The organism is Hyphomicrobium sp. ghe19, assembly GCF_902712875.1.
Lineage (GTDB): Bacteria > Pseudomonadota > Alphaproteobacteria > Rhizobiales > Hyphomicrobiaceae > Hyphomicrobium_B.
Genome location: NZ_LR743509.1, coordinates 2,893,726 through 2,950,724, shown reverse-complemented (window position 1 = coordinate 2,950,724; position 56,999 = coordinate 2,893,726). Strand labels below are relative to the sequence as shown.

The following is a 56,999-nucleotide window of genomic DNA, read 5'->3' as shown; positions in this document are numbered from 1 at the left end:
CGGGGTCTTCGAAATCTCGGTTGTCGTGGCGGGATCGGAAGAGAGCTTGTCCTCGAGCTTGGCTGTCTGAACAGCCGGGGTGGCGGGAGCCTTCACCACTGGCGCGTCTGCAACCTCAACCTTCGGAGCGCGCTTGATCTTTGCAACTTTCCGGGCCGGAGCATCATCCTGATAATCGCGGCGCACAGTGCGGGGACGATCGTTACGGCGATAATCGTTTGCGCTGTAATTCTCGGCCGAGTGCGCGATGAAACTTCCGAGCGGGAAACCGAAGCCGAGCCGAACACCGGCATTCGCTGCATTGGTCATCGTTGTGCCGGCCAGAACAGCGGCGGCGAGGGCGAAAGCGATCTTGGTCATGTGAGCCTCCAGCGGTGATCTTTTGTTTCTATCTCGTCGCCGGTCCTCACCGGCTATGAGAGGAGAATGCCTCATCGCTCCGTCTGCGGCTGTTCCTGCAGGAACAGTGCGGATGGCTTTGAAAGATTCAGATTTTGATGATATGAATCAACGGCTTGTGGTGTGGCGACGGGAGTGTGTGGCGCGCTCGGTCTCGCTTTTCACGCTCCCGATTACGCAGCCATCGCCAGTGGCGTATCTTCGCGAACGCCGTTGAGCGGGGCCGTCTCGGCGTTGAGCGCCAGAAGCAATTGCTGCGCGTTGAACCCGAAACGGATGTTCAGTGGACGCTGCGCAGCTTCGAGCGCCGCCGATGTCAGAAGGCGGAAGCCGCGGTCGAGGAACAGAGCCTTGAGGCGACGGCTGGCAAATACGTCGAGCAGCGCGCGGAAGCGCAAGGCGACAGCTAAGCGGGCAACGTCCGAGCCTTCGAAGTCAGTCCAGATGCGAGTTTCGAGCGATCGGATCTCTTCCTCTTTGAGACCTCTGAGGAGCGCCAGTCCTTGCCCGCTTCGGATCAGCATATCCATGACGAAATGAAGCTCTCTCGCTTCGACCGCCGGTACGTCGGCGAGATCGATATTCGCACGCATGACACTTTCTCCTCACACGCTGATCAAATGCCGATGCTGCCGAAAGCCGACCACGGCGAACCCGCAAGAACGATGATGTCGCGAGCCTTGAGTTCACCGAGCTGAAAGTGCACTTCCTGACCTTCGAGATCTTCGAAGCGATTGCGAATGTCGGTGCCCTCGAAACGATAGGCACGCCCATCCTCAGCGCGAATGACCCCGACTCCGAGATCGCGGCGGAATTTTTTGATCTCTCCGTACATTCGTCTCTCCCCGAGTGAGCCTTGGCGGCGTTGTTGTCCAATGTCTGCATCATGCAAAAAGTATTGATTCTACGCTGTTCCTGAGGGGACACGACTTACGCGGATAATATTTGTGGAGACAAAAGTTGGTGTCGCGGCGAGCCTATCGACGGCGCCAACGAATGCCCGAAACGCCGGCGGGGAGGCGTGCTGATCGGGACCGCATTCCCGTTCAGCACAAACCTCCCCGCCTTCAGGACCGGCGACGGCTTCACTAAGGAGGAAGCGGGCCGCCGCTGGTCTTTCGTTAGCTCCGTTTTCAGAAGTCGTTCGCGAGCATTACGCGCCGGCTTTTTCCCTCAGGAGCATTCGTCTTCCCCCTCACTTGAAAAAAGCGTCGGCTCGCATTCCAGGCAACAGCGGAGGATTACCGTCGAGGTCGATGGTGACCTCGAGAACTTCGACGTCGGTCGGACGGCGCGCACCGCGAAGTGCGAATTGCGGGGATGACAGCGACGGAGCGAGCGCTGCAACAGTGCCTGCGAATTCCTTGCCGGGATAGGCGTTGCTCTTCACCGTGACCTTGCTTCCGACTTTGATCTTCGAGACATCGGTCTCGTCGACTTCAGCCTTGAGACGCACCACCGACATATCGCCGAGAACGGCGAGAGCCTGGTCGGGAGAGGGCGCAACCATCTCTCCGGCCTTCGCCGGAAGCTGCAGAACCGTTCCGGCGACCGGCGCGCGAATACGCGTCTTTTCGAGCAATGCTTCGGCAACCGAGACGTCCGAACGTGCCGCCTGCAACGCCGATTCGAGCCGATTGGGCGCGGGAATATCGGCCTTCGATTGCGCCGAAGCGTAAGTGGCTCGCTCCTTTTGCAGCTTCGCTTTCGCCTTGGTCAGATATTTGCGCGCGTCGTTGACGCGATCGGCGCTGCCGTTGCCTTGGCGTTGTGCCTGAAGTTCATATTCAAGGCCGAAGCGCGCATTGGTCAGCGCCCGTTCTGCGGTGAAGACGTTGTCTTCTGCGTTGCGAAGATCATCGCGGGCTTTGTCGAGAGGCTGAGCGTCGCGCTCGCGTTTGCGGGACGCGGCCTCCGTTTCGGCAGCCTGCAAGCGAGCCCGTGCTTCATCGTCGTCGAGCCGGATCAGAAGCTCGCCTTCTTCGACGGTATCGTTGAGCTTTACGTTGACCTCGGCGATGCGGCCGAGAAGCTGAGCGCCGACGCGTACAAGTCCGGACTTTGGCTCGATCCGGCCGGGCGCTGCGGCCACCCAGTCGATTTTCGCCGCTGTTTCCTCGTTTTTGATGGTGTCGTTATCGTCGGTTTTTGCGCCGAGCAAATCGCTGCGTGAAATGGCGATTGCGCCAAACGCGCCGATGCCGACCGCAACAAGCAGAAAGAGAAGCTTCCCGAGAAAGGCTCCCCTGCGTGGGTGATAGGTTTCGTCAGTGCTCATGTCATAGTCCTCCTTAAGAATGCAAAGCTGGCTGGAACTTGAATCCGGACCAACATCACGAGCGACACTATCGATCCTATCGCGTCTTTGCTGTTTCGGGCGGAACAGGGCCTGAATTCGGTGAATATCATAGGCGGATGGCTGATGATTTTAGCCATTCAAGACCGGCAGCGAGAGCTGGAAACGAGAACATAAGCCGAGATGAAAAAAGCTCCGGAAGTATCCGGAGCTTTTGGTGTCGTAGTCGGGGGAATTATTTGAACGCTGAGCCTGACGTCTTACTGGCACATCTCGCGGAGCGTCCAGCCGACGATTTTGCAGCTCTCGGAGCCATTCGCGTTCGTCACGCACTTGCGGCTCGGAAGGCGCTGATAATCGCAGTAGTAATTGCCCGAGTGTCCTGAATAGCCGTGCATCGGCTTCGAGAAATTATAGTCTTGAACAAAGAATTCTTTCGCGCCGCCGCCGGCATATGCGGCCGAGGTATTCAACGACATCACGGCGGCCAAAACGGCGAAAGTTGCGCCCGCGGCGAACGTGAAGCTGAATTTCGACATTGCCAATTCCTCCTTGGGTGAGCCTCGGGGCTCGTGAGTTGATGGAGGCAACCTAGGCGCGATGAGCGCCGAAGGCTGTTACGGGCGGAACATGCCGCAGAGGAGCCCGCGATGTCGCGCACTCTTGATGGCAGGCATCCGGGTAGTAGTATGGCGTACTGTATCAAAACATCAGTAAGCACCTGAAATCGTGAGGCACACAAGTTGCGAAAACTTTGGAATACCGGTCGCAGCCTCTGGTCGGTCTGGAGGGCACCACCGAGCGTAGCGCCCGTGGCGGATGTGGCCGGCTCAGCCTACGACTTTGAATTCGTCAGCATCGATGGCAGTCCGATGAAGCTTTCTGATTGGCACGGCCGGCCACTCCTGGTTGTGAATTCGGCATCGCTCTGCGGCTTTACCAAGCAATATGCCGGACTGCAGGATCTGTGGACGCGCTACGAGAAAGAAGGCCTCGTCGTCATTGCCGTCCCGTCGAACGACTTCGGAGAACAGGAACCGACACCCGAGGGCGAGATCCAGACCTTCTGTCAGGGCGTCTTCGGTGTCTCGTTTCCGCTGACTGCCAAACACTCCGTCGTCGGGCCGGAAGCGCATCCGTTTTACAAATGGGCGGCCGAAGCCATGGGACCCGCCGGAACGCCGGCCTGGAATTTCCACAAATACCTGGTGGGCCGCGACGGCCGCCTGCTGCGTTCGTTTCCGGCCAAATTGGCGCCCACATCCGCCGAAATGATCTCCTGGATCGAGAAAGCGCTTGAGAAAAAAGTTTCGGTTTCGACCGCACTAAACTGATCGTCGCGCGTTGGTGTTCAGGCCCGGTTCAAGGGCAGGGACGCAAATGAGACCGCTAGACGATCGCAAAGGGCGGATAATGACGACAAGCCGCCGTTCACTTTTGAAGTCCGGAGGAGGCTTGGGGTTGGCTTGGGTACTCGCCGGCAACCCGCTCAAGGCGATGGCCGCCTCCGGCATTCCTCAAAATGAGTTCAAGGCGCCGGTACCATTCTCGTTCGATATTCTCGATCAGGAAGCGCAGCGCCTCGCCCGCTATAGCTACGAGCCGCCGATCACGCCGTCGCCAAATGTCCTCGCCGAAATAAATTACGATCAATCTCAGCGTATTCGTTACCGGACCGACCGCACCGTGGATCTCGACGGCGCGGGACATTACCCGGTCCAGTTTTTCCATATGAACAAGTACGCGTCCGATCCTGTCCGCATCAGTCTCGTGGAAGGCGGAGAAGCACGCGAGCTTATCTACAATCAGGATCTGTTCGAAATCCCTAAAGGCCATCCGGCTGAAGGGCTCCGCGCGGGCGCGGGGTTCGCGGGCTTTCGCATCATGGCCGAAGACCAGAAGACCGATTGGTTCGCCGCCATGGGCGCTTCCTATTTCAGAAGCTCCGGCCCCTACAACCAGTATGGATTGTCGGCGCGTGGCATTGCCATCGACACGGCAATGTCGAAGCACGAGGAATTTCCACGTTTCACGCACTACTGGCTTGAAGCATCGCCCGAGCCCGGCGGACCGGTCGTCATATATGCGCTGCTCGACGGACCAAGCATCGCTGGCGCTTACCGCATGGCGACCAAGCGCGTGACGCAGCCCAACGGCTCATATCGCTGCGACATGGAAATCGAGGCCCGCCTGCACATTCGTGCGGATATCGATCGCATTGGCATAGCGCCATTCTCGAGCATGTTCTGGTACGGCGAAGATTCGCACATCGAACCGCGGGACTGGCGGCCGGAAATTCACGACAGCGACGGTTTGGCGATCTTGACCGGCGGCGGTGAACGCATCTGGCGGCCGATTATCAATCCGCCGCACGCGATGACGAACGCCTTTTCCGATCGTGACCCGAAAGGCTTCGGGCTGCTGCAACGCGACCGCGATTTCGTGCATTATCTGGACGACGGAATTTTCTATGAACGGCGACCGTCCGTTTGGGTCGAACCGTTGGATGCTTGGGGCGAGGGCGCCGTGCATCTTGTGGAACTCCACACCGATACGGAGACTTGGGACAACATCGTCGCCTGTTGGGTGCCGAAAGAAAAGTGCAAGGCCGGCCAACGCCGCGTGTTTCGCTATCGCCTTTCGTGGCTGGACGACATTCCATTTCCCGATACGCTCGGGCGCACGATCGGAACCTGGTCCGGCATTGGCGGACCTCCGGGGTTGAGCTTCAACGCGCGCCCGGCAGCGACGCGGAAGTTCGTGATCGACTTCGCCGGAGAGGTATTCGAAGGGCTGGGCCGCGACAGCGGCGTCGAGCTCGTCGTCACTTGCTCTCGCGGTTCGATTTCAGGCATTGCCACGTACCCGGTGGTCGGCCAGCGGCATCGCTGGCGCGCAATGTTCGATCTCAAGGAGCAGGGGGCCGAACCGATAGACCTCCGGGCCTATCTGCGCAAAGGCGACGCCGCCCTCACCGAGACGTGGATCTACCAGCACTTTCCGGCGTCGGCCTAAGTCCGCGCACCGATATTGTGGGGAATAGGTGGCAGACGCGCATCAGACGCCGATGGGCGCGACGCGCGTCTCGTTTGGACCAACGTTACTTCGCGGGTCCGGTTTCGATGGGGAGGCCATTCTCCTGGCCCCATTCCGCCCAGCTGCCGTCATAGACGGACGCGTTCGTCTGGCCGACGACGGCAAGCGCGAGCGCCAGCATCGAAGCCGTCACGCCCGATCCGCACGTCGTCACCACGGGCTTCGAAACATCGATGCCGACATTCTTGAAGAGCGTGACGATCTCTTCCGCCGACTTATACGTGCCGTCTGAGTTCAGAAGCTGCTGCGAGGGAATGTTCTTCGAACCGGGAATGTGCCCCTGACGCAAGCCGGGACGCGGCTCGGCCTCGGTGCCTTCGAAACGCCCCGCGGGACGTGCGTCGACGACTTGGACGCCGTTCTTCTTCAGCAGCGCCTTCATATCGTCGAGGTCGCGAATGATCTCGGTGTTCTGAAGCGGTGAATAATGCCGTTCCGATCGCTTCGGCGGCGGCCCATCCTCGAGCGGCCGCCCTTCGGCCTTCCATTTGCGCAAGCCCCCGTTCAACACGGCGACGTCGCGATGCCCCATGGCGCGGAACGTCCACCACACGCGGGCGGCCGAAAAAATGCCGGTCGTATCGTAAACCACGATGCGGGCGCCGTCGCCGATCCCCATCTTCTTCATCCGCGACGCGAATTTCACGGTCGACGGAAGCATGTGGGGAAGCGGCGACTTTTCGTCCGACAGGTCGTCGATGTCGAAGAATAAGGCGCCGGGAATGTGCTCGGCGAGATACTCTTTCTTCGCGTCGCGATTGGCAGTCGGAAGGTGCCAACTGCCGTCGAGGATGATCAAATCGGGCGAGGAGAGGTGCTCAGCGAGCCAATCCGTCTCGACGATCCAGTTCTTCGCTGTCACAGGCAAGGAAATTTCCCACGGTTTGCTGATCATGGCTTTGTTTTGCGGCCTGAAGCACATAGGCAAATCTGGGCCCGCCCGCAAGTTGAAGCGGCGAATTGGAGCAGGACTCGTGGCAAGGCAGGCCGCTGGCGCATTTTGCGGCATCTGCGCATTGGGGCCTATCGGTTTACGCGTTGTTTTCGGATGCGGTTTTCAGTATGAGACGCCCTTCGTAACCGGCCGCCGGGGGAAAGACCGATGGTTGGAAGCATGTGCGGGCGTGGCGGAACTGGTAGACGCACTCGGTTTAGGTCCGAACGACGCAAGTCGTGGGGGTTCAAATCCCTCCGCCCGCACCAGCTTTTCTTTTGCGCGCTGAAAAGCGCCACCTTTCTGCGATTGCTTCGGCCTGCGCGTTGCACGCTTGCAGATTTGCTGCTGCGCATCTAAAGGGAGCCCGTTCTGCCGCCCCATTACGCAAACGCGAAGGTCGCTCTCGTTTGAAGCCTCGCGTCGGCGCCAGTCTCGGACCAACAACTTCGGATACTGACTGAGATGTCTCGGAAATGGCTCGTAGCCGGGGGAGGCATCTCGGGCCTCGCCGCAGCTCAGGCTCTGCAGGAGAGCGGCGGCGATTACCTGTTGCTGGAGCGCTGCCCCGCTGTCGGCGGCCTGACGCGCACAACACAAGTCGAGGACTTCTGCTTCGACTACACCGGCCACTTTCTTCATCTTCGCCGCTTTCCGTCGCCGTCGCAGATTCCCCACGCGCATTTGAACGATGATGACTGGGAGACGGTCGAGAGGAAGTCCTATTTCTTCGCGGGCGGCCGCCTCGTCGATGCGCCCATCCAATATCACCTCGGCGAACTGCCGGACGAGCTGCGCAAAGAGTGTGAGACGTCCTACGACGAGAGACCCGCAGCCGGCGGCAAAATCGAAGGCTTTCGCGAGTTCATCGTTTCAGGCTTCGGCCAGGCCGTTGCCGATCGGTTTCTCATTCCGCAAAACGAGAAGACGATGGCGACGCCGCTCAGCCGTCTCTCGATCGGCGCCGTCAAAAGGTTTTTCCCGCAGCCGGACGAACGGCGTATCCGCGCCGGGTTCGCGAACGAAGCAGTGGAGACCGCCGAATACAACTCGACGTTCTGGTATCCGAAGCGCGGCGGCATCGATGTTCTGACGCGCGGCCTTGCCCAGGGCCTGAAGAGCGTCGCGACGAACGAAGAGATTATCGGCATCGATCTCGAACGCCGCATGGTCACGACGAGCGCTGGGCGTAGCGTCGAATGGGAAAACATGCTGCCAAGCATTCCTCTCAAGGCGCTCTGCAAGCTGACGCGGGACCCGCAGTTGATGGCTGCCGCCGAACAGCTGAGCCACAGCTCAACCATCAGCTTCAACTTCGGCGTTCGCGGAAAATTGCCGGGCGCACTCAAGGACGCGCATTGGGTCTATGTGCCCGACCGCGACATCCCATTCTATCGGTTCGGCTGCTATTCGAACATCAGCCCGGCCATGTGCTCGAACGGCTATAACGCCGTGTACGTCGAGGTCGGCGTGCCGGGCGAGGATATTGACCGCACCGACATCGCAAGCAAGCTTCAGACCGACGTCATCGCGGCGCTTGAAAAACTCGGATGGGTGAAAAGCGAAGACATCGTCTGCACGGTGGCGCATGTGATCCGCTGCGCTTACGTTCATCACACGCCGGAACGCGATCAGCTCGTGCGCGACATTCTCTCGCGGCTGAATGCGGCAGGAATTCATCCCATCGGCCGGTATGGACTATGGGATTATGTTGGCATGGAAGATTCGATTAGCTCGGCGTTAACTACGGTCGAAGCGCTGACCGGATGAGTGGAGGCCGCCGCATGAAATCATTGATCGTGACGGCCGACGACTTCGGAATGTCGATCCCCGTCAACGACGGCATCGAAGCATCTCACAGCGACGGAATTCTCTCGGCAACGAGCTTGATGTGCGGAGGCGATGCATTTTCCGATGCCGTCGAACGCGCGAAACGCCTGCCGAACCTCGGCGTCGGCCTGCACATCCATTTGGTGGATAGCCGTCCGGTCCTGCCGCCCGAAAAGATACCGCTGCTCGTCGATCGCGACGGATGCTTCTCGAATAACCCTGAGCTATTCGGCTTCAATCTGTACTTCTCGGGCGAGATGCGGCGCCAGGCCGAAGCCGAGATCGAAGCGCAGTTCCAGCGTTTCGAAAGCACCGGCCTCGTGATGGATCACATCAATGGCCATCACCATTTCCACATGCACCCGGCCGTGACGGACGCAATCGCGAAGTTCGCACCGCGTTACGGATCGCCGCCGGTTCGATATCCGGTCGAGCCGTTTTGGCCATCGTGGGAAGCGGGCGCCGACAAACCTGTTCGGCGGCTCTTCAACTGGGCGCTCTACGCCAGTCTGACGTCGAGGATGCGTCGAAAGCTTAAGAGCGCAGGGTTGGCGCTCAACGATCACATCTTCGGCGTGAACGACACGGGCGCCATGACCGAAAAGCGCATCCTCGCCTACCTCGACCACCTGCCCGATGGCGTGACGGAGCTTTACGCGCACCCCGCGATGCGCATGGAAAATCAGCCGCAAACCTACGGCTCTGCCGAGGAATACAGCGGGCTCGTCAGCCCGGTTGTCCGCGCCAAAGTTGCAGCCCTTGGGTTGCAGCCTCTGACGTTCAGAGCAGCCTTCACGGCCTGAGGTGTCGAAAGCTGCAGCATGTGCTACGCCGACCGGAAATAATCGTCGCCGCGCGTTAGCCGCCTAATCTCATCGCCTGGGGAGACTTCTGCCGCATGCACTTGCCAATCGTGGTCCTCAATCCCGCGGTGATCGCCGGTATCATCCTGGGTCTTGCGGCCTTGGCCTACCTTGTGCTCGCGCTGTATTTCACGCGGCGCTTCCGTGAACGTCCGGCCTCGGTGGATGGATGGCGCCCACCCGTTTCGGTGTTGAAGCCTGTCCACGGCTCCCAGCCATTCCTTTACGATTGCCTTCGCACGTTCTGCGATCAGGATTGGCCGGAGTACGAGGTCATTTTCGGCGCGCACTCGGAGACGGATCCGGCCGTCGCGGTCGTCAAGCGCCTGATCGCCGAGTTTCCGGGTCGCAATCTCAGGCTCGTAATCGATGCAAATCTCGTCGGACCCAATCCGCGGGCGTCCAACCTCGCCAACATTTACAGGGCCGCGCGCTACGACATTTTGCTCGTCGCCGACGCTGACCTTCGCGTCGACAGAAATTGCATCGCGTCGATGGCCGCTCCGTTCGTCAATCCGAAGGTGGGCGCGGTTGCGTCCATCTATAAAGGCCTTCCCTACGGAGGAGCCGCAGCCGCCGATTTCGGAACCCTCAATATCAGCGACTGGTTCGCGCCATCGGTGCTGGTAGACGTCGGGCTTCGCGGTATCGATTTCGCGTTCGCGATGGCCAGCGTTCGCCGCGAGGCTCTCGACTCGTTCGGCGGCTTCGATCATCTCTCCAATTTCTTCCCCGACGACTTCGCGCTTGGAAACCTCACGGCTCAACGCGGCTACGAGGTCGTTCTGTCATCCTATTGTTGCGACACCATCGTCGCGGAGAAGAGTTTCAGCGAGTTGTTCCGCCACGAAATCCTGTGGCAGCGGATGGAGCGCTTCTGCCGCCCGGCCGATCATTTCATGTCGGTCATCACCTGGCCGCTGCCGTTGCTTGTCGTTCTGCTGCTTCCGTGGCCGTCCATCGTTGGACTTTCGATCATCGGCTTGGAGATCGTGCTTCGCATCGCGCTCCATTACCAAGTTCGCCAAAGCTTCCGGATGAACACGCCGCCTAAGCCTTGGCTGGTCCCGTTGCGCGAGTGCGTCTGTTTCTTCGCTTGGGCTTTCGGCCTTTTCGGCAACAAAGTGCGCTGGGGGAAGAATATCTTCACGTACGAAACCTTCCGTAAGCTCATCGCCGACGGTCGTAACGCTGGCTCCGCCGGCTCTGATCGCGCGGCCGTATCGCTCGGAGACAAGCGATGACCGCCGAGCCGGTCTCGGGTCCTTCCGGCTCGCGCATCGCGTTCTTCATCGCCGCGATGGCGGGAATAGCTGTCGCGATTTGCCTCGTCGTTTATTTCGGCATCTCCGGTGTCTGGGACGCAATGGCGACGGCAGGCTGGCGCGGCATGGCGGCAATCCTCACGGCCTATCTCGCCTCGCTCGTGCTCTGCGCGTGGGCTTGGCGCGTGCTGCTCGTCGAGAACCATACGGCGCACAGCGGTCTGCTATTCCTCTGGGCGCGCTGGGTCCGCGACAGCGTCGGCAACCTGCTCGCCATCATCCCCGGAGCAGGCGAGGCTGCTGGCGCCCGGGAATTGACCAAGCACGGCCTGCGGGTGAACGTTGCGGCCGCGACGACCATTACCGACATGACGACGGAGATGCTGAGCCAGCTCATCTACACGTTCATGGGGCTGGCATTGCTCTTTCTCTACCATCCGGATGAACAGGCGGCCTGGTGGGCGGCCGCCGGACTCTGCATCGCAACCATCGCGGTTGTCGGATTCCTCATCGCGCAGAACAAGGGTCTGATACTCTTTCTCGAAACATTGCCCGCAAAGCTTGGCTTCACGCGCGCCTGGGAAGGGCTATCCGACAGCGACAGCATTCACGCAGCCGTCCAGGCGATCTATCGCAAGAAGGGGGCGGTGATCGCGTCGACCTTCCTGCACCTGCTGGGCTGGCTCGCGGGCGCCGCCGAAACGTGGATAGCTCTTTGGTTCATGAACCATACGCTTTCGGCGGGAGACGTCCTTGCGCTTGAAAGCCTGGTCTTCGCGCTTCGAACGGCGGCCTTCATCGTTCCTTGGGCTGCGGGTGTGCAGGAGGGCGGCTATGTCGTGGTCGGCGCGCTGTTCGGACTGGGCCCCGATGTCGCTCTTGCCCTATCGCTGCTGAAACGTGCCCGCGAGATCACCTCCGGCGTCCCTGGTCTCCTGGCCTGGCATTTCGCGGAAGGCAAACGCCTGTGGCAAGGCCGCCTTGCGGCCTCCCGCGAATAGCGCGCTCGCCACCGACGGAAAGTCGTTAACGGTGGGGGATCGATCCCCGAATTGCCGTGGATCTGTGAACCGCGTGTTAGGCGCGGGTGCTCTGTTGTCTTGCGGTAGCGAAAGCGCTTTACTGCCCATAAGGGCAGTCCGCTGAACGTTGGCATATGAGAGGCAATCATGGGCCAATTATCTGTACCGGTTTCCGGCGAAGATCACATCGAAGGTTCGCCGAATGCGCCAATGACCTTGGTTGAATACGGTGATTTCGAGTGTCCCTACTGCGGCGACGCCTATTCGGTCATCAAGGCGGTGCAAGAGGCCATGGGCGACGAACTGCGGTTCGTCTACCGGCATTTCCCGCTTACACGGCTTCACCCGCACGCACTGCACGCGGCCGAAATTGCTGAAGCCGCCGGCGCGATCGACCGCTTTTGGGACATGCACGATATTCTCTTCGAGAACCAAATGGCGCTCGCGGATGACGACCTGCTGGTTGACGCTAGTGCAGTTGGGTTGAGCAATAACGCCGTCCAACAGGCATTCGCCGGCCGCTATGCCGATCATATCAAGCGAGATTTTCGCGGTGGCGTTCGCAGTGGCGTGAACGGAACACCGTGCTTGTTCGTTAATGGGCAGCGCTTCGATGGCCCGCGGGATGTCGAAGCCATCGTCGCGGCCTTGGAAGCCTCCGCCTCCCGCCGCTTCGGGCTCGACGGCTGACGGCGTGATGACGTGACGGCGGGCGGATGTTGAATCTTTTCCCTTGAGGTCCAAGTGGAAATTTCGAATGCAGCACTCCGCCTATTACCTTCCGTCGATTCCGTTCTGGATAGCGTGACCGCCGCAACGCTCGTGGAGCGCTTCGGCCGCGCCGCCTCGACCGAGGCGATCCGCAGCGTGCTGACGGAAGCGCGGGTTGCCCTCAAATCCGGCTCATCCGTCGTCCCGACGGTCGAACAGGTGGCGACCTTGGCGCTTGCGCGTCTCGCGGACGAGGATCGCTCCGGTCTGCGCCCGCTCTTCAATCTCACAGGCACCGTGCTCCATACGAACCTCGGGCGCGCGGTGCTCGCCGAATCCGCGATCGAGGCCGCAGTCGAAGCGATGCGAGAACCGGTCGCTCTGGAATTTGACTTGGCGGCCGGCAAACGCGGCGAACGCGATGATCACGTGAGAGAGCTTCTCTGCGCGTTGACCGGTGCCGAAGATGCAACCGTCGTCAACAACAATGCGGCCGCCGTTCTTCTCGCGCTCAACACCCTTGCGGGCGGACGCGAAGCCATTGTCTCCCGGGGGGAGTTGATCGAGATCGGCGGCGCTTTCCGCATGCCCGACATCATGGCCAGAGCGGGCGTAATGCTCGTCGAAGTCGGAACCACCAACCGCACGCATATGAAGGACTATACGGCCGCGCTTACCGAAGCGACCGGCGTCATTCTGAAGGTCCACACCTCGAACTATCGCATTCTCGGATTTACGTCCGAAGTCGGCGGCGCAGAGCTCGCCCGCATTGCACGGGAGGCAAACGTCGCGCTGATGAATGACCTCGGATCGGGCACGCTCGTGGATTTGTCCCGGTATGGCCTGCAGAAGGAGCCGACGGTGCGCGAGGCCGTCGCGCAAGGCCCGGACGTAGTCACGTTCTCGGGCGACAAGCTTCTCGGTGGCCCGCAAGCGGGGTTCATCGTGGGCAAGCGCGCCCTCATCGAAGCGATCAACCGCAACCCCATGAAACGCGCGCTGCGCGTCGACAAGATCCGCCTCGCGGCGATAGAAGCGACGCTGAAACTTTATCGCGACCCGGATCGCCTTGCCGAACGCTTGCCGACGCTCCGTCTGCTCGCGCGCACTCATTCTGAAATCGAAGACCAAGCGCGGCGTCTGCTGCCCGATGTGCGGCGCGCGGTCGGACGAGCCTTCACCGTGGATGTTTGCGAATGCGAAAGCCAGATCGGCTCAGGTGCGCTGCCGCTCGATACGATATCGAGCGCCGGCCTCGCCGTCGCATCGAATGCCGGTGGCGGTGCGCTCGAGCACCTGGCGGCCGCGTTGCGCGGCTTGTCTCGCCCCGTCATCGGCAGACTGGACGACGGCGCCCTCATTCTCGATCTTAGATGCTTGACCGATGAAGCAGCATTTCTATCTGCTTTGAATGAACTCGACCGCAGCGCCCCGGCCCAATCCGGGAACGGGCAACGCAGCCGATAAAACAGATGATCATCGGCACAGCTGGCCACATCGATCACGGAAAGACGGCGCTGGTCAAAGCGCTGACCGGCGTCGACGGCGACCGCCTGAAGGAGGAAAAGGCGCGCGGGATCACGATCGATCTCGGCTTCGCATATCTGCCATCGCCGGAAGGTCAAATCCTCGGCTTTATCGATGTCCCCGGCCACGAGCGCTTCGTGCATACGATGCTCGCGGGCGCAAGCGGCATCGACTTCGCTCTGCTCACGGTCGCCGCCGACGACGGGATCAAACCGCAGACGCTCGAACATCTTGCGATCCTCGATCTCCTCGGCATCAGCCAGGGCTTCGCTGTTGTGACGAAAGCTGATCTCGCGAGCCGCGAGCGCATCGCCGAAGTCACGGGTCAGATCAAAGATGCGATTGCCGATACGGCGTTCGCGAAGGCCGATGTCATGGCCGTCTCGGCCATCACCGGACAGGGCATCGATGAACTGCGAAAATATCTTATTGCAGCGGCCTCGGTGATCTACGCGCGATCGGCGGAGGGTTGCTTTCGCCTCGCGGTCGACCGCGTTTTCACATTGCCCGGCGTGGGCGTTGTCGTAACCGGCACCGTTCTCTCTGGAATGGTGCGCGTCGGCGATCAGGTGCAACTCAGTCCTTCGGGATTACCGGCGCGTGTGCGTTCGATACATGCTCAAAACACACCCGCCGAGTTCGCAAAAGCCGGCGACCGCAGTGCGCTCAACCTGAGCGGAGCGGATATCTCCAAGGATGCAATTCATCGCGGTGACGTCGTGCTCGATCTGGCACTTCACGCGCCGACCGATCGCATCGACGCGGTGTTGCGGGTGTTGCCATCGGAACAAAAGTCGATTGGACAATGGTTTCCTGTGCGTTTGCATCACGCGGCGACCGAAGTCGGTGCGCGTATCGTTCTGCTCGACGACAAATATCTTGAGCCCGGAGCCGCAGCCCACGTCCAACTCGTTCTCGATCAGCCGATCGCCGCAGGTGTGCATGATCGCTTCGTGGTACGCGATGTCTCCGCGCAACGGACCATCGGCGGCGGCAAGTTTATCGACCTCCGTGCGCCGTCCCGAAAGCGGCGAACGCCGGAGCGGCAGGCGCAACGCGAAGCACTGAAGATCGATGATCCCCCGGCGTCGTTATCGGCGTTACTTGAGGTGGCGCCGTTTTCTGTCGATCTCGCAGCGTTCGCGCGCGACCGGGGGCTTTCCAGCGTGCAAATGGGACGGCTCGCTTCCAACCTCGGACTGACGATCCTGGAAACCCGTGATGCCCTGACGGCGCTGTCGCCGCTTCGGTGGAAGTTGTTTGCCCAGAGCCTAAGCGAGACGGTCACGGAATATCACGCCGCGAACCCCGACCTCCAGGGCATCGGACGCGAACAGCTTCGCCTTATGCTGCAGCCGCGCCTCGGCAAGACATCATTCGCAGTGGCACTTCAGAAATTGTCGGAAGCGGGCGGCATCGCACTCGACGGCGCATTCGTTCGCCTCACGTCCCATAGTGTGCGGCTCGCACCCGGCGACGAGGCGGCCTGGATTGCGACCGCTGAGCTTCTCGGGGGCGATGAGCGCTTTCGCCCGCCGCGCGTGCGCGATATCGCGGCGGCGACGGGAAACCCTGAGCGTGACGTTCGCCGCCTGCTGAAACTCGCAGGACGGCTGGGATGGGTCGACGAGGTCGCGCACGACCACTTCTTCCTGCGAGGCAGCATCCGCGAAATCGTGGCCATCGCGGCTGGCATAGAGGCGCGGGCGGAAAATAAATCGTTCAACGCCGCCGACCTCCGCGACCGCCTCGACAACGGGCGCAAGGTCGCGATCCAGATCTTGGAGTTCCTGGACCGGCATGGCGTGACGCTGCGCAAGGGCGATCTCCGGCGCATGAATGAGCATCGGCTGGACTTGTTTGGAAGTGTCGTGCTTTCGTCGGCTGACGTGCACGGAGGCGAAGCGTCCCCGGTGGGGCGTTCGGACTTCAAATCCGAGTGGGGCAGCGAGCCTGCCCCAGGTGGGTTCGACTCCCACTCGCCTTCGCCAACATTGCCGAAAAGAGCACCCGTGACCCGCGCCCCAAATCGTGGCGGCAATCGCCCTAGAAAATATTGATCCGCGGTTCGCCGGTTCTGACCATGCCGATGATGCGCGCCGATGGATAACCGGCTTCTTCGATCGAGCTGCGGATATCTTCGGCGTGCTCGTCGGCGCATGCGATCAGCAGGCCGCCCGACGTCTGCGGATCGCTCAGCAGCGTTCGTCCGGTCGCCGGCAGGCTCGCCGGCAAAACAACCTCGTGCCCATAGCTTGCCCAGTTGCGCGCCGACGCGCCCGTCGCGAACCCGGCTTCCGCCAGGGCTTCAGCGGACGATAGAAATGGAATGCGGTCATACGCGATATCGATGCTGACGCCGCTCCCGCGCGCCATCTCGAGAGCATGTCCGAGAAGTCCGAAGCCGGTCACGTCAGTCATCGCGTGCACAGACGGAAGCTCGCCGAGCGTTTGGCCGATGCGGTTCAATAAGGTCGTCGACGCCATCATTTCGGCGTAGGCATCCGCGGGCAGCGAGCGCTTCTTGAAAGCCGCCGAATAGATGCCGACGCCGATCCCCTTCGTCAGGATGATCGCATCTCCCGGCATCGCGCCGGAATTCCGGCGGACGTTTTGATGCTTGGCGAGGCCGATCACCGCCAGCCCATAGATCGGCTCCGGCGTGTCGATCGAGTGGCCGCCCGCGACGGGAATTCCAGCTTCCGCACAAACCGACGCGCCGCCAGCAAGGATCTCACGCACGGTCTCGACGGGAAGCTTGTCGAGCGGCATTCCGAGGATCGCCAGCGCCATGATCGGCCGCCCGCCCATGGCGTAGACGTCGGAAATGGCATTGGCCGCGGCGATGCGGCCGAAGTCGCGCTCGTCATCGACCATGGGCATGAAAAAATCGGTCGTTGCGATAACGCATTGATCGTCGTCGATACGCCAGACGGCAGCGTCGTCGCCTGTTTCCGTTCCGACGAGCAGTTGCGAAAAGGGGCCAGCCACCGGCTGCCCGGCCAGCAACTGCTGGAGGACGGAAGGAGCGAGCTTGCAGCCGCAGCCGCCGCCATGCGCCAGATCAGTCAAGCGAATTGCAGTGCTCAGCATATTTCATGCCTCGTTGCGAAGCGCAGATTTATCAGGAGGAAACCGAATACAACTCAAATCTGTTTGCCTCATGCCGGGATATAGGTGGACGATCCGTATACGCTACGTCAGAAATGCATCACCCGCATTGCCAACCGAATGTCAGTTGGAGGAATGGATGAACGCCACTCGCCAATCCGAGATGACGCTGAGGTGGATCATCTTCCTGACGTTGGCAGTCGTCGGGCTTTTCTACGTAAAATGGTTTCCATACTATAACCGCGCTTTCGTCGCCGCGGCGAACCATTCGATCGGAAGTTCAATACTGATGGGAACGGCAGCCGCGCCGCCCGCACCATCATGGGACGCGGCGTTCGGGTACGCCTTGGCTTACGGCAAAGCCATCTGGCAGGCCATGGTGCTTGGCCTTTTGCTCGGCTCGGCGATCCAGGCACTGCTGCCGGCTGATTGGATGGCGCGCGTGCTGGGCAAAACGAACTTCGGTACCGTCGCGGTCGCCGGAATGCTCTCGGTGCCGAGCATGATGTGCACGTGCTGTGCAGCGCCAGTGGTCGTCGGGATGCGCGAGCGTCAGGCATCTCCCGGCGCCGCGATCGCCTTTTGGCTCGGCAATACGGTGCTCAATCCCGCGACGCTCGTGTTCATGGGTTTTGTCCTCGGCTGGAATTGGACAGCGTTACGCATCCTTTTGGGAGTGCCGATGGTGTTCGGCCTGGGCTACCTCGTCAATCTGATGGTGACACCGAACGAGGCTGCAGCAGCCGAAGCGCGAATTGCGGAGGTGACAGCAAAGTCGCAGACATCGGGAGCGGCCGGGCCGAACGCGTTCGTCCGCTGGATCGAAATTTTCGTGCGCATGTCGGTGCGCCTGATCCCGGAATACATTATCCTGGTCTTGCTGCTCGGAGCAGCCCGCGCTTGGCTATTTCCCGAGATCGGCCCCGCCGTCGACAACAACATCGGCTGGATCGTGGCATTCGCGGCCGCCGGAATGCTGTTCGTGATCCCGACGGCAGGTGAGGTGCCGATCGTTCAAGCGATGCTCGCGCTCGGAATGGGCGCGGGACCCGCAGCGGCCCTATTGTTGACGCTGCCGCCGGTGAGCCTGCCGTCGCTCGCGATGGTCAGCGGATCGTTCCGCTGGCAGACGCTTCTTATTGTGGCAGGCGGGGTCGTGGTGTTTGGCGTCGTTGCCGGACTGATCGCCGCCGGTCTCAAACTATAAGATCGATCTACCCGATGAGCAGCATCGGATTGGGCGCGTGCCGTGCCCAGCCCGCTTCGGAGACCATGATGTCGAGCCCGAGCGTCGCGAGGTCGTCGGCGTAAGGATCGGCCTTCGTGTCCTTCATCTGATAAATCATTTTCGCGTACGTCTGGCAGTCGTCGCAGGTCTCTGCTTTGACGACGCCGGGGCCGCCCTCGATCTCCTTGAGCGAGACTTTGCGGGAACTCTCGCAGGTGATGCATATCGCGCGCACGTGGTTCCAGGCCGTCGAGCACAGCGAACAATAGAGGTAACGAATTCCGGGCGCGTCTCCTGATGCGGTGATCATTCCCGAAACGGCCGTCGAGCCGCAGCACGGGCAAAGCCCCCGCTGTGGCAGCAGCCGCAGCGCCGAAGCGTCGAGCGACCCGGCAAGCAGCGTGAAATAAACTTGAAGCGCCGCTGCGACGTAGAGAGCCGAACCGGCGTCGGTGCCGCGGACGGTATCGCGAAGGAAGCCATCGGCCAGATCTTCGATCGTCTCGGTCGTCGAGCTGCGCACTTTGGTAATCGTCTCGCGCGCGGGCGCCGGAAGCGAACATCCTTCGAGCGCATCGAGAATGAGCGCGAGACCGTCGCGCCACGCCGCATTGCGGTGATGCCCGTCTGCGGCGAGTGGCGGAATGCGCCCCGCCACCGAGCGGTCGATCAGTGAACGGTCGATGGGTGGCATCGGCGCGAGCGTCGTCACCGCGATGTGTTGCGCATCCGAAAGATCGGCCATGAACGTCAACCATTCGGCCATGGGATGATCGGTCGACAGCGCCCGCAGACGATGAGCGGTTGCGGAAAAGCGCGTCGTGGGATCGGGCAGGAACAACGCTTCGGGAGTTTTGACGCCGCCCTGCGGGTTACCGATCCACTTGCCTGTTGGCGGCGCTCCACCTTGCCTCATGAACGCAACCTCATTCGCGCGTCTCTCGCGTTACGACATTCGGCCTCGGCCCGTTGGAGCCCGTAGCCACTAACGAACGAAACCATTTGCGATGATGACGCCAAGCCCAGCCGGGCGTCACATAGCCTTGGGTCATCGCCCGCATCGATCCGCGTACCCATATAGCGGCGTAGACGTGTACGATCCAGATAAGGATCGCGGCGATCGCGCACAACGAATGAATGAGCAGGGCGGCACGTTGAGTCGGGATCGACGTCCATGTCCAGAAATAAGTTTGCCAAATGATCAGGCCCGTTATGAGGAGGATGGGAATTAGCAGCGCCATCGACCAGAAGACGAACTTCTGACCGGCGTTGAAACGCCCGACTTCCGGAACATCTTTCTCGTCATTGGCGAGAACACGATCGATCGCCTTCATCCACGCGATATCGTCCCTGTTCCAGAGATTGTCGCGCCAGAATTGGATGACGAGGCCGGTGTAGCTGACGACCAGAACGATTCCGATCCAGGGATGTGCACCGCGCGCCCATTGACCGCTGCCGAAAAAAGCCGACATCCAGTAGAGCAGCGGATCGAACATCGAAAGACCCGACAGAGTCAGGAGTATGAAGCACGCGGCCGTGATCCAATGGTTGATCCGCGTCGCGGTATCGTTTCGTGTCAAAGCGCCGGGCGGTCTGGTCATACCTGAGGCTCCACTGGCTCTGGCCGGCGCGGCTTCCCTCCCGCTTCCGGCGGTGGCGGCGTCTTTGTCTTTGCCTCGATGAGACGCTTGGCGGCTTCTTCGTCTTCGGACTCCACTTCATTTGGACCCGCGATGACCCAATGCATGAAGCCGGCGACAGCAGCGGCCGCAACGCCGGCCAGCGCCACCGGCTTGATGAGACCCTTCCAGAATTCGACCGTCGGGCTGATCGTCGGATTGTCGGGCAGCCCGGCGTAGATAGACGGCGTATTGGCGTGGTGCAGGACGTACATCACGTGCGTACCGCCAACTCCGGGCGGATCGTAAAGACCGGCATTTTCATATCCGCGTGACTTGAGATCTTCGACCCGCTCGCCGGCCCAGTCGGTCATGTTCTGCTTCGTACCGAAGAGGATCGCCCCGGTCGGGCATGCCTTCACGCACGCAGGCTCCAAGTTGACGGCCACGCGATCGGAGCACAGCGTACATTTATACGACTTGAGATCCACCTCGCTGATGCGCGGAATATTGAAGGGACATCCCTTCAAGCAATACCCGCAGCCGATGCAGTTCTCGCTGATGAAGTCGACGATGCCGTTCTCGTACTGAACGATTGCGCCGGGCGCCGGGCAGGCCTTCAGGCAACCGGGGTCTTCGCAATGCATGCAGCCGTCCTTCCGGATCAGCCATTCGAGATCGCCTTTTTCGTTCTCCCATTCCGTGAAGTGCATGAGCGTCCACGTTTCAGGATCGAGATCCATGGGATTTTTCAACGTGCCATGAAACGTCCCGACGGGCTCTCTGAGGTTGTTCCATTCCATGCACGCTGCTTGGCACGCCTTGCAGCCGATGCACCGGGTTACATCGATGAGCTTTGCCATCTCCGCTTGATAATCACGCGCAGCCGGCGGTGTAATCGTCGTCGCCGAGATCCGGACGTAGTTCTGCGATTGATAATTCGTCATCGGCTACTCCGTTAGGCGACTTCGGGACCGTTGCTTGGCTCGACATTCACGAGAAACACTTTGAATTCGGGCGTCTGGGTGTTTGCGTCGCCGACCGACGGCGTCAGTATGTTGGCGCCGTAGCCCTTTTTCGTCAGGCCCGTGAAGCCCCAGTGGATCGGAACTCCGATGACATGCACGGGCTTGCCCGCAACGGTCATCGGCTTGATGCGCTTGGTCACCAAAGCCTTGCAGATCATGTATCCACGCTTCGAACTCACGCGAACCCAGCCACCGTTCGCGATACCTTTTTCATTTGCCAGCACTTCGCCGATCTCGATGAATTCCTGCGGCTGCAGGATCGCGTTGATCAACGCGTGCTTCGTCCAATAGTGGAAGTGCTCGGTCAGCCGGTAGGTGGTTCCCACGTATGGGAAGTCTGCTGCTGATCCAAAGTCGGCGCGATCATCCGGGAACACCCGAACCGCTGGATTATTCTGAACCTTGGGATGCAGCAGATTTTCCACGGGCGATTCCATCGGCTCGTAGTGCTCGGGGAAGGGACCGTCCACCATCTGATCGAGAGCGAAGAAACGGGCCGTGCCCTCGGAGTTCATGATGAAGGGGCCGACGCCTTCCGATGGCGGGATCGTCGGCCCGTAATCGGGCACGTCGATGCCGACCCACCGGCTGCCGTTCCACTGGATAATGGGCTTGCCCGGGTTCCACGGATTGCCTGCAACGTCGGCGCTGGCGCGATTGTAGAGAATGCGCCGGTTGGCTGGCCAAGCCCAAGCCCAATCCGGCGTGATGCCTTGGTCCCGCGGATCATAGGTGTCGCGGCGAGCCATCATGTTGCCCTTCTGGGTGTAGCAACCCGAGAAGATCCAACAACCGCATTCCGTCGTGCCGTCGTCCCGAAGCTGGCCGAAGCCGTCGAGCTGCTGGCCCGCTTTGAGCACGACAGCACCGGATTCATCCTTGATGTCGGCGAGCGCTTTGCCGTTCAAGTCCTTCGCCAGTTCGTCAGGGCTCGGGTCGACAGGATCGGTGTATTTCCACGAGAGATTGAGAATAGGATCAGCGAAAGCGCCGCCTTCTTTTTTATAAAGCTCGCGAATGCGGTGGAAGATGGCGGACATGATCCAAATGTCGGTCTTTGCCTGGGCAGGAGATGGGGCGGCTTTCCAGTGCCACTGCAGCCAGCGCGCGGAGTTGACGAGCGAGCCGTCATCTTCGGCGAAGCATGACGTCGGTAACTGGAAAACTTCCGTCGGAATTTTGGACGGGTCGGATGGATTGAGCGGCCCGACGTCTTCCCAGAAGCGCGCCGTCTCGGTGTCGAGCGGATCCATCACGATGAGATATTTGAGCTTGCTCAGTCCGCGCCGGATTTTGTTTTTTTCGGGAAACGCCTGTAGCGGATTGAAGCCCTGGCAGATGTAGCCGTTGATCTCGCCATGGACCATCATCTCGAAGGCTCTAATGATGTCATACATCGGGACATTGAGCTTCGGCAGCCAGTCGTAAGCCCAATTGTTTTCGACGCGCGCGGCCTCGCCGAACATGGTCTTCTGGAAGCTGACGAAAAACTTGCGGTAGTTCTGCCAATAACTCATCTGTTTTGGACGCAGCGGCTTGAACTGCCGCGTCTTCATGTAGTCGTCGAATGTAACTTCCGCATCTTTCGGCATCGTCAGGTATCCGGGCATCTGGTTGGACAAAAGCCCGACGTCGGTAAGTCCCTGAATGTTGGAATGGCCACGCAGAGCATTCATGCCGCCGCCCGCAACGCCGATGTTGCCGAGCAGAAGCTGGATCATCGCCATCGTGCGGATGTTCTGCGAGCCGACAGTGTGTTGCGTCCAGCCAAGCGCGAAGAGGCTCGTCATCGCCTTGTCGGGAACGCACGTCGCCGCGATCATCTCGCAAATATGCAGATATTTATCGATCGGCGTGCCGCAGATCCGCGACACCATCTCCGGCGTGTAACGGTCGACGTGGCGGCGCATGAGATTGATGACGCAACGCGGATTTTCCCACGTGTCGTCGACTTTCGCGAAGCCTTGATCGTCGAGCTCGTAATCCCAATCTGTTTTATCGTAGCTGTGCGTCTCGGCATCGTAACCGTTGAAGAGGCCGTCCTGGAAGCTGTAGCCCTCTTTGACGATCAGACTGGCGGTAGTGAAGGCTCGAACGTACTCATGCTGAACCTGGTCTGTGTCCAACAGGTACCGGATGACGCCGGACAGGAACGCGATGTCCGTTCCAGGCCGGATCGGTGCATGGTAATCCGCGACGGCGGTCGTACGCGTAAAGCGAGGATCTACGACGACAAGCTTGGCCGCGTTCTCGATCTTTGCTTCGATGACCCACTTGAATCCGCACGGATGCGCTTCGGCCGCGTTGCCGCCCATGACGAGGACCAGATTGGCATTCTTGATATCCTGCCAAGTGTTGGTCATTGCACCGCGGCCGTATGTTGGAGCCAGACTGGCTACCGTCGGCGCGTGTCAGACACGCGCCTGATTGTCGAAGACGACCATCCCGAACGCGCGAGCCACCTTCCATGTCAGCAGCGCCGTTTCGTTGGTCGTGGCCGAGGCCGCCAGCATGCCGGTCGTAAGCCACCGGTTGACGGTCGTGCCCTTCTCGTTCTTCGCGATGAAATTGGCGTCGCGGTCGTCCTTCATCAGCCGGGCAATGCGATCTAGCGCGAAATCCCAGGTGACTTCCTTGAACTCGTTGCTTCCCGGCGCGCGATACTTTGGAACCTGGAGCCGGCCGGGCGAATGCACCACGTCGAGGAGGGCTGAACCTTTGGGGCAAAGTGTACCCCGGTTCACCGGGTGATCCGGATCGCCCTCGATGTGCATGATGTTGGAGTGCGCGTTCTTGGCGCCGTCGCCCGAGGTGTAGATCAGGATGCCGCAGGCGACCGAGCAGTAGGTGCAAGTATTACGCGTCTCTTGGGCCGCGGCGAGCTTGTAGGGCCGGACGGACTCGGCAAGCGCAGCGCCACAGCCCCCAAAACCCATCGCGCTCAAGCTTGATGACGCGAGTGTCGCGCCCGACAGCTTGATGAAGCCTCTGCGTGTCAGAGTCATGCCGGCACTCCGTCTCATGCGTGTAAACGCCGTCGTGCATGAACAACATACCAGAAACGGTGAAGGTTGCTGAAAAACTTCTAGTGCCCTCGGGGCCTTACCTAAAACTTTCGACATCTGCCAAATTACTCGACCCGCCGCCGGGAGGAGGCCGGACGCTCGCGGATCCGAGCCGCGATCAGGCGCAGGGTTCAAAATTCGAAGCAATCGCGACAGCGTATTGCCAATCTCGCTGAAAGGCTGTTTAAGGCCTCCCTTAGGCTTCCAGGCGCGCGATGCTGGCACCCCTCCAGGGGCTGTTATGAATCCGCGGCACGCGGTGGCTTAAAAAACGAAGCAAATTCAACGCAATAGCTGGAGGGCAACGTCTGCCTGCACCGGTATTGCGCAGCCGGCGGCGCTAGCGCTTTGTAGACGCGCCGGCGCCTCCCCAAATAGTTGAACGGCGAGGTGCAGCGGCCTGCACCGGCAATAGGATACGGCGATGCAAGTCACGGAAACGGCACGAGACGGATTGAAGCGCACACTCGAGGTGGTTGTCGGCCAGGCAGAGCTCAACGAGCGCTTCACATCTCGGCTCGATGAACTCAAAGACCGTGTGCAAATCAAAGGATTTCGTCGCGGCAAGGTCCCGCTGGCGCACTTGAAGAAGGTCTACGGCAAGTCGCTGATGCAGGAAGTAATGGAGCAGACGCTCAACGATACGAGCGCTCAGGCCATCAAGGATCGCAACGAGCGCCCGGCTCAGCAGCCGAAGGTCGAGCTTGTCGATTTCAACGAACAGACCTTCGAGAAGATTGCCAACGGCGAAGGCGATCTCGCCTACAAAATGTCGTTCGAAGTTCTGCCCCCAATTCCGCTCGCAGACCTGTCGTCGCTGAAGCTTGAGCGCCTCGTCGCCGACGTCGACGATGCGGCAATCGAGAAGGCGCTGACGAACCTCGCCGAGCGCAACACGGCCTACGATCCCGAAGACGGGCGCGCAGCGTCCGAGGGCGACCTCGTGACGATGAATTTCGTCGGCAAGATCGATGGCGAAGCCTTCGAAGGTGGTTCCGCCGAAGGCCAGAGCCTCGTCATCGGGAAAAAGCAGTTTATTCCGGGCTTTGAGGAAGGCCTCGTCGGTTTGAAGGCCGGCGACGAGAAGGTCGTGGACGCGACGTTCCCTGAAGATTACCCGATGCAGGCGTTGGCCGGAAAAACGGCGCAGTTCGACGTGAAGGTGACGGCCGTTGCCAAGCCGAGAACGCCCGCAATCGACGAAGACTTCGCAAAGGGCCTGGGCGCCGAGAGCCTCGAGCAGCTGCGCGGTTTCGTAACCGAGCAGATCAAGCGCGAGTACGACCAAGCGTCGCGGGCGAAGCTGAAGCGTGAGATTCTGGACGCCCTCGATACGGCGCACACGTTCGAGCTGCCCGCCTCACTTGTTGATTTCGAATTCAACAATATATGGACACAGCTCGAGAACAATCTCAAAGCCACGAATAAGACGTTCGCCGACGAAGGCAAAACCGAGGACGAGGCTCGCGCTGAGTACCGCGGTATCGCCGAACGCCGGGTTCGCCTTGGTCTCGTGATCGGCGAGATCGGAGAGAAGAACAATCTGACGGTTTCCCAGGATGAGTTGCGTCGCGCGCTCGTAGAGCAGGCTCGCCGCTACCCGGGCCGGGAAAAGCAGGTCTACGAATACTACGAGAAGACGCCGGGCGCCCTGGCCGAGCTTCGCGCTCCGATCTTCGAAGACAAGGTCATCGACCACGTCATCGAAAACGCAAAGCCGGCGGAGAAGAAAGTCACGCGGGACGAATTGTTGAAGGCCGTCGAAGAAGCGACCGAACGCTGATTGCCTTCATCTGCAGAGCAGTGAAAGCTAGAGACTGAAGCGTGCGAGTCTGGCCGGTCTGCTGAACGGGCCGGCCGAAATTAGGAAAGACGAAGGCGATGCGCGATCCGGTAAGTACTTTGACGAATACATTCTGGCCGATGGTCGTCGAGCAGACGACGCGCGGCGAGCGCGGCTACGACCTGCCTTCGCGCCTCTTGAAAGAACGGATCATCTTCGTAACGGGACCGGTCGAAGACCATATGGCTGCATCGATCTGCATGCAGCTTTTGTTCCTCGAATCCGAGAATCCGAAAAAAGAGATCTCGATGTACATCAACTCGCCGGGTGGCGTGGTGACGGCGGGCATGGCGATCTACGACACGATGCAGTTTGTGAAGCCGCAGGTCGCAACGCTGTGCATCGGTCAAGCTGCGTCGATGGGTTCGCTTCTGCTCTGCGCCGGTGCGAAGGGCATGCGCTATGCGCTCCCGAACGCCCGCGTAATGGTGCATCAGCCGTCGGGCGGGTTCTCTGGGCAGGCGTCCGATATCGAGCGCCACGCCGAGGACATCATCAAGATGAAGCGCCGTCTCAACGAGACCTATGTGAAACACACAGGTCAGACCTACGAGATGATCGATAAAACTCTCGACCGCGATTACTTCATGACCGCCGATCAGGCCCGCGATTTCGGCCTCATCGACAAGGTCCTCGAAAACCGCGACGAGGTCGATGCGGGCGTATTCGAGAGCAAATCGTCAGGTTGACGAGTGCAGAAGCAACACTTAAGTCGCCCGGCGCGTGCGCAGATTCTTTGAACTGAGCGCACGCCGGGACGGCCAAGAACAAACGCGGCACGCCAGTGGGGCGTTTAGGTAAATTATCGCATTGAATTGGCGTGATTGCCTGATCATTTATCAACTGTGGCAATAGCGCCGCTTGCGGCCCATGGCGGCCTGGGCTCCATTAATCCAATCTTGATCTCGCGAACGTTAGCGTGCTCAGATTGGTTATGAGGTTCACGTCGCCGTAGAATCGGCTCAGTGCCGGACGTGAATGGCGGGCCAAAGCAAGAACATCGCATTGATGGGTCTTGCACGGAAGGTGAGAACAAATGGCTCAAGAGAAGAACACTCTCTACTGCTCTTTCTGCGGCAAGAGCCAGCATGAGGTTCGTAAACTAATAGCCGGTCCGACGGTGTTCATCTGCGATGAATGCGTCGAGCTGTGCATGGATATTATCCGCGAAGAGAACAAGAACACTCTCGTGAAGTCTCGTGACGGCGTTCCGACGCCGCAAGAGATTTGCAACGTGCTCGACAGCTACGTTATCGGGCAGTTCCACGCGAAGCGCGTTCTCTCCGTCGCGGTCCACAACCACTACAAGCGCCTCAACCACGCTTCGAAGAACAACGACGTCGAGCTCGCGAAGTCGAACATCCTGCTGGTCGGCCCGACGGGCTCCGGCAAGACGCTGCTCGCGCAGACGTTGGCGCGCATCCTCGATGTGCCGTTCACGATGGCGGACGCCACGACGCTCACGGAAGCGGGCTACGTCGGCGAGGACGTCGAGAACATCATCCTGAAGCTTCTGCAGTCGGCCGACTACAACGTCGAGCGGGCGCAGCGCGGCATCGTCTACATCGACGAGGTCGACAAGATCAGCCGCAAGTCCGACAATCCTTCGATCACCCGTGATGTATCGGGCGAGGGCGTGCAGCAGGCGCTTCTGAAGATCATGGAAGGCACGGTCGCTTCCGTTCCGCCTCAGGGTGGACGTAAGCATCCGCAGCAGGAATTCCTGCAAGTCGACACGACGAACATCCTGTTCATCTGCGGCGGCGCCTTCGCCGGTCTCGAGAAGATCATCTCGCGTCGTGGCAAAGGCTCGTCGATCGGCTTCTCCGCGAAGGTCACGGGACCCGACGAACGTCGGACCGGCGAAATCCTGCGCAACGTCGAGCCGGAAGATCTGCTGAAGTTCGGCCTCATTCCGGAATTCATCGGCCGTCTGCCCGTCATCGCGACGCTGGAAGACCTCGATGAGACCGCGCTCGTCCAGATCCTGACCGAGCCGAAGAACGCCATCGTGAAGCAGTATCAGCGCCTCTTCGAAATGGAGGACGTGAAGCTGACGATCACGCTCGACGCTCTGAAAGCGATCTCGCGCAAGGCAATCGAGCGCAAGACGGGTGCTCGCGGTCTGCGGTCGATCATGGAAGGCATTCTGCTCGACACGATGTACGATCTCCCGATGCTGAAGGGCGTCGAAGAGGTTGTCATTGGACCGGAAGTCGTCGAAGGCTCGGCCAAGCCGCTCAGAATTTACTCCGACCGGGCCGAGGAAAAGGGTTCGACGGCTTAGCCCATCGCGACAGTAACGGCCTTCCGGGGGCTTGGTCCCGGGACTTGTTTGCGGGACGCCGGTCCCTATTTGTTCGGAGGGAATGGCATCAAGCGGCCAGCCGAGGAAATCCTGAAACCGGTGTCTTGAGCTTGGGTCTCACCCCGCGCTCGCGCTCACGAGCATGCCGACCGCCGCCACAAAAAGGGGCGGGAAGCGTGGCTCCTAAGTGGAACGAGTGTGGAATGCATCGGAAGGCTGTGACAGTCTTCCGTCGCACGGCGAATAGGTAGTGAAATGAGCGAAGACAAAAAGACCAAAGAGAAAGCCACCGGAAAAGAGCTGTTTCCGGTTCTGCCGCTTCGTGACATCGTCGTATTCCCGTACATGGTCGTGCCGCTGTTCGTCGGTCGCGAGAAGTCGATCGCGGCGCTCGAAGAAGTCATGCGCGCCGACAAGCAGATCCTGCTCGCCGCGCAGAAGAACGCCGGCGATGACGATCCGGCGCCCGACGCGATCTACGAAATCGGCACGCTCGCGTCCGTGCTCCAGCTTTTAAAGCTTCCCGACGGCACCGTGAAGGTTCTCGTCGAGGGTAACGCGCGCGCCAAGATCGTACGCTACACCACCAATGCGAATTACTTCGAAGCCGAGGTCGAGCGCGTTGCGGAAGTTCCGGGCGCAAAGGACGAGCTGGAGGCGCTTGCGCGCTCCGTCGTCACGCAGTTCGAGAGCTATGTGAAGCTCAACAAGAAGGTCTCGCCCGAGGTTCTGAGCAACGTCGGCCAGATCGAGGACTACGCGAAGCTCGCCGACACGATCGCCTCGCACCTCGCCGTGAAGATCTCAGAGAAGCAGGACGTGCTCGAGACCGCGAGCATCTCCGAGCGGCTGGAACGCGTCTACACGCTCATGGAGAGCGAGATTTCCGTTCTCCAGGTCGAGAGAAAGATCCGCTCGCGCGTAAAGCGCCAGATGGAGAAGACGCAGCGCGAGTACTATCTGAATGAGCAGATGAAGGCCATTCAGAAGGAGCTTGGCGATTCCGACGAACGCGATGACATCGCCGAGTTCGAGGAAAAGATCGAGAACACGAAGCTGTCGAAGGAAGCCAAGGACAAGGCGCTGGCTGAGCTGAAGAAGCTCAAGCAGATGTCGCCGATGTCGGCTGAAGCGACGGTCGTTCGCAACTACCTCGATTGGCTCTTGTCGATCCCGTGGGGCATCAAGGGCAAGGTCAAGAAGGACATCGCCGAAGCTCAGACGATTCTCGATCTGGAGCACTACGGCCTCGAGAAGGTCAAGGAACGGATCCTCGAGTATCTGGCCGTGCAGGCGCGTACGAATAAGCTGAAGGGGCCGATCCTGTGCCTCGTCGGGCCTCCGGGCGTCGGTAAGACGTCGCTTGGAAAGTCGATCGCCAACGCGACCGGCCGCGAGTTCGTGCGCATGTCGCTTGGCGGCGTTCGTGACGAAGCGGAAATCCGTGGCCACCGCCGGACCTACATCGGCTCCATGCCGGGCAAGGTCATTCAGTCCATGAAGAAGGCTAAGCGGACCAATCCGCTCTTCCTCTTGGACGAGATCGACAAGATGGGTCAGGACTTCCGAGGCGATCCGGCAGCGGCGTTGCTCGAAGTGTTGGATCCCGAGCAGAACGGCACGTTCAACGATCACTATCTTGAGGTCGATTACGATCTCTCGAACGTGATGTTCGTGACGACCGCCAACACGCTGAACATCCCGCCGGCTCTCATGGACCGTATGGAGATCATTCGTCTTGCGGGCTACACGGAAGACGAGAAGCTCGAGATCGCCAAGCGCCACTTGATTCCTGAGCAGTACACCGCTCACGGGCTCGAGCAGGGTGAGTGGTCCATCGAAGACGGAGCATTGAAGGAAGTCATTCGCCGTTATACGCGCGAAGCAGGCGTTCGCTCTCTCGAGCGCGAGATTGCCAAGCTTGCCCGTAAGGCTGTGAAGGAAATCCTGACGTCGTCGAAGACCTCGATCGTCGTCACGACCGATAACGTCCACGACTTCCTCGGCGTGCCGAAATACCGGTACGGCGAAGCCGAGCTCGAGGATCAGGTCGGTATCGTGACTGGCCTTGCCTGGACTGAGGTCGGCGGCGAGTTGCTGACGATCGAAGGCGTCATGATGCCGGGTAAGGGCAGAATGAGCGTCACCGGCAACCTGCGCGATGTGATGAAGGAATCGATTCAGGCCGCGAACGCCTATGTGCGCTCGCACTCGATCGACTTCGGCATTCATCCGAGCTTGTTCGAGAAGCGCGACATCCACGTGCACGTGCCGGAAGGCGCGACGCCGAAGGATGGACCTTCCGCAGGTATCGCGATGACGACGGCGATCATCTCGGTTCTGACCGGCATTCCCGTCCGCAAGGATGTGGCGATGACGGGCGAGATCACGCTGCGCGGTCGTGTGCTGCCGATCGGCGGCCTCAAGGAAAAGCTCCTTGCGGCTCTCCGCGGTGGCATCAAGACGGTCATCATTCCGGAAGAAAACGCCAAGGATTTGGCGGAAATTCCGGCCGAGGTGCAGACCAAGATGGATATCATCCCGGTCTCGCGTCTCGATGAAGTCTTGAAGATCGCTCTCGTTCGCGTGCCGGAACCCATTACGTGGGACGAGGCGGCGGAAGCCGAGGCGCTCGAGGCGAAAGAGTCAGGAAAAGCCAGTGCGCGGATCACCGCTCACTAAGTTCCCCTGAACAGAAAATTTATCGAAATAAATGCCTCTGCGCGGTAACCGTGCAGGGGCATTTTCTTAGGCACCGATTGAGCACTTTGATGTGATTTTGTCCGGAAACACGGGCGTTTTCTGCTTGACGGAAGGGGCGATTGGGCGCTTCTAGCCGAACATGCGCGGCCGGCTACTCCCCGATGTGGCCGCCTCGGGCTTCGCGCCCTGAGCTGAAACCCATCTCCCACATTAGAGGAAAGACGAGATGAGCAAGAAAGATTTGATTGATGCCGTTGCTAGAGATTGCGAGCTGACGAAGGAAAAGGCAGGTGGCGTGGTTGACGCCGTTCTCGCACACATTCGCGCGGCGATGAAGGATGGCCACGAAGTGCGCATCCCCGATTTCGGTACCTTCAAGGTCGCAGCCCGTAAGGCGCGCGAAGGCCGCAACCCCGCAACCGGCAAAACCATCCAGATCCCGGCCTCGCGCGTGCCGAAGTTCACGCCGGCGAAGGGTCTTAAGGACGCGTTGAATTTGAACTAGGCCCGCATCGGCGATCTTTTTTGCGCGCGTCGCGTGAGCGGCGCGCGTGTTTGTTTTTGACAGGCCTTTGCAGACCGATTAGCAAGGGCGCTTCGGGCGGTTAGCTCAGTGGTAGAGCGCCTCGTTTACACCGAGGATGTCGGGAGTTCGACCCTCTCACCGCCCACCATGTTTTCAAATAGTCATCAGCATAGATGTGTCCCGTAATTGCGGACACTTTTGCAGTCCACCGCGCAATCGCACGTCTTTAGGCCGGTTGGTGGATGTTCGTTCGACCAGATTGAGTGGATAACGGCGGCGCAATGGGCAACGCCTGACCTTTGACGATCACGTCGCCACGCATCTTTTAATTCGCCCTGAACCTCCCAAGTGAAGCGGCGTCTCGCTTATTCAGTTCGTCCCGTCCAACGAAGAAAGAACACCCATGTCCGTCTCGATGTATGACATTGCGATTCCGACGTTTCAGAAGCAGCTGAGCGCCCTCGATGCGATCCTCGATAAAGCCGAGGCCTACGCCACGGCAAAAAAAGTCGATATCGCGGTGCTGCTCGCCGCGCGGCTCTATCCCGATATGTTCAACCTCACCCGGCAGGTGCAGCTCGCAACCGACTTCGCCAAAGCAGCGCCGGCCCGGCTGGCCGGTATCGAGGTTCCGAGCTTCCCCGATACGGAAGCGACGCTGCCCGAGCTCAAGGCGCGCATCGCGAAGGTCCAGGCTCTCCTGGCCACCTATAAGCCGGAACAGCTCGACGGCTCCGATAGCAGGCAATTGACGCTCAAGCTCGCTGGCGCCGATGTGACGTTGAGCGGGCGCGAATACCTGCTCCACGTCGCGCTGCCGAATTTCTATTTTCACTGCACCACCGCCTACAACATCCTGCGACACAACGGCCTCGAAGTCGGCAAGCGGGATTTTCTCGGCCGTACTTGAGCAACTGCAGGGCCGAACCGCGATTTTTTGTTGTCTTTGGAATGCGATCTCCGGCTTGACGGCCGGACGGCCATCACGTATTCCCAGCGTCGTGACGGCGGGCGCTTCGGCGCCCGTCACTTTCTGGATTGCGGGAGTAGCTCAGTTGGTTAGAGCGCCGCCCTGTCACGGCGGAGGCCGCGGGTTCAAGTCCCGTCTCTCGCGCCATTTCCATTGAAGCGACAACGGTTTTCAACGCTGTTGAGCTTTCTGAATGGAGATGGCGCTTCAATCCTGGCGAGCCGTTCGTTGAGCCGCCCCAGACCATCTCGCTACGCGAAATCTTAGAACTCCATTCGAAGCCACTCGCACGCCTTAGGCGGGTTGCCGCCGGTCGAACCTCACGTGCGCTTGGCGGGTGGCGACGTTGGCAATCGATCAGCGCTCGCCGTAGCTCAAATAGCGATGGAGTTCCTGCCGGTGCTGCTGGAGCATCTCGATGGATTTGACGGCTTCGGGGCTCGTTGCAGCGATCACGAACGCAATGATCGTTTCCAGAAGAGACATCAGCGCGACGCTCGACGCAAAGAATTGCGTCGTAATCATCGGAACGACAAAGCGGTGACCCGCCCCTGTGAGAATGGGGGAGGCAGGGCTGTCCGAAATGCCAATGACCGTGATGCCCCGCGAAACCGCCAACTCCACGGCGTCGATGACTTCGTGCTGATAGGGCTTGAATGCCATGGCAAGGAGGACGTCGCTCGTCGCCGCCCGTGCCAGACCGTCTGTGGGCAGCAGGCCGTCACGCGGGATGGCTGTGACTTTACCGATGGCCAGGCTCGCGATGAAGGCGAAATACGCGGCAATCGAATTGGCCATCCCCGTACCCAGAACGTAGGTCGTCGGCGCATGGACGATATCGTCTGCCGCGGCCTTGATGGCGACCGATGTCGTCCCCGAAAACTGCTGTTCGATGTTGGCGATCGAGGCAGTGGCGATCTCGGAATAAAGCCCCGCGAGCTTGCCGTCTTGGGCGAGGGATTGAAGCCAGCGGACCCGGTCGGGGAAATCATCCTGGCCCTTGATGACCCTTTCCCGGAATGGCTTGCGGAAATCTTCGTATCCTTCGAAGCCAATGGCTCGGGCCATCCTCACGAGGGTGTTTGGCTTCACGTTCGCCTGCTCGGCCATCTCGCGAATGGAGCTGACGCTGATGAGGTTGGAATGCTCCAGAACGTGCGTGGCAGCTTTCCTAAGCTCCGGCGTCAGGCCACCAAGGCTTTTCGCCAGCAGTTCAAGGACCCCAGTGGCGCTGGCTGGTCGAATAAATGACTGATCCATTTGTTCTCATGGCAAAATAAACGGGTGCTAATTCCAAGCCCCTCGAAAGAAGAGGCTGTCGCGCAAACCAAGTGACGGCCCTGGCGGGCAATACAAAGACTGCTGAACGTTATCGGAGGCGACCCCCGAGTCGCTAATAATCAGTATACAGTCGAACATATTGAGACGCGGTCATCAAGTCCGTCTGCGCCTGAACCCCCACCTGCGGCCCTTTCCCCTCGGCGTTATCCAACCCTCAAAGCGACCCGCTTTTGGGCCCTTCGCACGGGCAAATCGAACGGTATTTAGGCAAAAGACCTCGCGTTGTTGCAGAGGCGTCACACACTGTACCGTGTGCAACGCACATTCGTACTATTTGATTGAATGGAACGCACGTACCATTACAAAAAATTATGCCGGGTCTGGGGCGAGTCGCCAAAGCGATACGCAGTCCGGGGTGATGGGTGAATTCGGGGACAGAGGGCGCGGGGCCGCTTCCTCTGCAGAATAGGGGATTTAGATGTTCGGACGCAAAGTCACGGGTGGGGTTTGTGCAGCAGCTCTGGCAATGTTTGCCACCGCTGGCATCGCTTCAGCAGAAGACAGACAGTTCGGCTACGCGCTGACGATCACGGGCTCTTCGGATTACTTGTTCCGCGGCATCTCGTTCACGGACAATGGCCCAACGGCCAACATTTATCAGGAAGTCAGCTACGGCATCGCCTACGCGGCGGCGTGGACCTCCAACATCAATAACGGGGCATACGGTCCGTGGGAGCAAGATATCTATGTCGGTCTTCGCCCGGTAACTGGCCCGGTCAGCTGGGATCTGCAGGCGCTGTACTACACGTATGGCAACCGCGACGGCTCGTCGTCCGATATAGACTATTTCGAATTCAAGATCGGCGCGACGACCACGCTTCGCGAAGGCCTGACGGTGGGTGCTAACATCTTTCTGACGCCGGACCAGGGCGCTGCGGCTGCCCCCAACATTTCGTATGAAGGCACAGTTGCCTACGACCTTCCAAAGTTCGCGCAGTTCGCTCCGCAGTTCACGGCTCTGATCGGCCACACGGACGCAGGCGACAACGCAATTTATGGCGGTGGCGCGGGCAACGGTTACTGGAATGGTGTGCAGTCCTACACGTATTGGAACGCCGGCGTTAAGGTCAACGTCGACAAGTTCTTCATGGACTTCCGCTATTCGGACACCGACATTGGCTCGGCCGGTATCGACCCTGGCCTTTCCGATGCCCGCTTCGTGTTCTCGGCAGGCGTGAACCTTCTTCCGTAACGAACTTTCGGCCGCGCTCTCACGCGGCCGAGGACGCTGGAGTTTGATCTCTCTCAACGCCCAGCTGAATGGCCGCTGCACGCCCCCGTGCGGCGGCTTTCGTTTGTGCGGTGCTATCGGGCGGAGAAACCGCCCGTACGTAATCGCGATTCGCTCGGCTGACCCGTTCAGCTGGAGAGCGAGAGACCGCGGATTTATCGGACAAGCAACCCGCCGCTCGCGCCTCGCTCAGCGCGCCGCCGCTAGAATGAAATCGACGAAAGCGCGAGTAGGCATAGAGCGGGAATCGCCCGGAAAAAGGTCGACGAGCTTGCCGCTCTCGATGAGATCTCTGGCAACCACTTCGATCGAAGCGGCGCAGCAACGGGCCGTCCCTTAACGGCCCGATGTCGTGCGATCACTTGAACAGCGACGTAAGTGAGAAAGAAGAGGCAACGACGATCGGCGGGTTTTCAGCGACCTGCGGATAGGGTTCGTCGATATAGACGCTGACGCCCGTTGCCCTCGACTCCTTGATCAGCGATGCGACGTAGGCCCAGCCCTTCGGCTCGAGCCCGAGACACGCTTCCGACATTTCGCCCTTGAGGCGCTCGTGAATGGCAATGTTGCCGCGCGCCAGGATTGCAGCGGTCTGTTGAGGGGTGAACTTGTCTCTGTTCGAGAGCTTGGTCAGATAAATCCCGGCAACGTTGCGCTTCGTCTTCGGGCCCCACGTAATGCGCGGGCCCTTATCCGAGCCGAAGGAATATTCTCCCGGTGGCAGCGGTCCGACTGCGCGCGTCGCGAGGCAGTCGGGATCGGGATTGTTCCTGCACACATCTCTGCCCGAAATTGCCCAGGTGATGGTTTGCCCACGTGCCCCCGGATCATCGGATATGATGAAAAGCCGGCCGGTCCGGATCGTATAGCCAAGGCGGAAGCGTTGAACGTTCGGCGGAACTTCGTGGACCACGTCATCGAAGGGATTGCAGATTTCGCCCCCCGTCAGCTTTCGCGGATAGCCGTTGAGCTGAATGGTCACGTAATCGACGCCCGGCGCGCAGTCCCACTGCGGCAGGGTCTTCTTGTTCGCAACGACGACCGGCGGAGGCACCGCTTTTGACGGCGGTACGGCGGCGACCGTCGGCTTCTGGATGACCGGGGGCTGAAAATCGGGAACCGCCGGCGCGATGACCTTCGGCAGGTGGCGGATTTGCTCGCATTTGGCAGAGACTTTCGGCGGCTGAATCTGCTTCACCGCTAAGCGCCGGGCAACAGAACTCTCGGCCCCCGCCTTGATGTAGGCGAGGATCAGCGCCTGCTGAACTTCGATCTGCTCCTGCGATAATTCGAAGATGCAGTCTTCGTAGATTTGATCGCCAACCTCGCTGAAGAAGTCTGCGATCTGACCCGCCGCCGCGCCCGCTGCAGCTTTCGCGTCGGCTTTTACCGGTTGCTGCGCGTGGCTGTAATTCGACATCAGCAGGAGGCCGGTGAGGGCTGCGAGCAGCGCTGCTTTCATGCGATCCATGGGCAATCTAGAATAAGCTCGGCACGGGGATTTCGAATGGAATCGGAGGCCTCGCTCACCCCAGGACCGAGATGTGCGACGGCGCGGCATGTACATCCCTTGGTTCCCGGCGAAGCAGAGATGGTCCATAGCTCACTCGTACCCCGAAAGTCTGGGCAAGAGAGAGGCCGTCCCGATGGGTCTGACCATTTCCTCACCGATTCGCGATTTACGGCTCGCTTAAGCTCAGCTCGTGAATAAAACGATCCCGCGTGCGCGTCGAGCGCCGCGGTGCTTGGAAAGATGATGCACGATGCAAATCTACGTCGACGCGGATGCCTGCCCGGTGAAAGCAGAAGTGGTGCGCGTTGCCATGCGGCACGACCTCCCCGTTCACATGGTGTCGAACAGCTGGATGCGGATCGACGCGAGCCCGCTCATCAAGCTCATCGTTGTCGAAGAAGGCCCCGACGCCGCCGACGACTGGATTGCCGAGCGCATCGGACCGTCCGACATCGCCATAACCGCGGATATTCTGCTCGCCGCCCGTTGTCTCAAAGCCGGGGCACAATGCATCGGGCCAACGGGCAAAGCGTTCAGCGACGCCAACATCGGCATGGCGGTCGCGATGCGAGAGATGCAGCGCCACTTGCGCGAAACCGGCGAAAGTCGCGGCTTCAATCCCTCGTTCACGCCGCGCGACCGGTCTCACTTTCTGCAGGCGCTGGAAAATGCAATCCAGGCAGGGAAGAGGAGGGGCTGAGCGTCCTCTTCAACTGACAATCTCAATGCCGCCGGGCATCGCGCATACGGCGCGGAGAAAGCGCAGGGAGTTTCGGCGATCAGACTGCGGTTCAGGCAAACGCTTTAACGTCCGTCACCGCCAGCCGCGATGACCGCCGAACCGGTGCCCATACCCGCCGTGCCGTCCGCCCCAGCCGCCGTGACGGCCGTACCATCGGGGTCCAGGTCCCCATCGGTAAGGATAGTATCCAGCGTAATAGGGAAACGGCCGATAATATCGCGGACCGTAATAAACGGGACCGTAATAAGGACGGCCGTAATAAACCGGTTCATCTTCGTAATAGTCTCGATAGACCGGCGGACCTTGGACGACAGCCGGACGTCCTTCGCAGCACTCGCCGCCGAGATCCGCCGCCTTCGCCGAATGAGGCGTAAAGGCCGCCAAGGCGAGCACGGGAAGTGCATAAATCAGATTTCTCATGAAAATGCTCCCTGCAAAAGTGGATTTAAAAAAACGCCACCACCCGTGAATGGTTGCTGAACGAGCGACGTCGAGTTGACGGAGTTGATCCGCATTAAGAGTATTGCTCAAAGCAGTGGTATTGCGCGACGATGTTCGGAGAAGCGGTCAACCAAACATTTATTGGCGCGTATTCGAATATCGCATCCGAATTCGAATGATCCCTACGAGAGAATAGCGCCGCTTATCGCGTTGAATGTGGCGCGCCGTTTGGATCGATCCGCGCTCAGCAACTCTGATACGCGCCATCTCACAGCGATATTGTCCGCGCGCGTTGCAGTCTTCACTCGGGCAAACTTCGCCACGCCGATTTGAACTCGTCCACGCATTTCACGACCGTGCGATCCGGATCGAAGACTCGGCGCAAGCGTTGCGCTGGGTTCACACCCGCGGAGCGCAGGCTGTTAACGGCGCTCGGCGGAGGGGCGCGTGTCCTAGAAGGAAGCAGCCGATTCGATCGCGAACGCGCTGCCGACCGCCAAATCGAATTCGGCGCGCCTCATCCAGAAAACCGGGGTGGAGCGCCAGGCCGACGTGATGCGTCTTTGCGATGAGCACGGCGCCGGCCGGAGTTGAACTGCCGCCGTCCCGGCAATTGACCCGGCGACGGCACCGGCACGGCGAACGCCCACCGTGTGACAGATTGCCGTCAGGCTCGGGTGCTGACCGCGGGGACTAAAAGGTGGCACTTGCGCTTCCCATAGTCTTCAAATGGCGAGGAGCGGCTGGGGAGTTGCGCCTTAGAACGCCGTAGGTTAACACCCCCATAGCTGCGAAAGCGCTCGGACTCTCCCACGCTAGCGGATTGACGGCGATGATGGATCTTACCTCCCACTACCTTCCGATCGCGATTTTCATCGGCGTCGCGCTGTTTATCGGCGGCGCCCTGATGATCGCACCGTTTCTCGTCGCGGTTCGGAACCCGGATCCGGAGAAGGTGTCCGCCTACGAGTGCGGCTTCAACGCCTTCGACGATGCGCGCATGAAATTCGATGTGCGATTCTATCTCGTGTCGATTCTCTTCATCATCTTCGATCTCGAGATCGCATTTCTCTTTCCATGGGCCGCGGCGTTCAGGGAAATCGGCGTGTTCGGCTTCTGGTCGATGATGGTGTTTCTGGGCGTGCTGACCATCGGCTTCATCTATGAATGGAAGAAGGGCGCGTTGGAATGGGAGTGATCCTTAAGGACGAGCGTCCAGGTGGCCTGCTCTTCGATCGCGTCTTCGACCGCGCTCAGGAAGGTTCGCCAGGCCTGGTGTCGCCCGCCGCAGACCCCTTCTTTACCGACGTTTCGAACGAACTTGCCGATAAGGGCTTTCTCGTCACGAGCGTCGACGATCTGATCACTTGGGCCCGGACGGGCTCGCTGATGTGGATGACGTTCGGCCTCGCTTGCTGCGCCGTTGAGATGATGCAGGCATCCATGCCGCGTTATGACGTCGAGCGATTTGGCTTCGCCCCCCGCGCGTCGCCGCGGCAGTCGGACGTCATGATCGTCGCCGGCACGTTGACCAACAAGATGGCCCCGGCGCTCCGCAAGGTCTACGACCAGATGCCGGAGCCGCGCTACGTTATCTCGATGGGTAGCTGCGCCAACGGCGGCGGCTACTATCACTATTCCTACGCTGTCGTGCGCGGTTGCGATCGCATCGTGCCGGTCGACGTCTATGTCCCGGGATGCCCGCCGACCGCCGAGGCGCTCCTTTACGGAATTCTGTTGCTGCAGCGGAAGATACGCCGCACCGGTACGATCGAGCGGTGACAACGAAAGAGGCTTGCCGGGGCGCCTATGCGAATGGACTTGGTTCGATCGGGACTGGCATGGCTGGCGGTCTGCTTTGCATGCCCTGCGTCCGCCGACGACGGGCCGAGCATGATCGGTACATGGAGCGGCAAGAACTTCACGATCGGCGACATCCACGGACTTCGCGTGCGCGACCGCACCGTGCACATCACGGAACAGACGGACCGGCGCTTCCGCGGTTATTTCGTCTATGAGGCTGGACGCAAGGATTTCTTCGGCGTCGTCTTTCCGGACAACGCGTCTTTCGGCTGGGTCTCTCCGACGAGCAAGGGCTACGTTCAGGGGCATATCTTGAGTGCCGATCACATCTCGGCGTGCTATCTGGAGCCCGGTGCGGAGGCGACCGCAGGGTGTTCCGATCTAACGCGCACGAGCGCAAAGCCATAATAGGTCAAACAGCGATGGATCTAGCCGCCCAATCGAGCCACGTCGGTACCCTCCTCGCGGACCGCTTGCTTTCCAAAGAAACCGCGTATGACGAGCTGACCGTTGTCGTCGCGCGCGAAAACATCGTTGAAATCCTCACGAAGCTTCGCGACGATCCGAAATGCCAGTTTGAAGTCCTAATCGACATCTGCGGTGTCGACTATCCCGAACGCGCCGAACGGTTCGACGTCGTCTACCATCTGCTGTCGATGCGCCTCAATCAGCGGCTGCGGGTCAAGATTTCGACTGACGAGGCGACGCCCGTCGCAAGCGTCAACGATGTATTTCCGGCCGCCAATTGGTACGAGCGGGAAGCCTACGACCTCTACGGCATCCGCTTCACCGGCCACCCCGATCTTCGCCGCATCCTGACCGACTACGGCTTCCAGGGCCATCCTTTGCGGAAGGATTTCCCGCTCACCGGCTACGTCGAAGTGCGCTACGACGACGAAAAAAAGCGCGTCGTCTACGAGCCGGTGAAGCTCACGCAGGAATTTCGGGATTTCGATTTCGAGAGCCCCTGGGAAAGCCCGAGCCATGTCCTGCCGGGCGACGAAAAAGCCGGCCCGAAATCGTGAGTTGTCGTAAGTCTGCGCACGGCCTCTGAACCCGTTTTCCTGGCGCCGGTATGCCGGGCGTTCGCGGGCTGTCGTTCGAGGGAAAGATTCGAAGAGGGAATCGGCCTTGAGTGCAATGGTTCAGCGCGACCTTCGCTTCCCGCCGGGTCGTCGCCGTTCAATAGTGCGTCGGCCGGGAATTCAGATTAGTTCGTGGGGCCAGGATCGCAATGCAATTCGAGGTCAGCGTCGCAATCGCGACAGTTCTCATGGTCGGCGCCTTCATTCTGGATTGGCCGCGGGCGGTTGCGGGCTTGGCGCTGGGCATCGTCTGCCGGTATCTGCCGTACGGAACCATATTCATTCCGGTTGGCGTCATCATGGTCTCGGGCGCCGCAGAATTGCTGTATCCCTGGTTCGGCCGCACGACGGAGCCGCATTTCTGGAGCTTTTTCCTCGGGCTCTTTGCTGTCGCGGGCACCGCTTCGAGCCTCTATATTACTATACGCAACCTTAAAGACCGGCTGTAAGGACCGAGGCCGTGAAAGACACGCTTCACGCTGGCGCCAGAACGCAATTTTCCTATCGTGTTCCGGCGACCAAGACCGTGCCGCATCTCTATCCCGAGGCGCACGAATTTCAGCTGATGCCGACCGTCTTCGCCACGGGCTTCATGGTCGGCCTGATGGAGTGGACCTGCCTGCATATCATTTCGCCGCATCTCGACGACGGAGAGGGCTCGCTTGGCGTTCACGTCAATGTTTCGCACGCAGCCGCCACAGTCCCCGGACAAACCGTAACCGTCGAGGCCGAGTGCACGAAGGTCGCAGGGCGCCGCCTTTTCTTTCATGTCAAAGCGCATGATGGGATTGATTTAATCGGCGAGGGCGAGCATCAGCGTATCGTCGTCAACTGGGATAAGTTCGAGCAGCGAGTGAACGACAAGGCGAAGCTCGCCAGACTTGCACCGATTACCCGCGGGACCGTTTGAACCATGGCCGAGACCGAAATCCGCAACTTCAACATCAACTTCGGGCCGCAGCACCCGGCGGCGCACGGAGTGCTTCGCCTCGTTCTCGAACTCGACGGCGAGGTCGTGGAGCGCGTCGATCCGCATATCGGCCTTCTTCACCGCGGCACCGAGAAGCTTATCGAGCACAAAACGTACATGCAGGCGATCGGCTACTTCGATCGTCTCGATTACGTCGCCCCGATGAATCAGGAGCACTCCTTCTGCCTTGCTGCAGAAAAGCTGCTGGGGCTTGAAGTCCCATACCGCGCCCAGCTGATCCGCGTGTTGTACTCCGAAATCGGCCGTTTGCTGTCGCATCTCTTGAACGTCACGACGCAAGCCATGGACGTCGGCGCGTTGACCCCGCCGCTCTGGGGTTTCGAAGAGCGCGAAAAGCTCATGGTGTTCTACGAGCGCGCCTCAGGCTCGCGCATGCACGCCAAATACTTCCGCATGGGCGGCGTCCACCAGGACCTGCCCGAGGCATTGATCGACGATATCTACGCCTGGTGCGACCCCTTCTACAAAGTCATCGATGACATTGACGCGCTGTTGACGGAAAACCGCATCTTCAAGCAGCGCAACGTCGATATCGGCGTCGTCGCGTTGGATGAAGCCTTCGCGTGGGGCTTTTCAGGCGTCATGGTCCGCGGCTCCGGCGCCGCATGGGACCTGCGCAAGTCCCAGCCCTACGAATGCTACGCCGATCTCGACTTCGATATTCCGATCGGCAAAAACGGTGACTGCTACGACCGCTACCTCATCCGGATGCAGGAGATGCGGGAATCGACCAAGATCATGAAGCAGTGCTGCGAGCTCTTGAAATCGGCGCGCGGCAAGGGCCCGCACGTCGCCGACAACAAGAAAGTCGTGCCGCCGAAGCGCGGTGAGATGAAGCGCTCGATGGAAGCGCTGATCCACCACTTCAAGCTTTACACCGAAGGCTTCCACGTGCCGCCCGGCGAAGTCTACGCCGCGGTCGAAGCGCCGAAAGGCGAGTTCGGCGTCTATCTCGTGTCGGATGGCTCGAATAAGCCCTACCGCTGCAAGATCCGCGCTCCCGGATTCCCTCACCTCGCTGCAATGGATTTCATCAACCGCGGTCACATGTTGGCGGACGTCTCGGCGATCCTCGGATCCCTCGACATCGTCTTCGGCGAAATCGATCGCTGAAAGTCCCATGGCGCGTATCAAGGGGAGCTAATCAGAGGGGCGATGCTTTCGATCGATTTTGAATCGCCCAAATTTTCGAAATGCCCGTGTTGCGGGACGACCACCACGACCCTTACTCGGTTCGTCTACCGAGACGGAAATGCCCACGCCATTTACTACGCTGCTTTCACCGAGGGCCACACGGACCGAACGGTGCGGGCCCTTGTAAGCATTGGGGGATGGGGAAATGAGGGGACGTCGGACCAGCGGATCGCGATGGTTCTGAAGCTCTGGGCCGATGAGACCGAGTTTGGAGCTACGGTGCTCGATGCAGAGAATTCGCTATGGTCAGGCTCACCCCTGTTGGGCCGCATTCTTGATCGCGCCGAGGCATTGGCTCACCCGTCGATCGGCGACGTTTTTTGTATAACTGACCGAATCGTTGCGGAAGATAGCTTCGTTCGATCGCACCTAGAACGAACTCACTGACCTGGCTGCGGGCAACCCCTCCTAAAAAAACTTATCCCCGCCCCGCTCGCGTCCGGTAGGATGCACAGGTTAGGTGGAGTGAACGAGGACAAAGGAGCCGCGCATGCTTCCCGGTGCTGCGCCGATGGTCGACAACTTGTTTCTGCTCGCCGTGGCCGCCGTCGGTTGGGGCTTGAGCCTTGCGACGTATCGGCTTTTCGCCCGCTCGCGGAGCTGGCCGATGGGCGCGCTGCAAGCCGACCTGCCGTTCATTCCGGTTCTGATCGGACTTGGCGGCCTGTTCGCCGGTTTGCTGTTTGCTACGGCACGCGGCGCCGACGACGGCGGCTGGATGATCATTGCGCTGGGTTTACTGTTCGCCAGTCTTTGGACGGGGTTTCTCCGCGTCGGCTCGCAGCTTGCGCTGTTTCTCGCGCCTATCGCTACGTTTCTTCTGCTGCTCGGCTGGCTCGCCGTGCCACTCGGCTTTTCCGAACGCCGGTGGGCGACGGAGCGCCCCTCCGAAACACTTCAGCGTCGCGGAATTCTCAGTCCGGACGCAGGCGTGACGTCGCCAGCGCCGCCGCCGAAATCGGCTCCATAGCTTCGCGCTTTTCGTCGCACCTAAATCTCCACTGCGAACAGCGCTTGCTCCCACATGGGGATCGGCAAATGCTTGCTTTGGCGCGGCATTCCTCGTACTGGACCGCGTTGGTGGCCGAGGGTTTAATGTCACTCTGAGAGTCGACATTGCTGCGTGACGTGCCGAATCACAGTTTGTGACATGGCGACGTTGTGTATTCGGCGCCGTACGACCGACGTTCGAGGAGCCGTGGATGGGCGTTCGCCGACTAAATCCAGTGCAACCTGCGCAGTTCGCCTTCACGCCCGAAAATCTAGCGTGGGCGAGCGAGGTGATCGCGAAATATCCCGAAGGTAAGCAGGCTTCCGCGATCATTCCGCTGCTGTGGCGTGCACAAGAGCAGGCGGGCGGCTGGCTGCCGGAGCCTGCTATCAGGCTTGTCTGCGATATGTTGGGAATGGCCCACATTCGCGGCCTTGAGGTCGCGACCTTCTATACGATGTTCCAGCTCTCGCCGGTCGGAACAAAACTCCACGTTCAGGTCTGCGGCACCACCCCGTGCATGCTCCGCGGCTCGCGCGATCTCGTCGCCGTCTGCAAGAGCCGGATCGACGAGCATTCCCACACACTGAACGCCGATGGCACGGCGTCGTGGGAAGAGGTCGAATGCATCGGCGTCTGCGCCAACGCTCCGGTCGTTCAGATCGGCAAGGATACCTTCGAAGACCTGACGCCTGAACAGCTGAATAAGATTATCGATGGCTTCATTGCCGGTGGACAGCCGAAAGCCGGATCTCAGATCGGCCGCGTGGCGTCTTGCCCGGCATCTGGTCCGACCACGTTGACCGATCCGGCACTTTACGATGGCTCGACGATCGGCGCCTGGAAGAAGCGTTTTGAAGAAACATCGGGCGGACCCGCTGGCGACGCCAACGAAGCGACGCCGCCATCCGCCCTCGCTTCCCCGGCGCACAAGGCAGAGGTCGCCGCGGGCACATCGCCGGCGTCACCGGGAGGAGCGGCTGGAAAGCCTGCGCCGGTTCACCCCGCAGCGCTGACCGCGATGGCGAACGCTGGGCTCGTAAAGGAGCTCGAAGAGCGTGGCGGCGGCAAGGCGCTTTCCGCGGGCGAGCTCGATAAGATCAAGGCGGACATGATCCGCGACAGGGCGATTGCCGGGGCCGCCGCCGCAAGCCGGTCAGTCGAGCCCGATCTTTTGAAAGCGCCGCGCGACGGCAAAGCTGACGATTTTACGCTGATCTCAGGGGTCACCGCCGACGTGCGCGATAAGCTTGGCGCAATGGGCATCTGGCATTTCGATCAGATCGCGAAGTGGACGCCACAGAACGTCGCGTGGTTCGAAGTCCAGCTCGATGGCTTCATGGGTCGCGTAACGCGTGACAAATGGATCGAGCAGGCGCAGAAGCTCGCATCCGGGTGGCGTCCTGAAAGCAACGCCGGCAAAAGGCCGAAAGGGTAGCGCGCATGCTGCATGATCGCGACCGCATATTCCGCAATATCTACGGCCTCCACGACGTTAGCCTCAAAGGCGCGATGAGCCGGGGCGTGTGGGATGGCACGAAATTCTTCATCGACAAGGGCCACGACTACATCATCGACGAGGTGAAGAAGTCGGGCCTGCGCGGCCGGGGCGGCGCGGGCTTCCCGACGGGCCTCAAGTGGTCGTTCATGCCGAAGGCCGATGCACGGCCGAGCTATCTCGTTATCAATGCCGACGAGTCCGAGCCCGGCTCCTGCAAGGACCGTGAGATTCTTCGGCACGACGCGCATCTTATGATCGAAGGCGCGTTGTTGGCTTCCTTCGCGATGCGCGCCCACACGTGCTACGTTTACGTGCGCGGCGAATACATCCGCGAGCGCGAAGCGCTCCAGCGCGCCATCGATGAAGCCTACGACGCCAAGCTGATCGGCAAGAACAACGTCCACGGCTGGGACTTCGACATTTTCGTGCACCACGGCGCCGGCGCTTACATCTGCGGCGAAGAAACGGCGATGCTCGAAAGCCTGGAAGGCAAAAAGGGCCAGCCGCGCCTGAAACCGCCGTTCCCGGCCAACGTCGGCCTTTATGGTGCGCCGACCACGGTCAACAATGTCGAAAGCATCGCTGTCGCAGGCGAAATCCTGCGTCGCGGCTCGGCCTGGTTCGCAGCGCTCGGCAAGCCGAACAACACCGGCACGAAGCTCTTCCAGATCTCCGGCCACGTCGAGCGCCCATGCGTCGTCGAAGAAGAGATGGGCATCCCTCTCAAGGAGCTAATCGACAAGCACTGCGGCGGCGTCCGCGGTGGTTGGGATAATCTGCTCGCCGTCATTCCGGGCGGATCGTCGGTCCGCTGTATCACGGCCGAGCAGTCCGAAGCGGTGACGATGGATTTCGACGCGCTGGGCAAGCTCGGCTCGGGTCTCGGCACTGCCGCCGTGATCGTGATGGACAAATCGACGGACATCATCGGCGCAATCCGGCGCATCGCCTATTTTTATAAGCACGAGAGCTGCGGCCAGTGCACGCCGTGCCGCGAAGGCACCGGCTGGATGTGGCGCGTCCTCGAGCGTATGGAACGCGGCGAAGCCGAAAAACGCGAGATCGATCTTTTGTTCGATGTCACGAAGCAGGTCGAAGGGCACACCATCTGCGCGCTCGGCGACGCGGCGGCATGGCCCGTTCAGGGCCTGATCAAGAACTTCCGCTCGGTGATCGAAGCACGTATCGACGATTACCAGGCAAAACATTCACGCATGGCGGCAGAGTAGGCTGCGGAAAAACGATGGCCAAGCAACTTATTGTCGACGGCAAGCCGATCGAGGTCGAGGACGGCACGACGCTGATGCACGCCTGCGAATTGGCGGGCTCGGTCATTCCGCGCTTCTGCTATCACGAGCGGCTGTCGATCGCCGGCAACTGCCGCATGTGTCTGGTCGAGGTCGAGGGGTCGCCGAAGCCGGTCGCGTCCTGCGCGATGCTCGTCAACGATCTGCCGCCGAACAGAGACGGCTCGCCGAAAGTCGTCAACACCGGCTCTCCGATGGTGAAGAAGGCGCGTGAAGGGGTGATGGAGTTTCTGCTCATCAACCACCCGCTCGACTGCCCGATCTGCGATCAGGGCGGCGAATGCGATCTGCAAGATCAGGCGATGGCGTTCGGCATGGGCGGCTCGCGCTATACCGAGAACAAGCGCGCCGTCGAAGAAAAGCACATCGGTCCGCTGATCAAGACGATGATGACGCGCTGCATTCACTGCACGCGCTGCGTTCGCTACATGACGGAAGTTGCGGGCGTCGAGGAACTCGGACTGATCGGGCGCGGCGAAGACGCGGAGATCACGACCTATCTCGAGCAAGGCATTCTCTCGGAAATGAGTGCCAACGCCGTCGATCTCTGCCCTGTCGGCGCGCTGACGCATCGCCCGTGGGCCTTCGCCGCCCGGCCGTGGGAGATGGAAACGTTCGAGACCATCGACGTGATGGATGCCGTCGGCTCCTCGGTCAGCGCCGACGTGCGCGGCGCCGCCGTCATGCGCATCCTTCCGCGCAACAACGACGCCGTGAACGAGGAATGGATCTCCGACAAGACGCGTCACGTGGCCGACGGCCTGAAGACGCAGCGCCTCGATCAACCCTACATCCGCAAGAACGGCCGCTTTGAGCCCGCAAGCTGGGATGAAGCGCTGGCCCTCGTTGCCGCGAAATTGAAAGCGGCTTCGGCGGAGAAGATCGGCGCCATCGCGGGCGACCTCGCTGCCGCCGAGGAAATGTTCGCGCTGAAAGACCTTCTCACGCGCCTGGGCGCAACGTCTCTCGATTGCCGCCAGGCAGGCGACAAGCTCGACCCGAAGCTCGGCCGCGCCAGCTACCTCTTCAACTCCGGCATCGAAGGCATCGAGGAGGCTGACGCGATCCTGATCGTCGGCGCCAATCCGCGCCTCGAAGCAGCAGTCCTCAACGCGCGCATTCGTAAACGCTGGCGCGCCGCGCCGACGAAAATCGCGCTTGTCGGCGCCAAGGTCGACCTCGCGTACCCATATGAATATCTGGGTGCCGGGCCCGACACCTTGTCGGAGATCGCGAACGGCAAGCACCCGTTCGCCGAAGTCTTGAAGGCCGCAAGCAAGCCGATGGTCATCGTCGGGCAGGGCGCCTTCGCTCGCGCCGACGGTCTCGCTGTACTATCGCTCGCAGCGCGCATCGTTCTCGAAGCATCTGCTGGGAAAGACGCAGCGTGGAACGGCTTCAACGTTCTGCACACAGCGGCGGCCCGCGTCGCAGGTCTCGATCTTGGCTTTGTTCCAGGAAAGGGCGGCAAGGACGTCGCCGGAATTCTCGGGCCCGATTCAGAGTTCGTCTATCTGCTCGGCGCCGATGAATGCGATCTGTCGAAGGTGAGCCCGTCCGCGTTCGTCGTCTACCAGGGAACGCACGGCGACAAAGGCACCGAACGTGCCGATGTCATTCTTCCGGGCGCTGCCTATACCGAAAAGAACGCAACCTTCGTCAACACCGAAGGCCGTGCGCAGCAGACGCTGAAAGCCGTGTTTCCGCCGGGTGACGCGAAGGAAGATTGGACGATCATCCGCGCGCTCTCTGAGCGTGCCGGCACCAAGCTGCCCTACGACAGCTTGAAAGAGCTTCGCGCGGCGATGTACCGGACGAGCCCGCAGCTCGCAGCCCTCGATACGATCGAAGTCCGCGCCGTATCCGGGCTCGAAACGCTCGCGAAGCTCGGCGCACAACCGTCATCCGGACCCTTTGCTCCGGTGATCGCCGACTTCTACATGACGAACCCCATCGCGCGATCTTCCGCCGTCATGGCCGGCATGAGCGCGCTTCGGGCGTCACATCAACAAAAACTCAACGCAGCGGAATAGGGAACATGCTCGACACGCTGCAGACATTCATGAACGACTACGGCTGGAACCTGCTGGTGCTGATCGGCTTTTCGCTGCTCTTGCTGGTCGTGCTTCTGATCATCATCGCCTTCCTGCTCCTGATGGATCGCAAGGTGTGGGCCGCAGTCCAGATGCGACGCGGTCCGAACGTCGTCGGGCCATTCGGTCTTTTGCAATCCTTCGCCGACCTTCTGAAGTTCGTCCTGAAGGAGCCGATCATCCCGTCGGGCTCCGACAAGGTCGTCTTCTTGTTGGCCCCGCTCGTAACGGCGACCTGTGCCTTGGCCGCATGGGCAGTCATCCCGGTCAACGAGAACAGCTGGGGCCGCTGGGTGATTTCCGACATGAACGTCGGAATTCTTTACCTGCTCGCGATCTCGTCGCTTGGCGTCTACGGCATCATCATGGGCGGCTGGGCGTCGAACTCGAAATATCCGTTCATGGGCGCGCTGCGCTCCGCCGCGCAGATGGTCTCCTACGAGGTCTCGATCGGCTTCGTCATTATCTGCGTGCTGCTGTGCGTCGGCTCTCTCAACGTGACCGACGTCGTCAACTCGCAAAAGACCGGGATCGGCACGCACCTCGGCCTGACGAACTCGCTGCTCGACTGGCATTGGTTCGCGCTCTTTCCGATGTTCGTCGTGTTCTTTATCTCGGCGCTCGCCGAGACGAACCGGCCGCCGTTCGACCTCGTCGAAGCTGAATCCGAACTCGTCGCCGGCTTCATGGTCGAATATTCCTCGACCCCCTACCTGCTTTACATGCTCGGTGAGTACGTCTCGATCGTCGCGATGTGCGCGATGACGACGATCTTGTTCCTCGGAGGCTGGCTGCCGCCGCTGGACATCTGGCCGCTCAACGCCGTCCCGGGCATTTTCTGGTTCCTGATCAAAGTCGTATTCGTCTTCTTCATGTTTGCCATGGTGAAGGCGATGGTGCCGCGGTATCGCTACGATCAATTGATGCGTCTCGGCTGGAAGGTGTTCCTGCCGTTGTCGCTCGTCATGGTCGTCATCACGGCCGCCGTGCTCCAATTCGGAGGCTTCCTCTCATGAGCGTAGCGCGCGCAGCAAAATCGCTTTTCCTCTTGGAGTTCGTTTCGGCGTTCTTCTTGACGATGCGTTACTTCTTCTCAGCCAAGAAGACGCTGAACTATCCTTACGAAAAAGGTCCGCTGTCGCCGCGCTTCCGTGGTGAGCATGCGCTCCGCCGTTATCCGAACGGTGAAGAGCGCTGCATCGCTTGCAAGCTCTGCGAGGCGATCTGCCCGGCTCAGGCGATCACAATCGAAGCCGGCCCGCGCCGTAACGACGGTACGCGCCGCACGACTCGCTACGACATCGACATGACGAAGTGCATCTATTGCGGGCTCTGCCAGGAAGCCTGCCCGGTCGACGCCATCGTCGAAGGGCCGAACTTCGAGTTCGCGACCGAAACGCGCGAAGAACTTTTCTACGACAAGGACCGGCTGCTCGCGAACGGCGACCGCTGGGAACGCGAAATCGCAAAGAACATCGCGCTCGACGCGAAGTATCGATAGAAGGCAAGGCGATGGCATCGGCTCTCTTCTTCTATCTTTTCTCGGTCCTCGCGGTGGCGTCGGGCGCATCCGTCATTCTGACGAAGAACCCCGTCCATGCGGTCCTGTTCCTGATCCTGGCGTTCTTCAACGCTGCGGGTCTGTTCGTCCTGCTCAACGCCGAATTCCTGGCGATGCTGCTCGTCATCGTCTACGTCGGCGCGGTCTCCGTGCTCTTCCTGTTCGTCGTCATGATGCTTGACGTCGACTTCGCCGAACTGAAAGCCGGCTTCATCAAGAATGCCAAGATTGGCGCATTGATCGGCGGCCTCGTTCTGTTGGAGCTTCTCGCGCTCGTCGGATACAAGGGTCTCACGGTCTCGCCCGTAATGAACCCGTCGTCGCCCGTGCCGGCGGGCATCACCAACACCCGGGCGCTCGGCGAAATTCTCTATACGAAGTACGTCTACTACTTCGAGGGAGCGGGCCTCATTCTGCTCGTCGCAATGATCGGCGCCATCGTCCTGACGCTGAAGCACCGCAAAGGCGTCAAGCGCCAGTCTATCAGCGCCCAGGTCGCGCGCGGACCGGCGACGGGCCTCGAAGTGGTCAAGGTCCCGAGCGGCGGCTCGGTCATCCCGCCACCCGCCAAACATCCGGAGGCTGCGGAATGACCATCGGTCTTGGACATTATCTGGTCGTCGCCGCGTGTCTCTTCACGCTCGGCATCTTCGGCATCTTCCTGAACCGGAAGAACGTCATCGTCATTCTGCTGTCGATCGAGCTGATGCTGCTTGCGGTCAACATCAACCTCGTCGCGTTCGCGCACTTCAACGGCGACCTCGTCGGGCAGATTTTCGCGCTCTTCGTGCTGACCGTCGCCGCGGCCGAATCCGCCATCGGCCTCGCGATCATGGTCGTCTACTTCCGCAACCGCGGTTCCATCGCGGTCGAAGACATCAACATGATGAAGGGGTGAGGCGGAATGATTTACGCCGCCATCGTTTTTCTGCCGCTTGCCGGCGCGCTGATTGCCGGGCTGTTCGGCCGTGTCATCGGCGATCGGCCGAGCGAGATCATAACGACCGCGTTCTTGATGATCGCCGCCGTGCTGTCCTGGATCGTGTTCGTCCAGGTCGGCCTCGGACACGAAACCCGCGAAATCACCCTGATGCGCTGGATCACGTCGGGCGAGCTCGACGTCTCATGGGCGCTCAAGATCGATACGCTGACGTCCGTCATGCTCGTCGTCGTAACGACGGTCTCCTCGCTCGTGCACCTCTATTCGATTGGCTACATGCACGAGGACGACTCGCGGCCGCGCTTCTTCGCGTATCTCTCGCTCTTCACCTTCGCGATGTTGATGCTCGTCACGAGCGGCAACCTCGTGCAGATGTTCTTCGGCTGGGAAGGCGTCGGCCTCGCGTCCTACTTGCTTATCGGCTTCTGGTATAAGAAGCCCGAAGCCAACGCCGCCGCCATCAAGGCTTTCATCGTCAACCGCGTCGGCGACTTCGGATTTTCGCTCGGCGTCTTCGGCCTCTTCTTCGTCTTTCACACGGTGAACCTCGACGCGCTGTTTGCAGCCGCGCCGAGCGCCGTCGGCAAGACCTTCAGCTTTGCTGGTTACGAAGTCGATATCCTGACGACGCTCTCGCTGTTACTGTTCGTCGGTGCGATGGGCAAGTCCGCCCAGTTCCTGCTGCACACGTGGTTGCCTGACGCGATGGAAGGCCCGACGCCCGTCTCCGCGCTCATCCATGCCGCGACGATGGTGACGGCCGGAGTGTTCATGGTTACCCGCCTGTCGCCGATCTTCGAGTTGGCGCCCAATGCGCTCATCGTCGTGACGTTCATCGGCGCTATTACCGCCTTCTTCGCGGCGACCGTCGGCCTCGTCCAGAACGACATCAAGCGCGTCATCGCCTATTCGACGTGCTCGCAGCTCGGGTACATGTTCGTTGCATGCGGCATCGGCGCGTACGGCGTGGGCATCTTCCATCTCTTCACGCACGCCTTCTTCAAGGCGCTGCTGTTCCTCGGCGCCGGTTCCGTTATTCACGCAATGCATCACGAGCAGGATATGCGCGCGATGGGCGGACTGCGAAAGAAAATCCCGTATACCTTCGCGGCCATGCTCATCGGCACGCTCGCGTTGACGGGCGTCGGCATTCCGCATCTCGCGGGCTTCGCCGGCTTCTATTCGAAGGACGCCATCATCGAGGCGGCCTATGCCGCCAACACGCCGAACAACTATGCCTTCTGGCTCCTCGTTGTCGCGGCCTTGATGACGTCGTTCTATTCCTGGCGCCTCATCTTCATGACGTTCTATGGCGAATCGCGCGCCGACCATCACACCTACGACCACGCCCACGAAAGCCCGCCGACGATGATGGTGCCGCTTGCGGTCCTGTCGCTCGGAGCCGTTCTGGCCGGCCTCGTTTTCGCACCGTATTTCATGGGACATGATCAGAGCGAATTCTGGGGCGCTGCGATCTTCCGCGGCGAGCACAATCATATCCTGCACGAAATGCACGAAGTGCCGGGTTGGGTCCCCTATTCGTCGTTGATCGCGATGCTCGCGGGCTTTGCGATTGCTTGGGTCTACTACATCGGTGCCCCTTGGCTGCCGGAGGCAACGGCGCGCGCGTTCCGCCCGCTCTACCTCTTCCTGCTGAACAAGTGGTACTTCGACGAGCTCTACAATCTGATCTTCGTGCGGCCCGCGTTCGCGATCGGCCGCTTCCTTTGGAAGGGCGGTGACGGGGCCGTCATCGACGGCGCCATCGATGGCACGGCGGCGGGCGTCGTCCGCGTTACCGATCGCGTCGTCAAACTGCAGACGGGCTACATGTACCACTATGCCTTCGCGATGCTGATCGGCGTTGCGGCCATCCTGACATGGCTCACCTACAACGGGCTCTTTGGCGGGGTGCTCAAATGAGCAACATTCTGACTGTCACGACATTCCTGCCGCTCGTCGGAGCGCTGCTGATCGCGACGCTCAACCGGGAAGCCAAGGGCAACGCGCGCTGGATCGCGCTCTGGACGACGCTCGTCACGTTCGCCGTCTCGCTTCTCATTTGGATCAACTTCGACACGAACACGGCGGGCTTCCAGTTCGTCGAGGAGCACGCTTGGCTCGGCCCGCTCAAATATAAAATGGGCGTCGACGGCATCTCGATGCTGTTCGTCATTCTGACGACATTCCTGATGCCGCTCTGCATTCTGGCAAGCTGGGTTTCGGTCCAGGATCGCGTCAAGGAATACATGATCGCGTTTCTCGTTCTGGAAACGCTGATGCTCGGCGTGTTCTGCGCGCTCGATATGGTTCTCTTCTACCTCTTCTTCGAGGGCGGCCTCATTCCGATGTTCATCATCATCGGCGTTTGGGGCGGTAAGCGGCGCGTCTACGCGAGCTTCAAGTTCTTCCTCTACACGCTGCTCGGCTCGGTGCTGATGCTGCTCGCCATGATGGCGATGTACTGGCACGCCGGAACGACCGACATCCCGACCCTGCTGCAGACGAAGTTCCCGCCGGATATGCAGTGGTGGCTATGGATCGCGTTCTTTGCGTCGTTCGCAGTGAAGATGCCGATGTGGCCCGTCCACACCTGGCTTCCTGATGCGCACGTTGAGGCGCCGACTGCGGGGTCGGTCATTCTCGCCGGCATTCTCTTGAAGATGGGCGGCTATGGCTTCCTGCGCTTCTCGCTGCCGATGTTCCCGAACGCTTCCGCCGATCTCGCGCCACTGGTGTTCACGCTGTCGATCGTCGCGATCATCTACACGTCGCTCGTCGCGCTCGTGCAGGAGGATATCAAGAAGCTCATTGCCTACTCTTCAGTGGCGCACATGGGCTTCGTGACGATGGGTATCTTCACGGCCACCCAGCAGGGCGTTGACGGCGCGATCTTTCAGATGCTGTCGCACGGCATCATTTCATCCGCTCTCTTCCTCTGTGTCGGCGTCATCTACGATCGCACGCACACCCGCGAAATCGCGGCCTATGGCGGCCTCGTGGAGCGGATGCCGAAATACGCCGTCGCTTTCATGGTCTTCACGATGGCGAACGTCGGCCTGCCCGGGACAAGCGGCTTCATCGGCGAATTCTTGACGCTGCTGGCGGCGTTTAAGGCCAACACCTGGGTCGCGATCCTGGCGACGACCGGCATCATTCTTTCGGCAGCTTACGCGCTCTATCTCTATCGCCGGGTCATTTTTGGCGCGCTCGAAAAGGCAAACCTTAAAAGCTTGCTCGATCTTTCTCCGCGCGAGATCGCAATCCTAGCGCCGCTTGTAATCCTCACCATTTTCTACGGCGTCTATCCGTCTCCCGTCCTCGACGTGACGGCGACATCGGTGAAGAACCTCGTGCAGAATTATCAATCCGCCCAGGGGACGGCGGCCGCATCGGCGGCGCCTCAAGGAACCCAATAATGGATAGCTCGGTCCTATATGTCGTCGCGCCGGAGCTGATACTCGCGATCGGCGCCATTTCGCTGCTGATGCTCGGCGTCTTTACATCCAACGGTGAAGCGGCGGGCCGCACCGTCACCTGGCTTTCAATCGCCGTGTTGATCGCGGCCGCCATCGCCGTTTTCGAGGGCAGCGGCAGCTCCATCGTTTTCGGCGGCGCGTTCGTCTCCGACGGGTTCACGCGCTTCCTGAAGATCGTCATCCTCATCGGCGCCGCGCTGACGCTGCTGATGACGTTCGATAACTTCGGCCGCGCCAAGCTTCTGCAGTTCGAATATCCGGTGCTGGTGTTGCTCGCGACCCTCGGCATGCTGATGATGGTCTCGGCGAATGACCTCATCGCGCTCTATCTCGGCCTCGAGCTGCAGTCCCTCGCGCTCTACGTCATCGCCGCGTTCAAGCGCGACGACGTGCAATCGAGCGAAGCGGGGCTCAAGTATTTCGTCCTCGGAGCGTTGTCCTCGGGCATGCTGCTCTACGGCGCCTCGATGCTCTACGGTGTCACGGGCTCGACGAGTTACGCAACGATCGCAGCCGCAGCAACGATCCCGGAAATGTCGACGAACATCGGCCTGACCTTCGGCCTCGTGTTCGTTCTCGTCGGCTTGGCGTTCAAAATCGCGGCCGTGCCGTTCCACATGTGGACGCCCGACGTCTACCAGGGTGCGCCGACCCCGGTCACCGCGTTCTTCGCCGGCGCACCGAAGATTGCCGCCATGGCGCTCCTGCTGCGCTTCACCCAGGCGGCACTTCCGGGCATCGCGCCCCAGTGGCAGCAGATCGTCATTTTCCTCGCGATTGCCTCGATGGTGCTCGGCTCTTTCGCGGCGATCGGCCAGAACAATATCAAGCGACTGCTCGCCTACTCGTCGATCGGCAACATCGGCTTCGCGCTGATCGGGCTTGCAGCCAACAACACCGAAGGCACCGCCGGCGTACTCATTTATCTCGTGATCTACGTCGCGATGACACTCGGCGCGTTTGCGTGTGTCCTCGCAATGCAGCGCAATGGCCGCAATGTCGAGAACATCTCCGACCTTTCGGGCCTCGCGAAAACGAACCTCACGTTCGCAACGATCCTCGCCGTTCTGATGTTTTCGCTCGCGGGTATCCCGCCGCTCGCCGGTTTCTGGGCGAAATGGTACGTCTTCCTGCCGGCGATCAAGGCGGGGCTCTATCCGCTGTCCGTCATCGGCGTCGTAACGAGCGTCGTTGGCGCTTACTATTATCTGCGGGTCGTGAAGATCATGTTCTTCGACGAGACGGCTGAGGGCTTTTCGCCGCCTGAAGGCCGGACCTTTGCAGTCATGGCGCTTTCGGCGGCCTTCGTTGTGGCATTCGTTCTGCCCTTCGTCGGCGGAGTGGTGGTCGATGCGGCAACGGCTGCAGCGTCGGTGCTTGTGCCGGTCCATCCGCTGTAATCATGCCGCGCATCGTCCATCTCGCTGAGACCGCGTCGACGAACGCCGACGTGATGCGTCTCGGCCTGAGCGGCGAGGAACTTCCCCTCTGGGTCATCGCCGACACTCAGACTGCCGGCCGGGGACGCTCCGGCCGAGCCTGGGTATCAGAGACCGGCAACCTTCACGCCAGCCTCGCGTTCCGCTCCGATGCCCCGCTGGAAAAGGCGGGCCAATTGTCACTGCTCGCTGGAATTGCGGTGATAGACGCCGTTCGCGCCACAATGGATCTTGCGCCGGGAACAGAACTTCGCCTCAAATGGCCGAACGACATTTTGGTCGGAAGCGCTAAAACCGGGGGGATTCTGGTCGAGAGCACTTCCGTTCGCGCTGGCCCTGGTTTTTTAGCAATATTAGGCTTTGGATTGAATTTGATAAGCGCACCCGACAGCCTCGGTCGTGCCGTCACGGCGCTCAGCCAACACGGCAAATCTCCCGAGCCGCTCGTCTTCCTCGAGATGCTTTCCGAAAGGGTCGCGTTCTGGCTCGACCGCTGGCAGGCGGGGGAGGGCTTCGCCGCGATCCGTGAGGCGTGGATGGAGCGCGCAGGAGCCATCGGTGAACGCATCGCGATAAATACGGCGTCGGGCCAGCTATCTGCAACCTATCAAGGCCTTTCTGAAACTGGCGCGCTGCGTGCCGACGTTGGGGGCACCATCAAAGAAATCAGCTACGGCGACGTCATGCTCGTTGGTCAGATCGCGCGCGATGGAACTCCATGAGCGAACGCGCACCACCTCAGCGATCAGGAAATTCCAGACCAGACGAACTCGTATTCATGGCGCTCGGCGGTCTCGGCGAGATCGGCATGAACGTCTATCTCTACGGCTTCGGGCCGCCGCGGGCGCGCTCCTGGCTGATGGTCGATTTGGGCGTAACCTTCCCGCATGAAAGCGAGCCGGGCGCCGATGTCGTGCTGCCCGACCTCCGCTTCATCGTTGCCGAACGCAAAAACCTCGTCGGCCTCGTCTTGACCCACGCGCACGAGGATCACGTCGGCGCC

At 60.5% G+C, this 56,999-nt stretch carries 51 protein-coding genes, 4 tRNA genes and 1 pseudogene (2 of these 56 only partly in view); 42 read left to right on the top strand and 14 right to left on the bottom strand.

The genetic code is table 11. The annotated features are described in order from the left end of the window. From AACL53_RS14135 to AACL53_RS14115, 5 genes are all read right to left on the bottom strand, one after another. A protein-coding gene (locus AACL53_RS14135) for a hypothetical protein (RefSeq protein WP_339085167.1) crosses the window boundary here: on the bottom strand, positions 1-360 show its 5' portion. The gene continues 204 nt to the left of window position 1, outside the view; the window shows 360 of its 564 coding nt (coding positions 1-360); its start codon is at positions 358-360; the stop codon falls past the left edge of the window. Positions 361-572: 212 nt separating this feature from the next. After that, the gene (locus AACL53_RS14130; protein ID WP_339085166.1) at positions 573-992 is read right to left on the bottom strand and encodes a hypothetical protein; all 420 of its coding nucleotides are present in this window, start codon (positions 990-992) and stop codon (positions 573-575) included. 23 nt (positions 993-1,015) lie between these two features. Next, the gene (locus AACL53_RS14125; protein ID WP_092867637.1) at positions 1,016-1,234 is read right to left on the bottom strand and encodes a hypothetical protein; all 219 of its coding nucleotides are present in this window, start codon (positions 1,232-1,234) and stop codon (positions 1,016-1,018) included. A gap of 360 nt (positions 1,235-1,594) precedes the next feature. Next, positions 1,595-2,677: an HlyD family secretion protein gene (locus AACL53_RS14120; protein WP_339085165.1), complete on the bottom strand. Its 1,083-nt coding sequence runs from the start codon at positions 2,675-2,677 to the stop codon at positions 1,595-1,597. 278 nt (positions 2,678-2,955) lie between these two features. After that, positions 2,956-3,234 (bottom strand): hypothetical protein, encoded by a 279-nt coding sequence (locus tag AACL53_RS14115; RefSeq protein WP_339085164.1) that lies wholly within the window; start codon positions 3,232-3,234, stop codon positions 2,956-2,958. Between the two features lie 273 nt (positions 3,235-3,507). Here AACL53_RS14115 and AACL53_RS14110 point away from each other — a divergent pair, with 273 nt between their 5' ends. Together AACL53_RS14110 and AACL53_RS14105 are read left to right on the top strand one after the other, a co-directional pair. Beyond that, positions 3,508-4,029, top strand: coding sequence for a glutathione peroxidase (locus tag AACL53_RS14110; RefSeq protein ID WP_339085163.1), 522 nt, complete (start codon positions 3,508-3,510; stop codon positions 4,027-4,029). A gap of 127 nt (positions 4,030-4,156) precedes the next feature. Continuing rightward, complete coding sequence (locus tag AACL53_RS14105) at positions 4,157-5,710, top strand: glucan biosynthesis protein (protein WP_339085162.1); 1,554 nt, start codon at positions 4,157-4,159, stop codon at positions 5,708-5,710. An 85-nt stretch (positions 5,711-5,795) separates the two neighbouring features. On the opposite strand, the gene sseA is transcribed toward AACL53_RS14105, so the two are convergent. Continuing rightward, positions 5,796-6,659: a 3-mercaptopyruvate sulfurtransferase gene (gene sseA / locus AACL53_RS14100; RefSeq protein ID WP_339085161.1), complete on the bottom strand. Its 864-nt coding sequence runs from the start codon at positions 6,657-6,659 to the stop codon at positions 5,796-5,798. 250 nt (positions 6,660-6,909) lie between these two features. Here sseA and AACL53_RS14095 point away from each other — a divergent pair. The 9 genes and pseudogenes from AACL53_RS14095 (at position 6,910) to AACL53_RS14055 (ending at position 15,934) form a co-directional block, all read left to right on the top strand. Beyond that, positions 6,910-6,994, top strand: a tRNA-Leu gene (locus AACL53_RS14095). Positions 6,995-7,190: 196 nt separating this feature from the next. After that, positions 7,191-8,495 (top strand): NAD(P)/FAD-dependent oxidoreductase, encoded by a 1,305-nt coding sequence (locus AACL53_RS14090; protein WP_339085160.1) that lies wholly within the window; start codon positions 7,191-7,193, stop codon positions 8,493-8,495. Positions 8,496-8,509: 14 nt separating this feature from the next. After that, positions 8,510-9,358: a hopanoid biosynthesis-associated protein HpnK gene (hpnK, locus tag AACL53_RS14085; protein ID WP_339085159.1), complete on the top strand. Its 849-nt coding sequence runs from the start codon at positions 8,510-8,512 to the stop codon at positions 9,356-9,358. A 95-nt stretch (positions 9,359-9,453) separates the two neighbouring features. Continuing rightward, positions 9,454-10,662, top strand: coding sequence for a bacteriohopanetetrol glucosamine biosynthesis glycosyltransferase HpnI (gene hpnI / locus AACL53_RS14080; RefSeq protein WP_339085158.1), 1,209 nt, complete (start codon positions 9,454-9,456; stop codon positions 10,660-10,662). Next, entirely contained in the window at positions 10,659-11,684 is a 1,026-nt protein-coding gene (locus AACL53_RS14075; protein ID WP_339085157.1) for a lysylphosphatidylglycerol synthase domain-containing protein, read from the top strand. The genes hpnI and AACL53_RS14075 overlap by 4 nt, the downstream gene beginning before the upstream one ends. A 168-nt stretch (positions 11,685-11,852) precedes the next feature. Then, on the top strand, positions 11,853-12,395 hold the full coding sequence (locus AACL53_RS14070; RefSeq protein ID WP_339085156.1) for a DsbA family protein: 543 nt from the start codon (positions 11,853-11,855) through the stop codon (positions 12,393-12,395). A gap of 54 nt (positions 12,396-12,449) precedes the next feature. Further along, a complete protein-coding gene (gene selA, locus AACL53_RS14065; protein ID WP_339085155.1) occupies positions 12,450-13,883 on the top strand; it encodes an L-seryl-tRNA(Sec) selenium transferase in 1,434 nt (477 codons plus the stop codon). 5 nt (positions 13,884-13,888) lie between these two features. Further along, a pseudogene (gene selB, locus AACL53_RS14060) lies at positions 13,889-15,721 on the top strand (selenocysteine-specific translation elongation factor); the annotation flags it as partial. A gap of 117 nt (positions 15,722-15,838) precedes the next feature. Beyond that, a tRNA-Sec gene (locus AACL53_RS14055) sits at positions 15,839-15,934 on the top strand. 55 nt (positions 15,935-15,989) lie between these two features. On the opposite strand, the gene selD is transcribed toward AACL53_RS14055, so the two are convergent. Next, complete coding sequence (selD, locus tag AACL53_RS14050) at positions 15,990-17,036, bottom strand: selenide, water dikinase SelD (RefSeq protein WP_339085154.1); 1,047 nt, start codon at positions 17,034-17,036, stop codon at positions 15,990-15,992. A gap of 157 nt (positions 17,037-17,193) precedes the next feature. Here selD and AACL53_RS14045 point away from each other — a divergent pair, with 157 nt between their 5' ends. Then, positions 17,194-18,261, top strand: a complete 1,068-nt coding sequence (locus AACL53_RS14045; protein ID WP_339085153.1) for a permease — start codon at positions 17,194-17,196, stop codon at positions 18,259-18,261. A gap of 7 nt (positions 18,262-18,268) precedes the next feature. Here the strand turns inward: AACL53_RS14045 and fdhE are convergent, their stop codons facing one another. From fdhE to fdnG, 4 genes are read right to left on the bottom strand one after another with little or no spacing between them, the layout of a single operon-like run. Continuing rightward, complete coding sequence (gene fdhE, locus AACL53_RS14040) at positions 18,269-19,198, bottom strand: formate dehydrogenase accessory protein FdhE (RefSeq protein WP_339085152.1); 930 nt, start codon at positions 19,196-19,198, stop codon at positions 18,269-18,271. A gap of 10 nt (positions 19,199-19,208) precedes the next feature. Then, on the bottom strand, positions 19,209-19,883 hold the full coding sequence (locus AACL53_RS14035; RefSeq protein WP_339085151.1) for a formate dehydrogenase subunit gamma: 675 nt from the start codon (positions 19,881-19,883) through the stop codon (positions 19,209-19,211). Continuing rightward, a complete protein-coding gene (gene fdxH / locus AACL53_RS14030) occupies positions 19,880-20,848 on the bottom strand; it encodes a formate dehydrogenase subunit beta (RefSeq protein ID WP_339085150.1) in 969 nt (322 codons plus the stop codon). The genes AACL53_RS14035 and fdxH overlap by 4 nt, the downstream gene beginning before the upstream one ends. A gap of 11 nt (positions 20,849-20,859) precedes the next feature. Next, the gene (fdnG, locus tag AACL53_RS14025) at positions 20,860-23,934 is read right to left on the bottom strand and encodes a formate dehydrogenase-N subunit alpha (protein WP_339085149.1); all 3,075 of its coding nucleotides are present in this window, start codon (positions 23,932-23,934) and stop codon (positions 20,860-20,862) included. Between the two features lie 484 nt (positions 23,935-24,418). On the opposite strand from fdnG, the gene tig reads away from it, so the two are divergent. The 8 genes from tig (at position 24,419) to AACL53_RS13985 (ending at position 32,491) form a co-directional block, all read left to right on the top strand. Beyond that, complete coding sequence (gene tig, locus AACL53_RS14020) at positions 24,419-25,777, top strand: trigger factor (protein ID WP_339085148.1); 1,359 nt, start codon at positions 24,419-24,421, stop codon at positions 25,775-25,777. 98 nt (positions 25,778-25,875) lie between these two features. Next, entirely contained in the window at positions 25,876-26,526 is a 651-nt protein-coding gene (locus AACL53_RS14015; protein ID WP_339085147.1) for an ATP-dependent Clp protease proteolytic subunit, read from the top strand. 347 nt (positions 26,527-26,873) lie between these two features. After that, positions 26,874-28,124: an ATP-dependent Clp protease ATP-binding subunit ClpX gene (clpX, locus tag AACL53_RS14010; RefSeq protein WP_339085146.1), complete on the top strand. Its 1,251-nt coding sequence runs from the start codon at positions 26,874-26,876 to the stop codon at positions 28,122-28,124. Between the two features lie 276 nt (positions 28,125-28,400). Then, the gene (gene lon / locus AACL53_RS14005) at positions 28,401-30,827 is read left to right on the top strand and encodes an endopeptidase La (protein ID WP_339085145.1); all 2,427 of its coding nucleotides are present in this window, start codon (positions 28,401-28,403) and stop codon (positions 30,825-30,827) included. Between the two features lie 247 nt (positions 30,828-31,074). Then, positions 31,075-31,353 (top strand): HU family DNA-binding protein, encoded by a 279-nt coding sequence (locus AACL53_RS14000; protein WP_092867617.1) that lies wholly within the window; start codon positions 31,075-31,077, stop codon positions 31,351-31,353. Between the two features lie 94 nt (positions 31,354-31,447). Beyond that, positions 31,448-31,522 (top strand) — tRNA-Val (locus AACL53_RS13995). 255 nt (positions 31,523-31,777) lie between these two features. Then, a complete protein-coding gene (locus AACL53_RS13990; RefSeq protein WP_339085141.1) occupies positions 31,778-32,284 on the top strand; it encodes a DUF1993 family protein in 507 nt (168 codons plus the stop codon). A gap of 130 nt (positions 32,285-32,414) precedes the next feature. After that, positions 32,415-32,491 (top strand) — tRNA-Asp (locus tag AACL53_RS13985). A gap of 210 nt (positions 32,492-32,701) precedes the next feature. Here AACL53_RS13985 and AACL53_RS13980 read toward each other — a convergent pair. Further along, positions 32,702-33,604 (bottom strand): MurR/RpiR family transcriptional regulator, encoded by a 903-nt coding sequence (locus AACL53_RS13980; RefSeq protein WP_339085140.1) that lies wholly within the window; start codon positions 33,602-33,604, stop codon positions 32,702-32,704. 499 nt (positions 33,605-34,103) lie between these two features. Here AACL53_RS13980 and AACL53_RS13975 point away from each other — a divergent pair, with 499 nt between their 5' ends. After that, on the top strand, positions 34,104-34,877 hold the full coding sequence (locus AACL53_RS13975; protein WP_339085139.1) for a TorF family putative porin: 774 nt from the start codon (positions 34,104-34,106) through the stop codon (positions 34,875-34,877). A gap of 397 nt (positions 34,878-35,274) precedes the next feature. Here AACL53_RS13975 and AACL53_RS13970 read toward each other — a convergent pair whose 3' ends face one another. Further along, positions 35,275-36,387 carry a DUF2778 domain-containing protein gene (locus AACL53_RS13970; RefSeq protein ID WP_339085138.1) on the bottom strand — a complete coding sequence of 371 codons (1,113 nt, stop codon included), beginning with the start codon at positions 36,385-36,387 and terminating at the stop codon, positions 35,275-35,277. 292 nt (positions 36,388-36,679) lie between these two features. Here AACL53_RS13970 and AACL53_RS13965 point away from each other — a divergent pair, with 292 nt between their 5' ends. Next, the gene (locus AACL53_RS13965; RefSeq protein WP_339085137.1) at positions 36,680-37,129 is read left to right on the top strand and encodes a YaiI/YqxD family protein; all 450 of its coding nucleotides are present in this window, start codon (positions 36,680-36,682) and stop codon (positions 37,127-37,129) included. 114 nt (positions 37,130-37,243) lie between these two features. Here AACL53_RS13965 and AACL53_RS13960 read toward each other — a convergent pair whose 3' ends face one another. Next, positions 37,244-37,591 carry a hypothetical protein gene (locus AACL53_RS13960; RefSeq protein ID WP_339085136.1) on the bottom strand — a complete coding sequence of 116 codons (348 nt, stop codon included), beginning with the start codon at positions 37,589-37,591 and terminating at the stop codon, positions 37,244-37,246. 853 nt (positions 37,592-38,444) lie between these two features. Between AACL53_RS13960 and AACL53_RS13955 the strand changes: the two genes are divergently transcribed. From AACL53_RS13955 to AACL53_RS13860, 20 genes are all read left to right on the top strand, one after another. Continuing rightward, a complete protein-coding gene (locus AACL53_RS13955) occupies positions 38,445-38,810 on the top strand; it encodes an NADH-quinone oxidoreductase subunit A (RefSeq protein ID WP_291166995.1) in 366 nt (121 codons plus the stop codon). Next, positions 38,801-39,394 carry an NADH-quinone oxidoreductase subunit B family protein gene (locus AACL53_RS13950; protein ID WP_339085135.1) on the top strand — a complete coding sequence of 198 codons (594 nt, stop codon included), beginning with the start codon at positions 38,801-38,803 and terminating at the stop codon, positions 39,392-39,394. Before AACL53_RS13955 ends, AACL53_RS13950 begins: the two co-directional genes overlap by 10 nt. Before the next feature lie 33 nt (positions 39,395-39,427). Beyond that, on the top strand, positions 39,428-39,823 hold the full coding sequence (locus AACL53_RS13945; protein ID WP_339085134.1) for a hypothetical protein: 396 nt from the start codon (positions 39,428-39,430) through the stop codon (positions 39,821-39,823). A 14-nt stretch (positions 39,824-39,837) separates the two neighbouring features. After that, the gene (locus AACL53_RS13940) at positions 39,838-40,440 is read left to right on the top strand and encodes an NADH-quinone oxidoreductase subunit C (RefSeq protein ID WP_339086947.1); all 603 of its coding nucleotides are present in this window, start codon (positions 39,838-39,840) and stop codon (positions 40,438-40,440) included. 209 nt (positions 40,441-40,649) lie between these two features. Continuing rightward, the gene (locus AACL53_RS13935; protein WP_339085133.1) at positions 40,650-40,949 is read left to right on the top strand and encodes a hypothetical protein; all 300 of its coding nucleotides are present in this window, start codon (positions 40,650-40,652) and stop codon (positions 40,947-40,949) included. An 11-nt stretch (positions 40,950-40,960) separates the two neighbouring features. Beyond that, positions 40,961-41,410 (top strand): thioesterase family protein, encoded by a 450-nt coding sequence (locus AACL53_RS13930; protein WP_339085132.1) that lies wholly within the window; start codon positions 40,961-40,963, stop codon positions 41,408-41,410. A 3-nt stretch (positions 41,411-41,413) separates the two neighbouring features. Beyond that, positions 41,414-42,604: an NADH-quinone oxidoreductase subunit D gene (locus tag AACL53_RS13925; RefSeq protein ID WP_339085131.1), complete on the top strand. Its 1,191-nt coding sequence runs from the start codon at positions 41,414-41,416 to the stop codon at positions 42,602-42,604. Positions 42,605-43,175: 571 nt separating this feature from the next. After that, on the top strand, positions 43,176-43,655 hold the full coding sequence (locus AACL53_RS13920; protein WP_339085130.1) for a hypothetical protein: 480 nt from the start codon (positions 43,176-43,178) through the stop codon (positions 43,653-43,655). Positions 43,656-43,887: 232 nt separating this feature from the next. Further along, a complete protein-coding gene (nuoE, locus tag AACL53_RS13915) occupies positions 43,888-45,114 on the top strand; it encodes an NADH-quinone oxidoreductase subunit NuoE (protein WP_339085129.1) in 1,227 nt (408 codons plus the stop codon). Positions 45,115-45,119: 5 nt separating this feature from the next. Next, the gene (nuoF, locus tag AACL53_RS13910; RefSeq protein ID WP_339085128.1) at positions 45,120-46,406 is read left to right on the top strand and encodes an NADH-quinone oxidoreductase subunit NuoF; all 1,287 of its coding nucleotides are present in this window, start codon (positions 45,120-45,122) and stop codon (positions 46,404-46,406) included. Positions 46,407-46,420: 14 nt separating this feature from the next. Further along, positions 46,421-48,517: an NADH-quinone oxidoreductase subunit NuoG gene (gene nuoG / locus AACL53_RS13905; protein WP_339085127.1), complete on the top strand. Its 2,097-nt coding sequence runs from the start codon at positions 46,421-46,423 to the stop codon at positions 48,515-48,517. Between the two features lie 5 nt (positions 48,518-48,522). Next, positions 48,523-49,593 (top strand): NADH-quinone oxidoreductase subunit NuoH, encoded by a 1,071-nt coding sequence (nuoH, locus tag AACL53_RS13900; protein ID WP_339085126.1) that lies wholly within the window; start codon positions 48,523-48,525, stop codon positions 49,591-49,593. Then, entirely contained in the window at positions 49,590-50,078 is a 489-nt protein-coding gene (gene nuoI / locus AACL53_RS13895; protein WP_339085125.1) for an NADH-quinone oxidoreductase subunit NuoI, read from the top strand. Before nuoH ends, nuoI begins: the two co-directional genes overlap by 4 nt. A gap of 11 nt (positions 50,079-50,089) precedes the next feature. After that, complete coding sequence (locus AACL53_RS13890; RefSeq protein ID WP_339085124.1) at positions 50,090-50,731, top strand: NADH-quinone oxidoreductase subunit J; 642 nt, start codon at positions 50,090-50,092, stop codon at positions 50,729-50,731. Next, positions 50,728-51,036 (top strand): NADH-quinone oxidoreductase subunit NuoK, encoded by a 309-nt coding sequence (nuoK, locus tag AACL53_RS13885; RefSeq protein ID WP_339085123.1) that lies wholly within the window; start codon positions 50,728-50,730, stop codon positions 51,034-51,036. Before AACL53_RS13890 ends, nuoK begins: the two co-directional genes overlap by 4 nt. Positions 51,037-51,042: 6 nt before the next feature. Next, positions 51,043-53,001 (top strand): NADH-quinone oxidoreductase subunit L, encoded by a 1,959-nt coding sequence (nuoL, locus tag AACL53_RS13880; RefSeq protein ID WP_339085122.1) that lies wholly within the window; start codon positions 51,043-51,045, stop codon positions 52,999-53,001. Beyond that, a complete protein-coding gene (locus tag AACL53_RS13875; RefSeq protein ID WP_339085121.1) occupies positions 52,998-54,497 on the top strand; it encodes an NADH-quinone oxidoreductase subunit M in 1,500 nt (499 codons plus the stop codon). The genes nuoL and AACL53_RS13875 overlap by 4 nt, the downstream gene beginning before the upstream one ends. Further along, on the top strand, positions 54,497-55,957 hold the full coding sequence (gene nuoN, locus AACL53_RS13870) for an NADH-quinone oxidoreductase subunit NuoN (protein ID WP_339085120.1): 1,461 nt from the start codon (positions 54,497-54,499) through the stop codon (positions 55,955-55,957). The genes AACL53_RS13875 and nuoN overlap by 1 nt, the downstream gene beginning before the upstream one ends. A gap of 2 nt (positions 55,958-55,959) precedes the next feature. Continuing rightward, on the top strand, positions 55,960-56,718 hold the full coding sequence (locus tag AACL53_RS13865) for a biotin--[acetyl-CoA-carboxylase] ligase (RefSeq protein WP_339085119.1): 759 nt from the start codon (positions 55,960-55,962) through the stop codon (positions 56,716-56,718). Beyond that, positions 56,715-56,999: the 5' end (the start) of a ribonuclease J gene (locus AACL53_RS13860; RefSeq protein ID WP_339085118.1), read on the top strand. The gene runs 1,428 nt beyond the window's last position; 285 of the gene's 1,713 nt are visible here — the first part of the coding sequence; it begins with the start codon at positions 56,715-56,717; its stop codon lies beyond the right edge, outside the window. Before AACL53_RS13865 ends, AACL53_RS13860 begins: the two co-directional genes overlap by 4 nt.

What these genes read in the sequence shown, in the direction of transcription:
- AACL53_RS14120 (WP_339085165.1), bottom strand. Translation starts at nt 2,677, where the DNA reads ATGAGCACTGACGAAACCTATCACCCACGCAGGGGAGCCTTTCTCGGG.
- nuoN (WP_339085120.1), top strand. Translation starts at nt 54,497, where the DNA reads ATGGATAGCTCGGTCCTATATGTCGTCGCGCCGGAGCTGATACTCGCG.
- AACL53_RS13920 (WP_339085130.1), top strand. Translation starts at nt 43,176, where the DNA reads ATGCTTCCCGGTGCTGCGCCGATGGTCGACAACTTGTTTCTGCTCGCC.
- tig (WP_339085148.1), top strand. Translation starts at nt 24,419, where the DNA reads ATGCAAGTCACGGAAACGGCACGAGACGGATTGAAGCGCACACTCGAG.
- AACL53_RS13865 (WP_339085119.1), top strand. Translation starts at nt 55,960, where the DNA reads ATGCCGCGCATCGTCCATCTCGCTGAGACCGCGTCGACGAACGCCGAC.
- AACL53_RS13980 (WP_339085140.1), bottom strand. Translation starts at nt 33,604, where the DNA reads ATGGATCAGTCATTTATTCGACCAGCCAGCGCCACTGGGGTCCTTGAA.
- clpX (WP_339085146.1), top strand. Translation starts at nt 26,874, where the DNA reads ATGGCTCAAGAGAAGAACACTCTCTACTGCTCTTTCTGCGGCAAGAGC.
- AACL53_RS13890 (WP_339085124.1), top strand. Translation starts at nt 50,090, where the DNA reads ATGGCATCGGCTCTCTTCTTCTATCTTTTCTCGGTCCTCGCGGTGGCG.
- lon (WP_339085145.1), top strand. Translation starts at nt 28,401, where the DNA reads ATGAGCGAAGACAAAAAGACCAAAGAGAAAGCCACCGGAAAAGAGCTG.
- AACL53_RS14045 (WP_339085153.1), top strand. Translation starts at nt 17,194, where the DNA reads ATGAACGCCACTCGCCAATCCGAGATGACGCTGAGGTGGATCATCTTC.
- AACL53_RS14115 (WP_339085164.1), bottom strand. Translation starts at nt 3,234, where the DNA reads ATGTCGAAATTCAGCTTCACGTTCGCCGCGGGCGCAACTTTCGCCGTT.
- AACL53_RS13935 (WP_339085133.1), top strand. Translation starts at nt 40,650, where the DNA reads ATGCAATTCGAGGTCAGCGTCGCAATCGCGACAGTTCTCATGGTCGGC.
- nuoF (WP_339085128.1), top strand. Translation starts at nt 45,120, where the DNA reads ATGCTGCATGATCGCGACCGCATATTCCGCAATATCTACGGCCTCCAC.
- AACL53_RS14090 (WP_339085160.1), top strand. Translation starts at nt 7,191, where the DNA reads ATGTCTCGGAAATGGCTCGTAGCCGGGGGAGGCATCTCGGGCCTCGCC.
- hpnK (WP_339085159.1), top strand. Translation starts at nt 8,510, where the DNA reads ATGAAATCATTGATCGTGACGGCCGACGACTTCGGAATGTCGATCCCC.
- fdxH (WP_339085150.1), bottom strand. Translation starts at nt 20,848, where the DNA reads ATGACGAATTATCAATCGCAGAACTACGTCCGGATCTCGGCGACGACG.
- nuoE (WP_339085129.1), top strand. Translation starts at nt 43,888, where the DNA reads ATGGGCGTTCGCCGACTAAATCCAGTGCAACCTGCGCAGTTCGCCTTC.
- AACL53_RS13970 (WP_339085138.1), bottom strand. Translation starts at nt 36,387, where the DNA reads ATGGATCGCATGAAAGCAGCGCTGCTCGCAGCCCTCACCGGCCTCCTG.
- AACL53_RS13875 (WP_339085121.1), top strand. Translation starts at nt 52,998, where the DNA reads ATGAGCAACATTCTGACTGTCACGACATTCCTGCCGCTCGTCGGAGCG.
- selD (WP_339085154.1), bottom strand. Translation starts at nt 17,036, where the DNA reads ATGCTGAGCACTGCAATTCGCTTGACTGATCTGGCGCATGGCGGCGGC.
- AACL53_RS13955 (WP_291166995.1), top strand. Translation starts at nt 38,445, where the DNA reads ATGATGGATCTTACCTCCCACTACCTTCCGATCGCGATTTTCATCGGC.
- AACL53_RS14035 (WP_339085151.1), bottom strand. Translation starts at nt 19,883, where the DNA reads ATGACCAGACCGCCCGGCGCTTTGACACGAAACGATACCGCGACGCGG.
- AACL53_RS13940 (WP_339086947.1), top strand. Translation starts at nt 39,838, where the DNA reads ATGGATCTAGCCGCCCAATCGAGCCACGTCGGTACCCTCCTCGCGGAC.
- AACL53_RS13925 (WP_339085131.1), top strand. Translation starts at nt 41,414, where the DNA reads ATGGCCGAGACCGAAATCCGCAACTTCAACATCAACTTCGGGCCGCAG.
- AACL53_RS14130 (WP_339085166.1), bottom strand. Translation starts at nt 992, where the DNA reads ATGCGTGCGAATATCGATCTCGCCGACGTACCGGCGGTCGAAGCGAGA.
- fdhE (WP_339085152.1), bottom strand. Translation starts at nt 19,198, where the DNA reads ATGAGGCAAGGTGGAGCGCCGCCAACAGGCAAGTGGATCGGTAACCCG.
- nuoL (WP_339085122.1), top strand. Translation starts at nt 51,043, where the DNA reads ATGATTTACGCCGCCATCGTTTTTCTGCCGCTTGCCGGCGCGCTGATT.
- AACL53_RS14075 (WP_339085157.1), top strand. Translation starts at nt 10,659, where the DNA reads ATGACCGCCGAGCCGGTCTCGGGTCCTTCCGGCTCGCGCATCGCGTTC.
- AACL53_RS13965 (WP_339085137.1), top strand. Translation starts at nt 36,680, where the DNA reads ATGCAAATCTACGTCGACGCGGATGCCTGCCCGGTGAAAGCAGAAGTG.
- AACL53_RS14015 (WP_339085147.1), top strand. Translation starts at nt 25,876, where the DNA reads ATGCGCGATCCGGTAAGTACTTTGACGAATACATTCTGGCCGATGGTC.
- AACL53_RS14070 (WP_339085156.1), top strand. Translation starts at nt 11,853, where the DNA reads ATGGGCCAATTATCTGTACCGGTTTCCGGCGAAGATCACATCGAAGGT.
- AACL53_RS13990 (WP_339085141.1), top strand. Translation starts at nt 31,778, where the DNA reads ATGTCCGTCTCGATGTATGACATTGCGATTCCGACGTTTCAGAAGCAG.
- AACL53_RS14000 (WP_092867617.1), top strand. Translation starts at nt 31,075, where the DNA reads ATGAGCAAGAAAGATTTGATTGATGCCGTTGCTAGAGATTGCGAGCTG.
- hpnI (WP_339085158.1), top strand. Translation starts at nt 9,454, where the DNA reads ATGCACTTGCCAATCGTGGTCCTCAATCCCGCGGTGATCGCCGGTATC.
- AACL53_RS13945 (WP_339085134.1), top strand. Translation starts at nt 39,428, where the DNA reads ATGGACTTGGTTCGATCGGGACTGGCATGGCTGGCGGTCTGCTTTGCA.
- AACL53_RS13950 (WP_339085135.1), top strand. Translation starts at nt 38,801, where the DNA reads ATGGGAGTGATCCTTAAGGACGAGCGTCCAGGTGGCCTGCTCTTCGAT.
- AACL53_RS13960 (WP_339085136.1), bottom strand. Translation starts at nt 37,591, where the DNA reads ATGAGAAATCTGATTTATGCACTTCCCGTGCTCGCCTTGGCGGCCTTT.
- nuoI (WP_339085125.1), top strand. Translation starts at nt 49,590, where the DNA reads ATGAGCGTAGCGCGCGCAGCAAAATCGCTTTTCCTCTTGGAGTTCGTT.
- nuoH (WP_339085126.1), top strand. Translation starts at nt 48,523, where the DNA reads ATGCTCGACACGCTGCAGACATTCATGAACGACTACGGCTGGAACCTG.
- AACL53_RS14125 (WP_092867637.1), bottom strand. Translation starts at nt 1,234, where the DNA reads ATGTACGGAGAGATCAAAAAATTCCGCCGCGATCTCGGAGTCGGGGTC.
- nuoK (WP_339085123.1), top strand. Translation starts at nt 50,728, where the DNA reads ATGACCATCGGTCTTGGACATTATCTGGTCGTCGCCGCGTGTCTCTTC.
- nuoG (WP_339085127.1), top strand. Translation starts at nt 46,421, where the DNA reads ATGGCCAAGCAACTTATTGTCGACGGCAAGCCGATCGAGGTCGAGGAC.
- AACL53_RS13975 (WP_339085139.1), top strand. Translation starts at nt 34,104, where the DNA reads ATGTTCGGACGCAAAGTCACGGGTGGGGTTTGTGCAGCAGCTCTGGCA.